Origin of the sequence: Micromonospora sp. NPDC049645 (assembly GCF_040675155.1) — a bacterium.
GTDB lineage: Bacteria > Actinomycetota > Actinomycetes > Mycobacteriales > Micromonosporaceae > Micromonospora.
Genome location: NZ_JBFAOI010000017.1, coordinates 49,820 through 104,154, shown reverse-complemented (window position 1 = coordinate 104,154; position 54,335 = coordinate 49,820). Strand labels below are relative to the sequence as shown.

Below are 54,335 nucleotides of genomic sequence, written 5' to 3'. Positions count from 1 at the left end.
TTACATTCCGAACCCGGAAGCTAAGCCCTCCAGCGCCGATGGTACTGCACTCGTGAGGGTGTGGGAGAGTAGGACACCGCCGGACAATCTTCCAGATAAGGCCACCCCTGACGGGGTGGCCTTATCTGCGTTGCCGCGGCATTTGGGCCTACCGGGTCTGCCTACGGGGTCTCGGGCGGTGATCGACTCGGGTTCGTTGAAGTCGGGGTGTCATGGGTGGGCGACACCCCGTTATCCCGGGACCCCGAGTCGATCAACGAAATCACGTTCCTTGGTACGCGGGCCGCGCGGCTGCGGCCTTGTCGGGCCGATGGTCCGCCCGGGGCGGTGGTCTGGGCGGGGCGGTGGTCCGCCTGGGGGCGGTGATCTGGGCGGGGCGGTGGGCTGGGCGGCCCGGTGGGTGGGTCAGCCTCGGGTCTGCATGCCGTCGCGGAGGTTGCGCAGCAGGCCGCCGGCGTCGCCGACCGACCGACCCGGGAACATGGCCATGACCACGCTGCCGTGGTCGGCCCAGCCGCAGACCGCGAAGTCGCCGCCCTCGCCACTGGTGCTGCCACACTTCAACACGCCGCCCAGGTCACCCGCGGGCGCCTCGCGCAGTCCGTTCACCGCGCCGGTCTCGTCGGACATCAGGCGGAAGAGGCTGTCCAGGTCCCGTTCCGGCTGCCAGAGCAGGGTGGTACCGCCGAAGATGAGGACCGAACGCTTGTCGTCGGCCGGGTCGCGGTAGACCGTGCCGAAGCTGCGGTCCAGTTCGATGTTGGCGGCCAGACCGCTGCGTAGGTAGTCGGCCGTGCTCTTCGCCCGCTCACTGTCGTCCCGGGTCAGACCGGCCACCTGATCGGGTGAGGTCAGTTGGGTGTCCTTCTGCTGCGCCACCCGCCAACCGGCGACACCGAGCACCCCGGCACCGGCCAGGCCGACCACCAGCGCGGCCATCCACGCGATCTTGCGGCGGCGGGACCAGCCGCCGGAGCGCTCGTCGGGGTCGCCGCCGGAGTCCCGGGTGCTCAGCTGGATCGGCTCTTCGGTCAGCTCGACCGGCTCGCGACCGCCGTCGAGCGACCGCTCGGTGAGATGTGCGTCGGACATAGCCGACACCGTACGCGAACGGCAGGTGGCGCACGTCAGGTCTGCGGAAGCCCTCCGTAGACTTGTCCGGTGACCGAGAGACTGGATGCCCGACGCCCCGACGCCCCGACCCTTGCCGGCCAGTACCAGCCCGGCGAGGTAGAGCAGCGACGGTACGAGCAGTGGGTAGCTGGCGGGCACTTCCGGGCCTCCGCCGACAGCGACAAGCCCCCCTTCACCATCGTCATCCCGCCGCCCAACGTCACCGGCTCCCTGCACATGGGCCACGCGTTCGAGCACACCCTGATGGATGCGCTGACCCGGCGTAAGCGGATGCAGGGCTTCGAGGCGCTGTGGCTGCCCGGCATGGACCACGCCGGCATCGCCACCCAGAACCTGGTCGAGCGTCAGCTCGCCACCGAGGGTCTGTCCCGCCACGATCTCGGCCGGGAGAAGTTCGTCGAACGGGTCTGGCAGTGGAAGGCCGAGTCCGGCGGTGCCATCCTCGGCCAGATGCGCCGCCTCGGCGACTCCGTCGACTGGGACCGGGAGCGCTTCACCATGGACGCGGGGCTGAGCCGCGCCGTCCAGACCATCTTCAAGAAGCTCTTCGACGACGGCCTCATCTACCGGGCCAACCGGATCATCAACTGGTGCCCACGCTGCCTCACCGCGCTCTCCGACATCGAGGTCGAGCACACCGACGACGACGGTGAGCTGGTGTCGATCCGCTACAGCGACGAGGTCGTGGTGGCCACCACCCGGGCCGAGACGATGCTCGGCGACACCGCGGTGGCGGTGCACCCGGACGACGAGCGCTACCAGCACCTGATCGGCACCGAGGTCGAGCTGCCGTTGACCGGCCGCCGGATCCCGATCGTCGCCGACGCGCACGTCGACCCGTCCTTCGGCACCGGCATGGTCAAGGTGACGCCGGCCCACGACCCGAACGACTTCGAGATCGGCCAGCGGCACGACCTGCCCGCGCTGACCGTGATGGACGAGCGCGGCGTGATCACCGTGCCCGGCCCGTTCGAGGGGTTGGACCGGTTCGAGGCGCGGCCCGCGATCGTGGCCGCGCTGCGGGAGCAGGGCCGGATCGTCGCCGAGAAGCGCCCGTACGTGCACGCGGTCGGGCACTGCTCGCGGTGCAAGACCACCGTCGAGCCGCGTTTGTCGTTGCAGTGGTTCGTCAACACCGCCCCGCTGGCCCAGGCCGCCGGGGACGCCGTGCGTGACGGTCGGGTCCGCATCGAGCCGGCCGAGTTGGCCAAGCGCTACTTCGCCTGGGTCGACAACATGCACGACTGGTGCATCTCCCGCCAGCTGTGGTGGGGGCACCGCATTCCGGTCTGGTACGGCCCGGCCGGCGAGATCGTGTGCGTCGGCCCCGACGAGACGCCCCCGACCGGCGAGGGTTGGCACCAGGACGAGGACGTCCTGGACACCTGGTTCTCCAGCGGCCTGTGGCCGTTCTCCACCCTCGGCTGGCCCGAGCAGACCCCGGACCTGGCGAAGTTCTACCCGACCAGCGTGCTGGTCACCGGGTACGACATCCTGTTCTTCTGGGTCGCCCGGATGATGATGTTCGGCCTCTACGCGATGGACGGCCGGCCGCCCTTCGACGTGGTCGCGCTGCACGGCATGGTGCGCGACCAGTTCGGCAAGAAGATGTCGAAGTCGTTCGGCAACGTGGTCGACCCGCTGGACTGGATCGACCGGTACGGCGCCGACGCCACCCGGTTCACCCTGGCCCGGGGCGCGAACCCCGGTCAGGACGTGCCGGTCAGCGAGGAGTGGTGCCAGGGCTCGCGCAACTTCTGCAACAAGCTCTGGAACGCCACCCGCTTCGCGTTGATGAACGGGGCGCACACCACGGGTGACCTGCCACCCGCCGAGCGGCTCTCCACCGTCGACCGGTGGATCCTGTCCCGGCTGGCGCACGTCACCGCCGAGGTCGACGAGCAGTTCGAGGCGTACGAGTTCGCCAAGGTGTGTGACCTGCTGTACCACTTCGCCTGGGACGACGTCTGCGACTGGTATGTCGAGCTGAGCAAGCCGGTGCTCGCCGAGGGCGGTGAGCGGGCGGAGGCCAGCCGTCGGGTGCTCGGCCACGTGCTCGATCAGCTGCTGCGGCTGCTGCACCCGGTCATCCCGTTCGTCACCGAGGAGCTGTGGCTCGCGCTGACCGGTGGCGAGACGGTGCAGGCCGCCGCCTGGCCGGTGGCCGACCGGTCGCTTGTCGACGACGCCGCGGAGGCCGAGCTGGTCGGGGTGCAGCGGGTGGTCACCGAGATCCGCCGGTTCCGTTCCGACCAGGGGCTGCGTCCGACGCAGCGGGTGGCCGCCCGCCTGGAAGGACTGGCCGGCGCGGGCATCGCGGCCCACGAGCCGCTGATCCGTTCGCTGGTCCGGTTGGATCCGGCCGGTGCCGACTTCCAGGCCAGCGCCACGCTGGCCATGCCCGGCGCGGTCGGCGTCGCGTTGGACACCCGGGGGTCGATCGACGTGGCCGCCGAGCGGGCCCGGCTGACGAAGGACCGCGCGGCTGCCGAGAAGGAGGTCGCGCAGGCTCGGGCGAAGCTCGACAACCCGGCCTTCATCGGCAAGGCCCCCGAGCCGGTGGTCGCGAAGATCCGCGACCGGCTCACCACCGCCGAGGCCGACCTGGTCCGGATCGACGCTGCTCTGGAGACACTGCCCTCGTGACCGACCGTACCGATTTCGCCGCCGTCGAGGCCGAGCTGAACGCCCGCGGGTTCACCCGCATGGTCTTCGAGCTGGACCGGATCGAGTCGCTGCTCGACCTGCTCGGTAGTCCGCAGCGGGCGTACCCGTCGATCCACCTGACCGGCACCAACGGCAAGACCTCCACCGCGCGGATGATCGACTCGCTGCTGCGGGCGTTCGGCCTGCACACCGGGCGGTACACCAGCCCGCACCTGGAGACCGTCCGGGAGCGGATCAGCCTGGACGGGGAGCCGGTCAGCGAGGAGCGGTTCACGGCGGTGTACCAGGAGATCAAACCGCTGGCCGAGCTGGTCGACGCGCGGTCGGACGAGCCGTTGACGTACTTCGACATGACCACCGCGCTGGCGTTCGCCACGTTCGCCGACGCGCCGGTCGACATCGCGGTGGTCGAGGTCGGCCTGGGCGGTGCCGAGGACGCCACAAACGTCATCCAGGCCGGGGTCTGTGTGATCACCCCGATCGGTTTGGACCACACCGAGTGGCTCGGCGACACGCTCCAGGACATCGCCCTGGCCAAGGCCGGCATCATCCACCCGGGCGCCACCGTGATCGCGGCGGCGCAGGAGGAGGAGGCCGCGCGACCGCTGCTCGAACGTTGCGCCGAGGTCGGGGCCACCATCGCCCGGGAGGGCGCCGAGTTCGGTGTGCTGCGGCGGGCGGTCGCGGTCGGCGGTCAGGTGCTCAGCCTGCAGGGCCTGGGTGGCGTGTACGACGACGTGTTCATTCCGCTGCACGGCGCCCACCAGGCGCAGAACGCGGCGGTGGCGCTCGCCGCCGTGGAGGCGTTCCTGGGTGCCGGGGCGCGACGTCAGCTCGACATCGAGGCGGTCCGGGAGGGCTTCGCCTCGGCCAGTTCCCCGGGCCGGCTGGAGCGGGTCCGCAACGCCCCGACCGTCCTGCTCGACGGTGCGCACAATCCGCACGGCATGAAGGCCACCGTCACCGCGCTCCAGGAGGAGTTCGCGTTCAGCAAGCTGGTCGCGGTGATCGGCGTACTCGCCGACAAGGACGCGGAGAGTCTGTTGGAGCTGTTGGAACCGGTGGTCAGTCACGTGGTGGTGACCCGCAACAGCTCGCCACGGGCGATGCCGACGGAGGAACTCGCCGCGCTGGCCGCCGAGATATTCGGCGAGGAGCGGGTGGATTCGGCCGAGGAGATGCCGGACGCCATCGAGCTGGCGGTGGCGCTGGCGGAGGAGGACGTCCCGGGTGAGCTCAGCGGGGTCGGCGTGCTGGTCACGGGTTCAGTGGTGACGGTCGCCGACGCGCGCAGGCTGTTGAAGCGATGACCAGCCCGGAGCGGGACCCGCACACCACCGAGGACCCGACCGGTCAGCCGGTCGAGCAGCCGGTGGGGGAGGAGCCCACGGCCGGGCAGCCGCCGCGCTCCGGGTTGCGCAACCCGGAGCGGGCGGTACGCGGCCTCGGCGCTGGCACGCTCAGCCTGGAGGCGCTGGTCCTGCTGCTGGCGATCCAGCCGATCCGGGTGGTCGGTGGTGACCTCGGCGGCGCCGCGATCGGTGCGGTGGTGGCGCTGGCGGTGGCCGCCGTCGTCCTCGCCGGCATGATGCGCCGCCCCTGGGCCTGGCACGCCGGCACCGTGCTCCAGGGCCTGCTGTTGCTGGGCGGTCTGCTGCACTGGTCACTGCTCGGGCTGGGCATCATCTTCGCGCTGGTCTGGGCGTACGCGTTGCACGTGCGCCGCGTCATCCTCGGCTGACGCCGGCCCGATCGCCGGCACCAGCCGGCCGGGTCAGGCGTCGGCGCGTTCGCGCCACTGGGTGAGCGCGACGCCGTGGCCGTCCGGGTCGCGGAAGGCCGCCGCCCACACCTCCAGCTTGGTGCCCCGGTTGACCACCCGGGGCGCGTAGGTGAAGCGGACGCCCGACTCGCGCAACCCCTCGTACGCCGCCTCGATGTCGTTCACCTCGAGGTTGACGTGGACCAGTCGGCGGCTGATCGGCGCCGCCCCGGTCACCTCACGCAACACGAGCCGGGTCGTCCCGGAGGCGAGGACGGCGTTGTGGGCGCCCTGGTCGACCTCGGTGAAGCCGAGCACGTCGCGGTAGAAGCCGAGCGACCGGGACAGGTCGGTGACCAGCAGGGTGAGGCCCACCCCGCTGATCGGCCCGGCCGGATCCGCGGCCGAGCCGCCGTCGAAGCCGAAGATCGCCTCGTCCAGCTCCTCGTCGGTCACGGTCTCGCGTGCCGCCCCGGCCGGGGAGGGGTCGTCCAGCGGAAGGTCGAGTGGGTCCAGCGGGTCGGCCGCGCCGGGGCCGGAGCGCTGCGCGGGCGGTGGGTCGAAGCGCTGCGCGCTGGGCGCGTCGACCGGTGGGTCGAAGCGCTGCGCGCTGGGCGTCTCGACCGGGTCCGCGGCGGGCCGGGCGGCCGTCGCTGCCTCCTCCGGCAGGTCGGGCCGGTCCGCCTCGGGCTCGTCGAAACGCTCCTCGGCGGGCGGACGCGGCGCCGGGGTGGCCCGCCGGGGCAGCCCACCGGCCAACGGCTCGACGACGACACCCTCCAACACCACCGGGCCACCCGGGCTCTGGTGCATCACCACGGGCTCACGCTCCTCGGGCAGCACGCCCGGGTCGTCACGCCGGAGGTCGGTGCGCACCGGATCGGGGCGCAGCGGGTCACCGAGCGGGTCCCGGAACGGATCACCGACCGGATCCCGGAAGTCGTCGCGGAAGTCGTCGTCCGGCGCGCGGTCGGCCCACGGCGGCGCGTCCTGCTGGATCAACAGCTCGTCCACCGCGTCCGCCTCGGCGAACTCCGGCGGCAGGTCGGCGACGGCCGCGGCGGTCTCGGCGTGCGTCGGCACCTCGTCCCAGAGGACCTTGACGTGCCGCTGGTCGTCCAACGCGACGCGGATCGGCAGCGTCTGGCCCAGTGACGGCCACTTGGAGACCGGCACCCGCGGCTCGATGATCTTCTTGGATCGCGGTGGCAGACCAGGAGCGTCGATCACCAGTTGCAGCTCGCAGCGGCCGAACGCGTACTGGGTGGGTGGTTCGGAGGCGCTGTGCACGTGCCCGACACCGACGACCCAGGTGCGGCCACCGCCGCGCACGGTCGCCAGCGCGATCGCCAGCACCAGCAGGGCGACCCCGAGAGCCACGATGGCCCAACTGGTCATGCCCAGCCCGAACAGGACGACGAAGGTGGCCACGGTGCCGAGCACCGTGCCGATCAACTTGCGTACCGGCGCGATGGGTCGGTTCCCGCCATTCGCCACAGTGGACCTCCCGGGGGTCAGGGCCAGGCTAGGCCGGATCGGCCACCGGGGGAAAGACCGGCCGCCGCGCCGGCGCCGGGACCGGGTCGCTAGGCTGACCGTACCGATCCCGAGCGTTCAGCGCGTACAGGAGGAACCCAGCGTGTCCAGCAACAGCCCGGATGAGCGCAGCCTCGTTCTGATCAAGCCCGACGCGGTCCGCCGCGGCCTGGTCGGCGAGGTCCTCTCCCGCTTCGAGCGCAAGGGGCTGCGGATCGACGCGATGGTGCACCGGACGATGGACGCCGCGCTCGCCGACGCGCACTACGCCGAGCACGTCGACAAGGCGTTCTACCCGCCGTTGAAGGACTTCATGACCGGCGGCCCGCTGGTCGCCATGGTGCTCTCCGGCGACCAGGTCATCGACGTGGTCCGCGGGCTGGTCGGTGCCACCGACGGGCGCAGGGCCGCTGCCGGCACCATCCGGGGTGACCTGTCGCTGTCCAACCGGGAGAACCTGGTGCACGCCTCCGACTCGACGGACAGCGCCAAGCGCGAGATCGCGCTCTGGTTCCCCGAGCTGGGCTGACACACCCCGGCCGTCGACCGACGACGCCCGAACTCAGCCGATCGCCGGCACCTTCGCCGGATTGCCGACCACGTAGATCCCGGTGATCCGGCCGTCGGCCGCGGCGATGGTCAGCGTGTAGCGACTGCCGTTCGCACGGGTGATAAGCACCGCGGGTTCCCCGTTGAGTTCGATCGGATCCATGCGCACCTGGTGACGCGGGCCGTAGACCCCGGCGTAGAACCGGGCGATCCGGTCCGCGCCGGTGACGGGGTTGAGGGCGGCCCGCACCCGACCGCCGCCGTCGTTCCAGGCGGTGGCGTCGGCGGCGACCAGGTCGGTGAGCGTCGCCAGGTCACCGTCGCGGGCGGCGGCGAGGAACGCGTTCAGCAGCCGCTCCCGCTCCGGCCGGCTCGCGGTGAACCGACGCTGCTCCTGCCGTACCCGCTCGGTCGCCCGGTGGTACAACTGCCGACAGTCGGCGGCGGACCGGTCCAGGATCTCGGCGATCTCCGCGTACGGCAGGTCGAAGGCCGTGTGCAGGACGTACACCGCCCGCTCCGGCGGGGTGAGCCGCTCCAGCACGTGCAGGAGCGCGGTGGACAGCGAGTCGCGTAGCTCCGCGCGGTCCAACGGGCCGAACGGCGAGGGCGCGGTCGGCACCGGCTCGGGCAGCCACGTCCCGACGTACGTCTCGCGGGCGGCCTGCCGGGCACGCAGCCAGTCCAGGGCCAACCGGGTGACCACCCGGGACAGGTACCGGCGCGGCTCGTCGACCCGGGTGCGGTCCACACCCAGCCACCGCAGGTACGCCTCCTGAAGCACGTCCTCCGCGTCGTGCCGGCTGCCGAGCAGGCGGTACGCGAGCCCGAGCAGCATCGGCCGGTGCGCTTCGAGCGCACCGGCCGCCTCTGCTGCCGCCCTGGTGGTCACGCCTGGGCCGGAGGCTCCAGCCGCATCGTCACCCCGATCCGATTCCACACGTTGATTGTGGCAATCGCGATGACGAGGTCGGCCAGTTCCTTCTCCGACCAGACCTTCGCGGCGTCATCCCACACCTCGTCCGGCACCCCGTGCTCACCGAGCCGGGTGACCGCGTCGGTGAGGGCCAGCGCGGCCCGCTCCCGCTCGTCGAAGAAGGGCGCCTCACGCCAGGTGGCGACCGCGAACAGCCGCCGGCTCGACTCGCCGTCGGCGAGCGCGTCCCGGCTGTGCATGTCCACGCAGTACGCACATCCGTTGATCATCGACGCCCGCAGCTTCACCAGTTCCAGCACGGTGTGGTCGACGTTCGTCTGGACGTACTTCTCCAATCCCATGACGGCCTTGTACGCCTGCGGTGCGACCTCGGTCGGGTTCATCCGTTGCACGACTACCTCCTGATCGGTCCGACGTCCACACGACGGTTCGGCGGGGGTCGGCCGTGACAACGGTGGTTGTGATCCCGCTCATGCCTCAGGGGCGGCGGTCGCCCTCGGCGGCCAGGGCCGGTTCCGGATCTCCGGGCGTCCGGTGCTCGGGGTTCGGCAGGCCGGGCACGGTGCGCTGAACGGGTGCGGCCGGCTGGTTGGGGGCCACCACCACCGTGGGCGGCACCCCCTTGCGGCTCTTGGAGAGGTGTCGCCCCGCCCTGATCATCGGCTGCTCGACCCAGCGGTACAGCAGGTCGGCGCAGAGCAGCGCCACCACGGTCGCGGCGACGAACAACCGGGTCCCGCGCGGTTCGTACGACGGCACCAGCCCGACGACCACCGCCACGGCGAGTTCCTGCACCAGGTAGAGCGAGTAGGAGCGCTCACCCACGAACACCAGGGGTCGCCAGGAGAGGAACTTCGTCGGCAGCCCGCGGCCCAGCATGGCGGGGAGCAGCAGCGCCACCGCCATTGAGTAGGCGGCGATCTTCGCCTCCAGGCGGGGGTGCTCGTCCGCCGACCAGTACGGCAACGACAGGTGCACGGCGACGAAGCCGACCGTCACGACGAGAGCCACCACGGGGCGGGTCAGGGGTTGGAACAGCGCGTACCCCCGGGGGTGGTGCAGGACGATCGCCAGGAGGCAGCCCACCAGGATCGACACGTAGTGGATCGGCCAGTAGGGCCACTCGGGCGTGAACGGCACGATCGCCGCCAGCGCGGCGACGGCCAGCAGCGTCGCCGTGAGCCGGCGGCGGAAGGTGGCGGCGGCCAGCACGAAGGCGAAGAGTGGCCAGGCCAGGTAGAACTTCCACTCGATGGCGATCGTCCACGAGTGCAGGAAGGCCAGGGTGGGGGCGAACTCGTTGGCCATGAGCAGGTAGTGCGGCATCGACTCGCGGACCGTCGCCCCCCTGCCGTTGAGGTGCGCGAGCGCGTACGTCGCGGCGAGCACGACGAAGTAGACCGGCAGGATCCGGAAGATGCGCCGGATGTAGAAGGACCGCAGCGAGACCCGTCCCCGCCCCTCCTCCTCGCGCAGCAGCAACGTGGTGATGAGGAAGCCGGACAACACGAAGAACAGTTGCACGCCCGCCCAGCCGGAGGTCCAGGCCCAGCCGGGCCCGCCGAAGTGGAAGGCCACGACGATCACCGCCGCGAACGCGCGGAGCCCGTCGAGAGCGGGAAAACGACGCATTGCGCGGTATTCGGCGTAACTGATCTCGGTCACCCGGCGAATTCTGGTCAGCGCCGGAAGATCCAGTCAAGCGGCGCGCGCGGGAGTGACCGTTCGTACACCCGGTGCGGTCGGCGGACGGGTGCCCTCGCCTGGGGCATTACTCGGGGGCGGAGCGCGGGTCGCGTCGAGTATCGTTGAGCACGTAAGGCGATGACCCGGCCATCACCGGTGAGCCTCCGGAAGAACAGCCGGGCAACCGGCCCAGTAGAACCGGACGGGTGCGGCCCGTCACAGCCGGCAAATGAGCGGGCGGTCGATCCTGACCGCCAAGCGGGGTGGTACCGCGGGCCACCCGGGAACGCCGTCGCAGGCGTACCCGGAAGGTTCGTCCTCGCAGACCCACTGTTGAGTGAGCTGCGAGGAGAGCGACCCCCGATGGCCTATCCGTTGCACGACCCGACCGCCGCCGGTGTGCCGGCGAGCCCGGACCTGCCCGCGGTCGAGCGCCGGGTGCTGGAGCACTGGACGGCCGACAAGACCTTCGAGGCGTCGGTCGAGGCCCGCCCCGCTGGCACCGACGGCAAGAACGAGTACGTCTTCTACGACGGCCCGCCGTTCGCCAACGGCCTGCCGCACTACGGTCACCTCTTCACCGGCTACGTCAAGGACGTGGTGCCGCGCTACCAGACCATGCGCGGCCGGCACGTCGAGCGCCGCTTCGGCTGGGACTGCCACGGCCTGCCCGCCGAGGTGGTGGCCGAGAAGCAGCTCGGCATCACCAGCAAGGCGGAGATCATCGACCTGGGCGTGGCCCGGTTCAACGAGGCCTGCCGCACCTCGGTGCTGGAGTTCACCCAGGACTGGGAGCGGTACATCAACCGGCAGGCCCGCTGGGTCGACTTCACCAACGACTACAAGACCCTCGACCTGGACTACATGGAAAGCGTCATGTGGGCCTTCAAGACCCTGCACGACAAGGGTCTGATCTACGAGGGCTTCCGGGTGCTGGCGTACTGCTGGCGCTGCGAGACGCCGCTGTCGAACACCGAGACCCGGATGGACGACGTCTACCGGGACCGGCACGACCCCACCCTGTCGGTGTGGTTCGAGCTGACCGCCGACGCGTCCGCGCCGGAGCTGGTCCGTGGGCCGGTCAGGCTGGGCGTCTGGACCACCACGCCGTGGACCCTGCCGTCGAACCTGGCGCTCGCCGTCGGCCCGGACATCGAGTACGCGGTGCTGGAGCGCGAGGGTCAGCGGTACGTGGTGGGGGCGGCGCGGTTGGCCGCGTACGCCAAGGAACTGGAGGGGTACGAGCAGGTCGGCACGGTGTACGGCCGGGACCTGGTCGGGCGCCGCTACACGCCGCTGTTCGACTTCCTCGTCGAGCAGGCCGGGGAGAACGCCTACCAGGTGCTCGGCGCGGAGTTCGTCACCACCGAGGACGGCACCGGGATCGTGCACCTGGCCCCGGCGTTCGGTGAGGACGACCAGAACGTCTGCAACGCCGCCGGGATCCCCACCATCGTCACGGTGGACGACCACACCCGGTTCACCGCCCTGGTCCCGCCGTACCAGGGTGAGCAGGTCTTCGACGTCAACAAGCCGGTGATCCGGGAGCTGAAGGACCGGGGGGTGGTGCTCAAGCAGGACACCTACACCCACTCGTACCCGCACTGCTGGCGCTGTGACACCCCGCTGGTCTACAAGGCCGTGTCGTCGTGGTTCGTCGCGGTGACCCAGTTCCGGGACCGGATGGTCGAGCTCAACCAGGAGATCAACTGGACGCCCGGCCACATCAAGGACGGTTCGTTCGGCAAGTGGCTGGCCAACGCCCGGGACTGGTCGATCAGCCGGAACCGGTTCTGGGGCTCGCCGATCCCGGTGTGGAAGTCCGACGACCCGAACTACCCCCGGATGGACGTCTACGGGTCGCTGGCCGAGATCGAGCGGGACTTCGGGGAGCTTGCGACCCGGAACGGCGTGCTCAGCGGTGGACGGCTGACGGATCTACACCGGCCGGTGGTGGACGAGCTGGTCCGCCCCAACCCGGACGACCCGACCGGTCAGTCGATGATGCGCCGGGTGCCGGAGGTGCTGGACTGCTGGTTCGAGTCCGGGTCGATGCCGTTCGCCCAGGTGCACTACCCGTTCGAGAACGCGGACTGGTTCGAGCACCACTACCCGGGTGACTTCATCGTCGAGTACATCGGGCAGACCCGCGGCTGGTTCTACACGATGCACGTGCTGGCCACCGCGCTGTTCGACCGGCCGGCGTTCCGCAACTGCCTGAGCCACGGCATCCTGCTCGGCTCGGACGGCCGCAAGATGTCCAAGAGCCTGCGCAACTACCCGGACGTCTACCACGTCTTCGACGCGTACGGCTCGGACGCGATGCGGTGGATGCTGATGTCCTCGCCGGTGCTGCGCGGCGGCGACATGGCGGTCACCGAGGCCGGCATCCGCGACGCCGTTCGGCAGGTGCTGCTGCCGCTGTGGAACGTGTGGTATTTCTTCACGCTCTACGCCAACGCCGACGGGTACCAGGCCCGGCGGCGTACCGACTCCACGCACCTGCTCGACCGGTACGTGCTGGCGAAGACGAACGAGCTGGTGACGACGGTCGGCACGCAGATGGACGCGTACGACATCTCGGGTGCCTGCGCGACCGTCCGGTCCTACCTGGACGCGTTGACCAACTGGTACGTGCGTCGGTCCCGGGACCGGTTCTGGTCGGGTGACACCGACGCCTTCGACACCCTGTCGACGGTGCTGGAGACGCTGTGCCGGGTGGTGGCGCCGCTCGCGCCGCTGACCGCGGAGGAGATCTGGCGTGGTCTGACCGGGGAGCGTTCGGTGCACCTGACCGACTGGCCGGAGGCGAGCGAGTTCCCGGCCGACCACGACCTGGTCGCCGCGATGGACAACGTACGGGCGGTCGCCTCGGCGGCGTTGTCGCTGCGCAAGGCCAAGGGGCTCCGGGTCCGGCTGCCGTTGTCCCGGCTGACCGTGGCCTCGCCGGCGGCGGAGCAGCTGCGACCGTTCGCCGACCTGGTCGCCGACGAGGTCAACGTGAAGGCGGTGGAGTTCAGCGCCGAACTGTCCGCGTACTGCGAGCAGGTGTTGACCGTGGTGCCCCGGGCGCTCGGTCCACGCGTCGGCAAGCAGGTGCAACAGGTGATCAAGGCGGTGAAGGCCGGCGAGTGGGAGCTGGTCGACGGCGCCCCGGTGGCCGCCGGCGTCACCCTCGCGGAGGGGGAGTACGAGCTGCGCCTGGTCGCCGCCGACGCCGAGCACTCCGCGCCGCTGCCCGGTGGCGAGGGCGTGGTGGTGCTCGACACCGACGTCACCCCGGAGTTGGCCGCCGAGGGGCTGGCCCGCGACGTGGTGCGGGTGGTGCAGCAGGCCCGCCGGGACGCCGACCTGGACGTCTCGGACCGGATCGTGGTGTCGGTGTCGGCGTCCGACGAGGTTCGCGCGGCGGTGGCCGGGTACGTCGACTTCGTCTCCGCCGAGGTGCTGGCCGACTCGGTGGACTTCGCCGAGGGGCTCGACGGCTTCGCCGGTGAGGTCGGCGAGGGTGAGCGGGTCACGGTGGTCGTCCGCCGGGTATAACGAACCATCGCCAGGGTGCGGGCGCCTCACCACCTCCGTCTGGGAGGTGTGGAGGCGTCCGCTACCGTGACACCGCCTGTTCGCACCTGATCTGCCGGAGGACCAGTGCCCCTGCTCTACACCATCGGCAAGCTCACCGTGGCGCCCACGCTGCGGTTGGCGTTCCGCCCGACCGTGGAGGGGCTGGAACACGTGCCGGAGATCGGCGGTGCGATCTTCGCCGGCAACCACCTCTCGGTGGCCGACGAGCTGTTCCTCGGCACGGTCGTGCCCCGGCACCTGGCGTTCTGGGCCAAGTCGGAGTACTTCAAGGGCACCGGTGTGAAGGGTGCCATCTCCAAGTTCGTCCTCACCGGCCTGGGCGCGATCCCGGTCGAACGGGCCGGCGGCCGGGCGGCGCTGTCCGCGTTCGACGCGGCGATCCCGGCGCTCAAGGGCGGTGACCTGGTGGTGGTCTACCCGGAGGGCACCCGTTCGCCGGACGGCAAGCTCTACCGGGGGCGGACCGGCGCGGCCCGGCTGGCGATCTCGGCCGGGGTGCCGATCATTCCGGTCGGCATGATCGGCACGGACAAGGCGCAGCCGATCGGCGCCCGGGTGCCACGGCCGGGCACCGCCAAGATCACGGTTCGGTTCGGCAAGCCGTTGGACTTCACCGGTCGGCCGGACGACCGCGCTTCGCTGCGGCAGATGACCGACGAGGTGATGAGTGAGATCCAGAAGCTCACCGGCCAGGAGTACGTGCCCCGCTACGCCCCGCCGCGCGCCCACCCGGACCCGACCCGCGACGCCTGATCTCGGCCCCGGCCTCGGGGCATGAGGTGCCGAAGGCGGTATACCTGTGAGTCATATTTATGACCCTGAGGTATACCGCCTTCCGCGTATGCCGTCCGGCGCGGTGTGACGCTGCGTCGCCGACGTCACCACGCGGGTCGATCGTCAGCGGCGTGACTCAGCCCCGCTCGGGCTGGACGATCTGGGCACGCAGGGTGGCCAGCAGGTTGGCGCTGTCGGCGACGGAGAGCCGGGTGAAGACGCCGGTGGCGATGCTGCCGTGGTCGACCGACGTGCAGACCACCACGTCGCTGCCGTCGGCGCTACCGACCGCGCATCGTTCGTGTCGTCCCCGGACACCGGTGTCCACGCTCTCCGGGGCACCCAGCCCGTACCGCTTGGTGAGCCGGCTGAGCTCGGCGTCCGCGTCCGACTCCGGACTCCACCGGAAGCCGGTGCCGCCGAAGACCGTGACCCGCTTACCGCCGGACGTCGAGTAGACACCGGCGAACGTGTCCTCGGCCAGCAGGTGCTCCTTGCGTACCTCGTTCTCCAGCTGCCGCGCGGTCTCGGCGCTGCGGTCGTCCTGCCGCAGGCTGAGGTCCTCCACCTGGACGGGCAGTGCCGCGCGAGCCGGGTACTGGGCCGAGATGGGGAACCCGTAGTAGGCGGGGCAGCCACAGCAGCAGGCCAGCGTGAGCAGCAGCAGCCACGGCCAGCGGCGGCGTCGGCGGACCGGCACCGGCACGTACCCCTTGGGGGCCTGCCAGCCCGGCGGCGGCGTCGGCGCCGCGGGCCGCCGGGCCCGGCGCTGCTTCGGCACCTTCACCGGCGCGGGCGGCGACATCGGCCGGGCCGGCGCGCGGGGGCCGGTGACCTGCGGTGGGATCGGCGCGGCCGGCTGCGGCACCGGGTGCGGCCCGACCGGAGCAGCGGGCGGCCCGGACCACTGCCGGGTGTGCGGCGGCGTCGGGTACTGCATCGTCGGCGGCAGCGGGGGTAGCTCGGCGGAGGGCAGGTCCCAGCCGCCGGTGTCCACGCCGGCCCACGGGTCCACCGGCGTCTGGTGCTCCGGCGGTCCGGCCGCGACGGCCGGGGGAGGGGTCGGCTCGGCCGACTCACCCCAGACGGGCCGGCGTGGCAGCGGCGGCGGCACCGCCGCCGAGCCGCTCCACCTGGGCGCCGGCACCTCCGCGGTGGCGGCCGGTTCCGGTTGGTCCGTGGGTTCCGGCTGGTCCGAGGGTTCCGGCTGGTCCGGGGGTACGGGTGGGGAGGTCGGCTCGTCGGCGACCGCCGGGTCCCGCTCCGGCTCCGGGCCCGGGGTGCTCCCGTCGGCCGGCCGTGCTCCCGGCTGGGGCTCCGGCATCGCGGCAATCTCCTCTCGCGCCGGTCCGAGGTTAATACCGCGCCGCCACCACCGCCGATCGGGCGTGCGCGCGATGGCCGCCGGGCGAGCGCGTACCCTTGGGCATCATGAGTGCCCCGTCCACGACGCCGCGCGCGGCCGCGACCAACTCCATCTGGTCCCAGCTCGAGCCGCTGCTGCCCCAGGTCTCCAAGCCCATCCAGTACGTCGGGGGCGAACTGGGCGCTGTCACCAAGGACTGGGACGCGGCGACCGTGCGTTGGGCGCTGATGTATCCCGACGCGTACGAGGTCGGCCTGCCCAACCAGGGCGTGCAGATCCTCTACGAGGTGCTCAACGAGCTGCCCGACACCCTCGCCGAGCGGACGTACGCGGTCTGGCCGGACCTGGAGACGCTGATGCGCACGCACGGCGTGCCGCAGTTCACCGTCGACGCGCACCGTTCGGTACGCGGCTTCGACGTGTTCGGCATCTCGTTCTCCACCGAGCTGGGCTACACCAACATGCTCACCGCGATCGACCTGGCCGGCATCCCGATGCTGGCCGCCGACCGCACCGACGCCGACCCGGTGATCGTGGCCGGCGGGCACGCGGCGTTCAACCCGGAGCCGATCGCCGACTTCATCGACGCCGCAGTCCTCGGTGACGGCGAGGAGGCGGTCCTGGAGATCACCGCGATCGTCCGGGAGTGGAAGGCCGAGGGCTCGCCGGGCGGCCGTGACGAGCTGCTGCTGCGGCTGGCCCGCACCGAGAGCGTGTACGTGCCGCGCTTCTACGACGTCGACTACCTGCCCGACGGCCGGATCCAGCGGGTCGTGCCGAACCGCGCGGACGTGCCGTTCCGGGTGCACAAGCGCACGACGATGGACCTGGACGCCTGGCCGTACCCGAAGAAGCCCCTCGTGCCGCTGGCCGAGACGGTGCACGAGCGGTACGCGGTGGAGATCTTCCGGGGCTGCACCCGGGGCTGCCGGTTCTGCCAGGCCGGCATGATCACCCGACCGGTGCGGGAGCGGTCGATCACCACGGTCGGGCAGATGGTCCGCGAGGGGCTGGAGTTCTCCGGCTTCTCCGAGGTGGGCCTGCTGTCGCTCTCCTCGGCGGACCACTCCGAGATCGGCGACATGTGCTCGGGCCTCGCCCAGCAGTACGAGGGCACGAACGTCTCGCTGTCGCTGCCGTCGACCCGGGTGGACGCCTTCAACATCGACCTCGCGCAGGAGCTGTCCCGCAACGGGCGGCGTACCGGCCTGACCTTCGCCCCGGAGGGCGGGTCCGAGCGCATCCGCAAGGTCATCAACAAGATGGTGTCGAAGGAAGACCTGATCCGTACGGTCGTCACCGCGTACACCAACGGCTGGCGGCAGGTGAAGCTCTACTTCATGTGTGGCCTGCCCACCGAGACCGACGAGGACGTCCTCGAGATCGCCGAGATGGCCCACGAGGTGATCCGGGCCGGTCGGGCCGCCACCGGCTCCAAGGACATCCGCTGCACGGTCTCCATCGGCGGGTTCGTGCCGAAGCCGCACACCCCGTTCCAGTGGGCCGCGATGGACCGCCCGGAGGTCATCGACCACCGGCTCAGGATCCTCAAGCAGGCCATCAACGCGGACCGCTCGCTGGGCCGGGCCATCGGCTACCGCTACCACGACGGCGAGCCGTCGCTCATCGAAGGGCTGCTCTCCAGGGGTGACCGCCGGGTCGGGTCGGTGATCCGCAAGGTCTGGGAGAACGGCGGCCGGTTCGACGGGTGGAGCGAGCACTTCTCGTACCAGCGCTGGGTGGACGCCGCGGCCGAGACGCTGCCCGCGTTCGGGGTGGACCTCGACTGGTTCACCACCCGTCAGCGCGACGAGCTGGAGGTCCTGCCCTGGGACCACCTCGACTCGGGCCTCGACAAGGACTGGCTCTGGCAGGACTGGCAGGACTCGGTCAGCGGGTTCGAGCAGGACGACTGCCGGTGGACGCCCTGCTTCGACTGCGGCGTCTGCCCGTCGATGGACACCGAGATCCAGATCGGGCCCACCGGCAAGAAGCTGCTGCCGCTCACCCCGCTGGGTGGCAACGGCATGAAGGTCCCGTCGGGCCACTCGCACGCCTGACCGGGCTGCCGCCGAGCAGCGCCGGTGGGTGGCGCCCCGCCACCCTCCACATCCGACATGTCGCCCAACGGGTCCGCGTCTCGCGGGCCCGTTGGCGCCGTTCGGGCCCGCGCCTTTCGGTCGCGGTCACACCGCCCCGTTAACATCGACTGTGGTCTGTGCGCGCTGATGGCGCTCGGGGCTGCCGGTGGGGCTGCCCCGACTAGGCAGGACTCGATACGCTGCGTCTGACATGGACCGACCCGGCGGGTCGGGAACGGGGGAGGAAGCACATGGGCAGCATCCCGCCGCCGAGCATCGGCGATCTGCACGTCAGCGTCGAGGACCTGGACGCCGCCGCCACGTACGTCGAGCGGCTCCGGCAGTACATCGACGACACACTCAAGTACGAGATGGAGCGCATCAAGGAGCGGATGAAGGGCGACAGCAACAACGCCCAGACCGTCCCGAACGGCACTCCCTTCGGCGCGTTCGAGGACGCCCGCATGCAGTGGCGGGCCCTGGAGACGTCCACGGCGAACATGGAAGCGCACCTCACGACGCTCGCCCAGAAGCTCGCCGCCCTCAAGGAGGGCACCGAGGAGATCGCCAAGGCGTTCCGCGACACCGAGGCGCGCAACGGCGCCAACGGCAAGGAGATCGAGCGACTACTGGAGTCGGCGGCGCCGCCGCCCACTGCCAGCGGCGCGCCCACCTACCCGTACACGGCCTGAGGGGGACGTCATGGCTGGAGGAACCTGGGAGCGGTGCGTCCGCGAGGTGACGCTCTCCGCCGACCCGGAGACGGTCGGATCCGTCGGAGCGGGCTGGAGCAACCTCTCCAGCGGCCTGCAACAGCTGCGGGACGCGCTCGTCGGTCGATCGTTCGTCGGCCCGATCGCGACCGGCCAGGAACGCCCGCACGTCGGCGGCCTGCCCGGGATGCTCGCCGGTTGGAAGGGCAGCGGGGGCGACGCCTACCGTGAGCACCTGGGCAAGATCGGCACGCAGATCGAGGAGTTGATCACCGACGCGACGAACGTCAGTGGCGCGTTGACGCGGATCGAGGGCGACATCCGCAAGTCGGTCTCCACCATCCCGATCCCGCTGATGGACGACTTCGGGTTCAACGAGTGGAGCCTGCCCAACGGCACCGAGCTCGACGACGCCCGCGACGGCGAGAGCTCCTCGGGCTTCCTCGCCGCCCTGCGTCAGGACTACCAGAACAACCCCGCCTCGTACGCCGACGGCGCGTTCCGCGACAAGGCCGACGACCTGGAAGCGACCATGAAGGTCGACGGTCAGGCCGGCGACCAGAAGCGGGGCGGATGGTGGGACACCAAGTCCCACCTGGACAACTGGTACCGGGACAATCAGCAGGCCGCGAACACGGCGATGGCGCCGTTGCCCCAGGCGGTCTACACCGAGCGTCCCAAGCTCACGGTGAACAGCCCGGATTCCGACCCCAACAGGGGCGACCTCGAGCGTGACCCCCGGATCCCGCCGACGGGGCGGCCCGACGTCGGTGGTGGCGACTTCGGCGGGAAGCCCGACATCGGCGGTGGCGGCCCCACGATCGGCAGTAGGCCACCGGGCATCGGCGACACGGGTGGCCCGACCTCCACCGTCGATCCGTTCTCCCCGAACAAGCCCGGTGGGATCGGCGATGACTCGCCCTCCGGCGGCACCGGTCAGTTGACGCCTCCGGGCACCGGCTCCGGTTACCCGGGTTACCCCGACGGCGACGACGGCTACAGCAGCGGTCTGGCCGGCGCGAGCCCGAGTGGCGTCGGCGGCCTGGGCGGTGGCCTCGGTGGCGGCGGGGTCGGCAGTGCCGGGCTCGGCGGCGCCGGCGGTGGTTTCGGTGGTGGGGCCGGCGTCGGCTCGGCCGGTGGGATCGGCGCCGGCGGTGGCCTGGGTGCGGGCGGCGGGATCGGCGTGGGCGGCATCCCCGGCATGGTGGGTGGCGGCAACGGAAAGGTGCCGCCGCTGACGAGCGCGGCGAACGCGCTGCGTACCGCCGCCGGTGCGGGCGGCGCCGGGATGGCGGGCGGCGCGCGTGGCGCGGCGGGCGTCGGCGGCGCCGGGGTCATGGGCGGCGGCATGATGGGCGGCGCGGGCGGTGCCGGACACGGCGGTGGCGGCTCCGGCTCGGAGCACTCGTCGTGGTTGACTGAGGATGACGATCCGTGGGGTCCTGGTGACGGTGCGTCCCCGGGTGTCCTTCGATGAGGATGGACGGATGAGGGTGAACGGTGGAGCGCTCCGGCGGGTGACCGCCTGCCTGCTGGCGGGGCTCCTGGTGGTGGGGGCCGCCCAGCCGGCGGCCGCCGCGCCCCGGCGGGACGAGCAGTGGTATCTCGACGAGCTCCGGATCGAGCAGGTGCACGACATCTCGACCGGGCGGGGCGTGGTCGTGGCCGTGCTCGACACCGGGGTCGAGGCCAGCCATCCGGACCTGCGGGGCCAGGTGCTGGCCGGTGGCCGCAGTTATGGCGCCTCCGGGGACGGCCGAACCGACGAGGACGGCCACGGCACGCACATGGCCGGCATCATCGCGGCGAAAGCCAGCCAGGACGGCGTGGACGGCATCGCGCCCGGGGCGAAGATCATGCCGATCAAGTTGCGCGCGGGCAGCGGCCCCAACACTGACGGGGCGATTGCCCGCGGCATCCGGATGGCTGTCGACGGCGGCGCCAAGGTGATCAACATTTCCCAGGGTGTTCCGGGTTCCGCCAGCCCCGCCGACGCGAGCGCGATCAGGTACGCGCTGGACCGCAACGTCGTCGTGGTCGCCTCCGCCGGCAACACGGCCGATGGCGACGCCGCCGTCATCAACCCGGCCAACACTCCCGGCGTGATCGCGGTGACCGGGACGACCAGGGGTGGCGCGTTCTGGTCCGGCTCGGTCCAGGGGCCGGAGGCGGTGGTCGCCGCTCCGGGCGACCGGATCTACAACGTCGCGAACGAGGGGGGCTACGGCTGGGGCGACGGGACCTCCGATGCCGCGGCGATCGTCTCCGGTCTGGCCGCGCTGATCCGGGCGAAGTATCCGAACCTCGACGCCGCCAACGTCATCAACCGGATCATCCGGACCGCGCGGGACGCCGGCCCGTCCGGCCGAGACCCGCAGTACGGCTTCGGCGTGATCGACCTGATGAAGGCGCTGACCGCCAACGTGCCGCCGGTCACCGCCAATCCGCTGCTCGAACCGGCGGCGGCGACCGACCCGGGTCCGGTCCGCACCGGGGGAGCGGACGAGGAGTTCGACGTCACCCAGCACGGCGATCGCGGTGGTCCCACCGACCAGCAGGTGATGGTGGTGGGCATCGGCATCGCCGTGGTGCTGGTGCTGCTGCTGGGGCTGGTGGTGTTCCTCATCTGGAACCGCCGTCGGTACCGGCGGGAGGCGGCCCGGGCCGCCCAGATCCCGGACGAGGTGCTCGACCGGGCGGCCCCCGGCGGGTATCCGTCGCCGGACGCGGACTACGCCCCGCCAGCCGGCTATCCGCCCCCACCCGGTTACGGCCAGCCCTCCGGGTACGCCCCGCCTCCCGGTCACGGCCAGCCCTCCGGGTACGCCCCGCCGCCTGGTTACGGCCCACCGGGCGGGCCGCCTCCCGGTTACGCACCGCCGGGCGGGTCGCCGCCCGTCCCGCCGAGGGAGCGGTAACCGGTCTCGATCGTGGTGGCCGGCTGGTGACCTTCGCGGCACCGGCCGGCCACCGGTCTTTCTGGCGGGCGGTCCCGATCCGCACGACCGGTTTCTACCCGTCTGCCGGGGCCAATCGACCGCCCCGGCTGCGTACCGTCACGAGCCCTGCGCCAGGATGGGCGGACACGCAGGTACACCCGAGGAGCCCACGATCGCCAAGAAGCCTCAACCCGAGGGCGGCCAGGCACCGGTCGTCCAGCGCGTCCGCATCCGGTACGCCAAGCGCGGGCCGCTGCGATTCACCTCGCACCGGGACTTCGCCCGGGCGTTCGAGCGCGCGCTACGTCGGGCCGCCGTGCCGATCGCCTTCTCCCAGGGTTTCCACCCGCACCCGAAGATCTCCTACGCCAGCGCCGCGCCAACCGGGGTGGCGAGCGAGGCGGAGTACCTGGAGATCGCCCTCCAGGCGGCGGTCGACCCGGAGCAGTTGCGGGTCGCGTTGGACGCCGCGCTCTCGCCGGGGCTGGACGTCCTGGACGCGGTGGTCGCCGAGGGCGGCAGCCTGCCGGACCGGATCGAGGCGTCGCACTGGCACATCGAGCTGCCCGAGGTCGACACGGCGGTGTTGCGGGCCGCGGTGGACGCTTTCGTCGCGGCCGAGGAGGTGCTGGTGGAGCGGATGACCAAGCAGGGCCGACGCACCTTCGACGCCCGCGCCGCCGTGATATCGATCGATGTCCAGGTACCGACGCCGACGCCTTCCGGGGCGCCGGCCGTACCGTGTGCGATACTCGAACTGGTCGTGCGGCAGGTCACCCCGTCCGTACGGCCCGATGACGTCCTTTCCGGCCTCCGCGTGGTGGCCGACCTGGAGCCGCCGGTTTCGCCGAGGGTGACCCGGCTGGCTCAGGGCACGTTGACCGCGCAGGGTGCGATCGTGGATCCGTTGGATGCGGATCGCGACGGGGCAGCCATCGTTGGGCACTGACCGACGGTCCGTGCTCTGGCAGGCAGACTTCGGCGGTCGCGCACCACGCGCGCCCGGCGGAAACACTTTTGCGGCGACCCTGCGTGGCAGCGCTCACCCGCGCCCGGGGTAGCCAGAACTGGAGAACGTCCATGCTCGAGAACGAGCCCGAGGGCGGCGAACGGACCGGTTCACAGCCGGCCAGTGACACCGCCGACCAGAGCAGCACGGCCGACGGCGCCGCCGTCGCGCCCCCCAGCACCGCGGTCGGTTCGGCCTCGGTGGAACCGACCGGGGCGGAGAGCGAGCCGGCCGGAGAGGCCGCCGAGCCGGCCGCGCCGGCGCGGCGCACCCGGGCGACCCGTCGTCGGGCCGCGCCGCTCAACCAGCCGGAGCAGACCGACGCGCCGGTCGAGGCGCCCACCGGTGCCGCCGGCAGCGCCGAGTCGCCGCAGGCGGAGGTCTTCGCACCGGTCTCCGGCGATCTGGACGTCGCCCCGAAGACCCCCCGGCGCCGCCGTAAGGCCACCGCCGTCGAGACGCCCGCCGAGGAGCCGCTCGTCGCCGCCGCCGCGGAGGCGGCCTCGGCCGAGGTGGTTCCGCCGGTCAAGGTGACCCGTACCCGGCGTAAGAAGGCCGTCCCGGCTGCCGTCGAGGAGCCGCCCGCCACCGAGCAACCGGCCGCCGCCGACGAGGTGCCCGCCGTCGAGGCACCGGTCGACAGCGAGGAGCCGGCGGAGTCCGACCTGCGCGAGGCCGAGGCCGAGTTGAACGACTCGGCGGCCCCCCCGAGCGCGCCCGCCGCCGAACTGGCCTGGAACAGCGGCGCGCGGGAGCGTTCCGGTGAGGTGTCGCCGGGTGCCGCTGTTCCCGGTGTGACCGATGAGCCGAACGAGCCGGCCGAGGTCGAGCCGGAGCAGCCGCGTACCCGTCGCCGGCGGGCCGCGCTCTCCGCGCCGACGGTGCTGTTCATGGCGCCTCAGCCGGACGCGGTGCCGGTGAGCCGACCGGTGGAGCCCGCGCCGGTGGCCGAGGAGCCGGTCGTCGAGGAGGCCGCCGAGCCGACTCGCCGCCGTCGGCGTGGTCGCCGCGAGGCGGAGCCGGTGGAGCCGATCGAGGCGATCGAGGCCGAGGAAGAACCGATCGAGGAGGCCGACGAGGCCACCGAGGCGGATGAGGACGACGAGGACAGCGCCGCCGCGCGCCGTCGCCGCCGGCGTGGTCGCCGGGGCCGGGGCCGGGGCAAGGGCGGAGCCGACGACGCCGAGGACGAGGAGTCCGAGGAGGCGGCGCAGGCCGATGAGGAAGAGACCGCCGAGGCGGAGGGTGACGAGGACGAGGAGTCCGAGGGTGGGGACGGCCTGACCCGTCGTCGCCGTCGTCGCCGTCGCCGCGGTGCCGGTGACACCGAGGGTGCGTCGGACGACGGCGTGCCGACCGTGGTGAAGATCCGCGAGCCGCGTCGGACCGTCGACGAGGTGCAGGGCGTGTCCGGTTCGACCCGGCTGGAGGCCAAGCGCCAGCGCCGTCGGGACGGTCGGGAGCAGCGGCGTACCCGACCGCCGATCCTCAGCGAGTCGGAGTTCCTGGCGCGCCGGGAGTCCGTCGACCGGGTGATGGCGGTGCGCCAGCGCGGTGACCGCACCCAGATCGCCGTCCTGGAGGACGGCGTGCTGGTGGAGCACTACGTCACCCGCAACTCCTCCGGCACGATGGCCGGCAACGTGTACCTGGGCAAGGTGCAGAACGTGCTGCCGAGCATGGAGGCGGCGTTCGTCGACGTCGGCCGGGGCCGCAACGCGGTGCTGTACGCCGGTGAGGTCAACTGGGACACCTCCGGGCTGGAGGGGCGGGCGCGCTCGATCGAGCAGGCGCTCCGCTCTGGCGACTCGGTGCTGGTCCAGGTCACCAAGGACCCGATCGGGCACAAGGGCGCCCGGCTGACCAGCCACATCGCGCTCTCCGGACGGCACCTGGTCTACGTGCCCAACGGCAACGCCTCCGGGATCAGCCGCAAGTTGCCGGACAACGAGCGCAAGCGGCTGCGGGACGTACTCAAGAAGCTGGTCCCGGACGGCGCGGGCGTGATCGTCCGGACGGCCGCCGAGGGTGCCACGGAGGACGAGCTGGCCCGCGACGTCAAGCGGCTCCAGGCCCAGTGGGAGGACATCCAGGCCAAGGCCGCCGAGGGTGGCGCTCCGGTGCTGCTCTACGGGGAGCCCGACCTGGTCATCCGGGTGGTCCGGGACCTGTTCAACGAGGATTTCCGCGAGTTGGTGATCGAGGGCGAGCAGTCGTACGACATGGTCGAGTCGTACCTGTCGCACGTCTCGCCGGATCTGGTCGACCGGGTGCGCCGGCACGTCGGCACCAGCGACGTCTTCGCCGAGTACCGGATCGACGAGCAGATCATCAAGGGCCTGGACCGCAAGGTCTTCCTGCCCTCCGGCGGTTCGCTCGTGATCGACCGCACCGAGGCGATGACGGTGGTGGACGTCAACACCGGCAAGTACACCGGCTCCGGGGGCAACCTGGAGGAGACCGTCACCCGCAACAACCTGGAGGCGGCGGAGGAGATCGTCCGCCAGCTGCGGTTGCGTGACATCGGCGGCATCGTGGTGATCGACTTCATCGACATGGTGTTGGAGTCGAACCGTGAGCTGGTGCTGCGTCGACTCACCGAGTGCCTGGGCCGGGACCGCACCAAGCACCAGGTCACCGAGATCACCTCGCTCGGTTTGGTGCAGATGACCCGTAAGCGGATCGGCGCGGGCCTGCTGGAGGCGTTCAGCGAGACCTGCGAGTGCTGCAAGGGTCGGGGCGTCATCATCCACACCGAGCCGGTGCCGGAGAAGCCGCGGCCCGCGGGTGCGGGGGAGAAGGTCAAGGCCGTCGCCTCGTCGGTGGCCGCCGCTCCGGCCGCCGAGCAGGGCAGCACGTCGTCCCGTCGCCGGGCGCGGAAGAACGCCCCGGCCGAGCGGACCGTGGTCGAGGTGGTCGACACCGACTCCGCCGCCGAGCCGGACGCCGACTACCAGGACACCATGGGCTATGACCTGTCCCGCTACGAGTCGGACACCGCCGCCGCACCGGCGATCTCCGACGCTCAGCAGGGTGAGTCGGCCCGGCTGGCCGCGGCGGACGACCCGGACGCGCTCGCCGACGGTGAGGGCGACGAGGAGAGCGCCGAGGGTGGCGGCGGTCGTCGCCGATCCCGCCGTGGTGGCGCCCGTCGGCGGACCCGCCCCTGAACGCCTGACCGGCCAAGTGTTTGACGAGGTCCCTTCCCCGGCAATGTGACGGGGAAGGGACCTCGCCGTTGCGGTCACCCGGTCCAGGATCGGCCGTCCCGGGTCAGGAGATGAAGATGCGCCGTCTGCTCGCCGTCACCGCTCTGGTCATCGTGCTCTTCGGCGCGGTGGCCTGCGCCGCCGACGGGTCCACCTCCGCCGGACGGTCCGCCTCCACCGGGGCCTCCGGTTCCGCGGCCGGTGGCACCTCTCCCGAACCGACCGGCCTGTCGGCCAGCGGTGGTGTGGCGGGTGGCAACGCCACCCAGGTCTGCGCCGCCGCGCAGGAGGCCAGCACCACCGCCGTGCGGACGTACGTGGCCGAGTTGGGCCAGCTGGTCGCAGCGGTGGGCGCCGGGGACAGCCGCACGGCCGAGGTGGCCCGGGGGCGGGCCGAGGCGGCGCTGGCCGGCTGGCGGACCGCGTTGCGGGAGCAGTCGGGACGGGCCACCGATCCGCAGCTCAAGACTCTGCTCACCGACCTCGGCACCGAGGTCTCCGCGCTCGGTGTCGACGTCGAGTCGATCGACGAGACCGAACTCGACCGGCTCCAGCAGCGCCTCGACCAACTCTGCGCGCGCTGACCAGGGCGGGCCGGTTTGGGGTCCGGGCCGGCGATGGCGTACTCTTGCCTGCGGCGCACTTTTGGTGTGCCGAGTTCCCGTGTGCCCGCGCCGCCGTGCACTGCTACCCGGCGAGCCGCCGCGGGGACGACCGCCAGCAGCCTCAACGACAGGGAGTCCGCCTCCGATGTACGCGATCGTCAAGACCGGCGGCAAGCAGTACAAGGTCGCCGAGGGCGACGTGATCGAGGTCGAGAAGCTCACCGGCGCCCCCGGTGACGCGGTGAAGCTCACCGCGGTGCTCCTCGTCGACGGTGACGACCTGGTGACCGACGCGGCGAAGCTTGCCGAGGTCGCGGTGTCCGGCGAAATTGCCGCGCACACCAAGGGCCCGAAGATCCGGATCCACAAGTTCAAGAACAAGACCGGCTACCACAAGCGCCAGGGTCACCGCCAGCCGTTGACCCAGGTCAAGGTGACCGGCATCTCCAGCGGGAAGTAGGTCGTCCTCCAATGGCTCACAAAAAGGGTGCGTCCAGCTCGCGTAACGGTCGTGACTCCGCGGCCCAGCGACTCGGCGTGAAGCGCTTCGGTGGTCAGGTCGTCAGCGCCGGTGAGATCCTCATCCGGCAGCGTGGCACCAAGTTCCACCCCGGTGACCTGGTCGGCCGTGGCGGCGACGACACGCTGTTCGCGCTGTCCGCCGGTGCGGTCCTGTTCGGCACGAAGCGCGGTCGCAAGACCGTCAGCATCGTTCCGCAGCAGTAGTTCTCTTCGCTAAGCGGGCCGCGGACCTCCGGGTCCCGGCCCGCTTAGCCTTTTTCACGTAGTGCGGGGTTGGACCTCGCTGGAAGGATTGACGCCGTGGCAACGTTCGTTGACCGGGTCGTTCTGCATTTGCAGGCCGGCGATGGCGGGCACGGTTGTGTCTCGATCCACCGCGAGAAGTTCAAGCCCTTCGGTGGGCCGGACGGCGGTAACGGCGGGCACGGGGGCAGCGTGTCCCTGGTGGTCGACCCGCAGGTGACCACGCTGCTCGACTTCCACTTCCACCCGCACGTCAAGGCCGACAACGGCAAGGGCGGCGCCGGGTCGAACCGGGACGGGGCCAACGGCCACAACCTGGTGCTCAAGGTGCCCAACGGCACCGTGGTCCAGACCACCGACGGCACGGTGCTCGCCGACATGGTCGGCGCCGGCACCACCTTCGAGATCGCCCGCGGCGGGCGCGGCGGCCGGGGCAACGCCTCGCTGGCGAACGCCAAGCGCAAGGCGCCTGGCTTCGCCGAGCTGGGGGAGCCCGGCGACCAGCTGGACATCGTGCTGGAGCTGAAGAGCGTCGCCGACGTGGGCCTGGTGGGCTTCCCGTCCGCCGGCAAGTCGTCGCTGATCTCGGTGATCTCCGCCGCCAAGCCGAAGATCGCCGACTACCCGTTCACGACCCTGGTGCCCAACCTCGGCGTGGTCCGGATGGACAACCACACCTTCACCGTCGCCGACGTGCCCGGCCTGATTCCCGGCGCGGCCACCGGCAAGGGGCTGGGCCTGGAGTTCCTGCGGCACATCGAGCGCTGCGCGGTGCTGGTGCACGTCATCGACTCGGCGACCCTGGAGCCGGGTCGTGACCCGGTGGCCGACATCGACGCCATCGAGGCCGAGCTGAGCCAGTACGGCGGTCTCACCGACCGCCCACGGCTGGTCGCCGTCAACAAGGTCGACGTGCCGGACGGCCGGGACCTCGCCGAGATCGTGCGCCCCGACCTGGAGGAGCGCGGCTACCGGGTGTTCGAGGTGTCCGCGGCGACCCGGGAGGGGCTCAAGGAGCTGACCTACGCGATGGCGGAGCTGGTTGAGGCGGAGCGTAAGGCCGCGCCGCCCGCCGAGCCGACCCGGATCGTGATCCGTCCGATGGCCGTGGACGACGACGGTTTCACCATTACGGCCGACGCGGACGGCTCGTTCACCGTTCGCGGTGTCCGGCCGGAACGCTGGGTCAAGCAGACCAACTTCGACAACGACGAGGCGGTCGGCTACCTCGCTGACCGGCTGGCCCGGCTCGGGGTGGAGGACAAGCTGGCCAAGGCCGGCGCGCAGCCCGGTGACCTGGTCCGAATCGGTGAGCGCGAGTTCGACTGGCAGCCGACGCTCTACGCCGGCGTGGACTTCGTGCCCGGCAACCGGGGCACCGACGTCCGCCTGGAGGAGAAGTCGAACCGGGCCTCGGCGGCGGACCGGCTCGCCGCGCGGAAGGCTCGCCGGGTGCGATCGGCGGACGAGGTGGGCGCGGACGCGTCCGACGACCTTGACGACGACCTCCTCGACGAGGACGACGCCAAGTAGTTTCGTTGCGCTCCGTGACCGGGTTGAATTCCGGAAACCTGCGCGAAATCCACGCCTCCTAGCGTGGGGTGATGCTGATCGAGTCCCGGCCTGCCATCGATCCGGAGATCGCCGCCATGGTCACCGCCCAGCAGCGTGAGCTGCGCGAGGCCGATGGTGGGTTGGACGGGCAGGTCTTCGTCCCCCACGACGACGTGCGCTACCTGGCGGTGGTGGTGAACGGTCGGGCGGTCGCCTGCGGGGGGCTCCAGGCGATCGACGCCGAAACCGGCGAGGTCAAGCGGATGTACGTCCGGCCCGCGTACCGGGGGCGGGGCATCGCCCGTCAACTGCTCGCCGCACTGGAGGAGTGCGCGTTCCGGCAGGGGCACTCGGTGGTCTGCCTGGAGACGGGCACCTACCTACCGGCCGCGATCGGCCTGTACACCTCGTGCGGCTACCAGCAGATCCCGGTCTACGGCGAGTACGTGGGTAACCCGTACAGCATCTGTTTTGCCAAGCGGCTGCCGGTCGCGGCCTGACGGCCGCCGCACCGCTGCCGCGTCGCCGGGTCAGGCGCCCGTGCTGGCGTGCGCGACGGTGACCGGCTTCGACTCCGGCGAGGCGTGCTGGCGCAGCACGATGCTCAGCAGGATCAGCGCGCCGACCGCGAGAAACTCGCTCTGCCAGTTCTGCATGGACTGGAACCAGAAGTCGCTGGTGCCGAGGAACTCCCACACCCCGATCGGTGGCGCCCCGCTCTGGAGCGCCTGCTCCTGGTTGTACGCGGCGGTGCCACCGAGCAGGTGACCGACGAACGAACCGGCGAAGATCAGCAACAGCGCGAGAGAGAGGCTGTTCCGGTAGATCACCAGTGGCAGGCCGCCGACACGTACCGGCCAGGGTGACTGCGCGTTAGCCCGGCGCTCGTCGTCCTCCGGTCGGTCGGTCTGCTCGATCGGCTTCGACTCGGCCGAGCCCCGCTGCACCAGGTACGCGGTGAGCAGCACGTACCCGCCCATCTGGAGGAACTCCGACTCCCAGTTCTCGAAGACCGCCTCGGCGAAGTGCCCGCTGGTCAGGTACGCCGGCCAGCTCAACGGGGTGGCCCCGAACTCGGTCAGCTCCTCATTGTGGGTCTGCCAGCCGAAGACGCTCTGCAACACCAGAAAGACCAGGAACGCACCCAGCATGGTGACGGCCAGTGCGTTGTCACGCAGCCAACGAGGCATGATCCAACCTCCTTCGTGGGTCGATTACCCCGGCGGGCGCGACCACGAAACCCAGGTCAATGCCGGTCGGCGGGGTTGTCCAGGCGCCCGCCGGTGCCCGCGGTGTTCGACAGCAGCAGCCCGAGCGCGAGCATGACGAAGCCGAGCGCGAGGTGCAGCCAGTTGTCGTTGTCGTTGATCGGCAGGATGTTCGCGCCGGCCTCCGGGTCGATCGCCTCGATCCCCAGCCCGTACAGCCAGAGGACGAGGTAGATCGCGCCACCGGCGGCCAGGAACACGCGGGCCCCGGCGACGCTGCGGGCCAGCACGAGGCCCGCCAGCCCGAAGATCAGGTGAACCGCGTTGTGCAGGATCGACACCTGGAACAGACCGAGCAGCTGCGCCTCCGAGTGGTGCCCGCCGAACCTCAACTCGCCGTAGTCGGTGGTGACGCCGGGGATGAAGCCGAGGACGCCGATCAGCAGGAAGACACCGGCGACGACCAGCGCGGCCACCTGGACCCGGGGTCGGTGGCCGGCCGCTCGGCCGCCCCGCGCGTCTCGTGCCATCGCTGCCCCCTTCGTGGATCTGCCAGCCTCGCGAACCTCACTGTCCGCAGCGGCGACGTGACGCAGCCCGACGATCCTCCATTTTGAAGTCCATCCGGCTGACCCCGCAGAGAAATGCACGAAGAGGTATGGAAGGCAAAACGCAGGGTAGGTGAATGGTCAGCGGCTGCCGAGACGCGACCGCATCCCCCCAGCACAACCGCGACGACTTTCTGAGCGGAAGGGAAATCATGACTTACGATCTTTCATCCACGTCTTCCACGTACGGGCAGCAGTCGACCAATGGCGGCGGTGTCCGCGAGCAGGCACGCCAGGTCGGCTCGGAGGCGGCGCACGCAGGTGGCGCGGTCGCCCAGACCGCCAGGGAACAGGGCACCGAGGTCGGCCGTGAGGCGGCCCGGCAGGCCCGCAACCTGTACGGCGAGGCGCGCAGCCAACTCGCCAGCCAGACCGGTGAGCAGCAGCGCCGGGCCGCTGGTGGGCTGCGTTCGCTGGCCGACGAGATGCGCTCGATGGCCGAGCAGGGTGGCCAGGCCGGCCCGGTGACCGAGCTGGCCCGCCAGGCCGCCGACCGGGTGCACGGCGTCGCCGGGTGGCTTGAGGAGCGCGAGCCCGGTGACCTGCTCACCGAGGTACGCGACTACGCGCGACGGAACCCGGGCACCTTCCTGGTCGGCGCGGCCGTGCTCGGCGTGCTGGCCGGCCGGTTGACCCGTGGCCTCTCCGCCACGAGCGACGACTCCGGCAACGGATCGTCCAGCTACCGGGGCGCCGGGGCGTACGACCCGGAGCAGACCGCCGTGATTCCGACGCCCCCGCCGGCACCCCGCGCGGTGCCGGACGCCGTTCCGCCGGGCGGCTACCTCGACCCGACCCCCGGCACGCACACCCCGCCGACGCCCGGCGGTTACGCCGACCCGGTGCCCGGCAACTACGCCGACCCGGCGTCCGGTGGCTACGCCGACCCGGCGCCCGGCACCTACCCCGAGCCTGGCCGGGGTGACTACCCGGAGCACTCCGGCACCGGTCAGCCGCTGCCGCCGGTGACCCAGACCGACCCGCTGCCGGGCGTGCCGTCCACCGGCAACCCCCGTCCGTGAGCCGCCGAGTCATCCGAAGGGAGACGACGGCATGAGCATGCCGACGCAGGGGTCCGGCCTGGACTCCGGTTACCACCCCGACGCGGGAGCTCCGCACTCCGCCGCCGAGGTGAAGAACAGCTCGTTGGGTGACCTGATGCGGCAGGTCACCACCGACCTGTCGACGCTGGTGCGTCAGGAGGTCGAGCTGGCCAAGGCCGAGATCCGCCAGGAGGGCAAGAAGGCCGGCAAGGCGGCGGGCCTCTTCGGCGGCGCAGGCTTCGGCGGCTACATGGTGGCCCTCTTCGTGTCCATCGCCGTGTGGCAGTTCCTGGACAACGTCATGGATTCCGGCCTCGCCGCACTGATCGTGGCCGTGCTCTGGGCCGTGGTCGCCGCGGTCCTCTACTCGATGGCCAAGAAGAACGCCCAGCACGTACGCGGGCTCAAGCAGACCAACGACAGCGTGCAGCGGATCCCCGACGCGCTCAAGCCGCACCCGGAGGGAGTCACCCGATGAGCACCGATCCCGATCAGATCCGCCGGGAGATCGAAGCCACCCGCAACAGCCTCAGCTCCGATGTGGACGCGCTGGCGTACAAGGTCAGCCCCAGCCGCATCGTCGACGACCGCAAGCAGCGGGCCCGTTCCGCTCTGCAGAATGTGAGGGACAAGGTCATGGGAACCGCGTCTGACCTCGGCCACGGCACCGGCCACGCCGCCCACTCGGTGGGTGACCGCGCCTCGTCGGCGGCCTCCAGCGTCAGCGACGCCGCGCACTCGGCGGCCGCCACGGTCAACGACGCCGCGCACAGCGCGCCGCGGGTGATCCGGCAGAAGTCCCAGGGCAACCCTCTCGCCGCCGGTCTGATCGCGTTCGGGGTCGGCTGGCTGGCCTCGTCGCTGATTCCGGCCTCCCGCCGCGAGCAGCAGGCCGCCACCCAGGTGAAGGCCAAGGTCAGCGAGCACAGCGGCGCGGTGAAGGAGAAGCTGGGCGAGGTGGCCAGCGAGCTGCGCGAGCCGGTCCAGCAGGCCGCCGAGTCGGTGAGGTCCACCGCCCAGGACGCCGTGCACGCGGTCAAGGACGACACGAAGTCCGCCGCCAACGACGTCAAGGACCAGGCGCGGCACCACGTCAGCCCCTGACCCTGACCCCACCCACCCACCCACCCCACCAGCACGACAGCTCGCGGCCACCCCGGTGCCCGCGAGCTGTCGCGTTCCCCCGCCCCCGCGCCCCGCCCTTTACCCCCGGCGATCTTGCACTTTCTGTTGGAGATTTGTCGCTTACGGGGATTTCTGTCCCAACAGAAAGTGCAAGATCGCGCGGGTGCGGGGGGTGGGGTTGGCGGCGTGGCGGATGCGGGTGTCGTTGTAGCGGACGCCGCCGAACACGAGACGCTGGGCGAGCGCCAACCAGCTGCAGGTGCCCCGTTCCAACAGCCAGAGCGGGGCCGCCAGGGCCGCGGTCGGCGGGAACACCCGGGAACCGCCGGCACGACGGCGACCCGTCTCGGCCAGGGCCACGACGCCGGCCGCCGCGCCGAGCAGCAACCGGTGCCGGCGCGACGCGACCGCCGCCGCCAGCGCCGGCAGGACCGCGAGCGCGGTCAGCAGGCGGGCCGGTTGGGCCAGGTCGTCGTACGCCTGACGGACCCGTTGGCTGCGGAAGTGCGCGGCGTCCGGAGGCAGTCGGCGGACGTACAGCCAGGCCGGGGCGGCCTCGGTGCCGTGGTGCGCGCGCACGGTGCGGATCAGCTCCAGGTTCTCGAAGAGCACGTCCGGGTCGTACCCGCCCATGGCGAGGAAGGTGCTGCGCCGCACGGCGAGGGTGCCCGGGTAGTCCGCCCCGAGCGCCCGGTTGAGCAGCGTGCGGCCGGTGTCCCACCAGGCGTGCCAGGGCAGCGGGTCGAAGTAGTTCTGCGGTCGTACCAGGTCGGCCCGGCCCAGCAGTCGGTGTAGGGCGGTCAGCGCGGCCTCGTCGTACCGGACGTCGTCGTCGGCGATCACCACCTGCTCGTGGCCGGCCGCGCGGACCCCGGTGCGTACGCCCAGCACCTTGCCGTTGAGGCCGTGCTCGCTCGGGTCGGGGGGCAGGTGCCGGACCAGCCCTCGCCACGCCTCGGCGTGCCCGGCGAAGAGGTCCGGAGGTGAACCGTCGACCACGAGCACGTCGAGTCGGGCGCCCAGCCAGCGCAGATAGTCGGTCAGCTCGGCCAGGCCGGTGTCGCTGTGCCAGCGCAACGGCAGCACGTACGCCATCGGTAGCCGGACGGCGCCCTCGTGGTCGCCGTCCCGCCGACGCGCGGCACGCCGGGCGTCATCGGTAGGGCTGAACGAGGACATCGCAGCTCCGTTGCGGGGCGGGTCAGGCGGTGCGGCGGACGTTGGTCAGGGTCAGGCCCAGGGGCGGCAGCGCGGGCATCCGGTGCAGGTCCAGGGCCAGGTTCTGGACCGGAACGTCGTAGCGCATGGCGCGGGTCAGGTTGGCGACCGCCCGCTTCATCAGGTCGATGGTGATCCACTCCCCGGCGCAGCGGTGGCCGGACCAGTGGTCACCACCGCCCTGCGGGATCAGCTCGAACGGGTCCACCTGGCGGCCGGCGAACCGCTCCGGGCGGAACAGCTCCGGTTGGGGCCAGAGCGACGGGTGGTGGTTGGTGCCGTAGAGGTCGAGCAGCACCCGTCGTCCCTTGGGAAAGTGGTGGCCCTGCCAGTCGAAGGCTCGCCGGACCCGGGCCGCCGCCATCGGGAAGAACGGGTAGTACCGGCGTACCTCCTGGACGAAGTGCGCGGCGGCCTCGTCGTCGTCGCGGACCCGTTGCCGCCAGGCCGGATGGTCGTGCAGGGCGAGCGCGGCGAAGGCGATGTACTGGTCGACGGCGACCACCGGGCGCAGCACGTTGAGCAGCTCCACCGCCGCGACCCGCCGGGGGAGGAGGTCGCCGCGCCCGTCCCGCTGTTCGGCGATCACGGCCAGCGCGCTGCCGGCCGGCGCCGGATCGAAGCCGACCCGGGTCCGTTCGACGAGGCCGGCGAGCCAGCGCTCGGCGCGGTGCCGGGCGAGCCGTCCCCGCCAGTGCCGCGGGCCGGCCACCGCCGGGGCCTCGATCATGGCGTGCAGCTCCACCGCGCGCCGCCCGACCTGCGACTCAGGCAGCGGCACCCCGGCCCAGGCGCAGACCACCCGGGTCAGCAGCCGCCCCAACTCGTCGTAGAGCGACACCGGGCCGGCACCCTGCCAGGCGGTGATCCGGGTCCGCCACTCGTCGTCGAAGAGTTGGCCGAGCCGCTGGATCGCGGCCGGTGCCATGATCGACATGAACATGGCCTTGCGCTCGGAGTGCTCCGGCCCGTCCAGCCCCTGCACGCCGCCCTGACCGGTCAGGGTCCGCTGCACCCGCAGCGGCATCGCGGTGGCACGTTGGAAACGGTCATTGTCGTAGAACAGCTCCGCCGCCGGCCGCCCGCGCAGGCAGATGGTCGGGGCGAGCAGGATCCGGGTCCGGAAGATGTCGCTGCCGTAGCGCTCGCAGCGTTCGCCGATGAACCGGTAGCCGGCGCGGAGCAGCGCGAGCGTGCTGTCCGGGCTGCGGTCGGCCGGCATGGTCGCCATCGGGTCTCCTCACGCGCAGGTCCGGCTGGTCGCCGTCGGCCCTCGCGCTTACCCCCGTGGACGCCGCTGAACCCCGCCCGGCTGGCCCCTCCCAGGGGCGGCGGAACCTGGTTTGCTGCTGGTGGGGCAACCACGGGGAGGGCGGATGCGGGACAACAGATCGCCACACTGGCGGCAGCGGCGAGCGGCCGAGGCGCTGGGCGGGGGCCGCGACGGGCGGTCACTGATCGGGCCGCCGCGGCGACCCACCCGTCCGCACCGGTTCTTCACCGTGCACCTGGGCTTCACCGCACCCGGCACGGCCGAGGCGCGCGAGCTGGCCGTGGCGTACGCGGAGGCGTTGAGCCTGCTCCGCCCGGAGGTGGCGCTGGGGGCGGCGGCCCTGTCACCGGCGGACGCCTGGCAGCGGGCCGAGCGGCTGTTCTGCGGCGCGGTCGGCCCGGACGGGGAGCGGTGCGTCGATGTGGCCGGCCATCCCGGCTTCCACCATGCCCCGGGCCCCGGTGGCCTCGGCTGGGGCGACGGCGACGGCCCCTCCGATGGGTGATCTCTGGAGCCCGGGGGTGGCCGATCCGGCAGTGGACCGGCCACCTCGCGCGCGCCGCCGTGCCGGGGTCCCGGTCACGGTCGCCGGCCCGCCGACCCCGCGGCGACGAGTCGGTGGGAGCGCTCAGTCCAGGTCGAACTCGCCGTCCTGCGCGCCGGCCACGAACGCGTCCCACTCGGCCTGCGTGAAGACCAGCACCGGTCCTTCCGGCTCGGCCGAGTTGCGCATCCCGATCAGGTCGTCGACGAAGGCGACCTCGACGGCGCTGTCGGAGGTGTCCCCCTCGGCTCGCTGCCAGACCGCCCGAGAGAGGTCGAAGTCGCCCTTGGGGTGTTGCGCCATGGTTCTTTCCTCCAGTGCCGAGGGTCGAGGTGGTGACCGGGTGCCGATCCCCATCGGGCAGGATAAGCGGATGCCGAGCCTGACCCGTGTAGAGGCGACCGCGCGTGGCGCGACGATTACCGTCGAGTCCTATCAGGTGGACCTCGACCTGACCGGTGACGCCGGCCTGTTCCGCTCCCGCGTCGAGATCCGGTTCCGGGCCACCGCCGGCGCCGCCACCTTCGCCGAGGTCAAGCCCGCCAAACTGCTGGGTGTACGCCTCAACGACCGCGACCTCGATCCCGGCCTGCTGACCGACAACCGGCTGCCGCTGCACGATCTGGCCGCGGAGAACACGCTGGTCGTCGAGGCGGAGATGGCGTACTCCAACTCGGGGGAGGGGATGCACCGCTTCGTCGACCCGGCCGACGGCGAGACCTACCTCTACGCGGTGAGCTTCCTCGACAACGTGCAGCGCATCTTCGCCGCCTTCGACCAGCCCGACCTCAAGGCGCCGTTCACCCTCTCGGTCACCGCCCCGCCGCAGTGGACGGTCGTGGGCAACGCGGAGGTGACCGCCAACCCGGCCCCCGGGCGCTGGGAGTTCGCCCCGAGCGCGCCCCTGGCCACGTATTTCTTCTCGCTGATCGCCGGGCCGTACCACGTCCGGCGGGCCGAGCACGACGGCGTGCCGCTGGGCATCTACTGCCGCCGGTCGCTCGCCGAGCACCTCGACGCCGACGCCGAGGAGATCTTCACCGTCACCCGGCAGTGCCTGGACCGGTTCCACCAGCTCTTCACGGAGCGCTACCCGTTCGGCAAGTACGACCAGGCGTTCGTGCCGGAGTTCAACGCCGGGGCGATGGAGAACCCGGGCATCGTCACCTTCCGGGACGACTACGTGTTCCGTTCGGCGGTCACCGACACCGAGCGCGAGCAGCGGGCCACCACCATCGCTCATGAGATGGCGCACATGTGGTTCGGTGACCTGGTCACCATGCGCTGGTGGGACGACCTGTGGCTGAACGAGTCCTTCGCGGAATACCTGGGCACCCGGGTCACCGCCGAGGCGACCCGCTTCGACCAGGCGTGGACCACGTTCGCCATGCGCCGCAAGGCCTGGGGTTACGCCGCCGACCAGCGCCCCTCCACCCACCCGGTCGCCCCGTCGGAGGTGGCCGACGCCGACGAGGGCCTGCTCAACTTCGACGGCATCTCGTACGCCAAGGGCGCCAGCGTGTTGCGGCAGCTGGTCGCCTGGCTTGGTGACGACGCGTTCCTCGCCGGCCTGAACGCCCACTTCGCCGCGCACCGTTTCGGCAACGCCACCCTCGCCGACCTGCTGGCGAGCTTCTCCACGAGCAGCGGAAGGGACCTCTCCGGGTGGTCCGAGCTGTGGCTGCGCCGACCGCAGGTCAACACGCTGCGCGCCGAGGTCGCCGTGGGCGCCGACGGCCACTACACCGAGGTGGCCGTGGTGCAGACCGCGCCCGAGTCGCATCCCGTGCTGCGCCCGCACCGGATCGGCGTGGGCCGCTACTCGGCGGACGGCACCGTGCGGCGCGACGAGGTGGACATCGACCCTAGCGCCGACGGTGGCCGGACCGTGCTCGGTGCGCTGACCGGGGAGCCGGTGGCCCGGCTGCTGCTGCTCAACGACGGTGACCTCACGTTCGCCAAGGTGCGCCTCGACCCGGCGTCGGCGGACGCCGTCCCGCTGGTGTTGCCCGGTCTGACCGACCCGCTGGCCAGGGCGGTGCTCTGGAGCGAGGCGCTGGACGCGGCGACCGACGGGGAACGCCCGGTCGCCGGCCTGGTCGACCTGATGGCCGCCGTGCTGCCCACCGAAGCCGAAGTGATCATCGCGGAGGACGTGCTGACACTCAGCCGGTCACTTGTCGACCGTTACCTCGACCCGCTGACCCGGTCCGCCGCGCTGGCCCGGGTCGCGGGGGCGTGCCAGCGGATGCTCGACGGCGCACCGGCCGGAGGGTCGTTGCAGCTCGCCGCCGCGCGGGCCTGGATCGTCTCGACCACCGACGCGGATCTGCTCGTCGGCTGGCTCGCCGGCCGGGACGTGCCGGCCGGGCTGAGGGTCGACGCCGAGCTGCGCTGGGCGGCGCTGCGTCGACTGGTGGTGCTCGGCGCCGCCGGCGAGGCGGAGATCGTCATCGAGGCGGCCGCCGACAACAGCTCCGCGGGTGCGGAACGGGCCGCCCGGTGCCGGGCGGCCCTGCCCGACCCGGCGGCGAAGCAGGCGGCCTGGGAGATCATCGTGCGGGACACCGAGTTGTCCAACCGACTGTTGGAGGCGACCGCCGAGGGTTTCTGGCAACCCGAACAGGCCGAGCTGACCGCCGACTACGTCGATCGGTACTTCACGGAGATGCCGGCCGCCGCGACTCGGCGTACCCCCTGGACGGCCGACCGGGTGGCGGCCCTGGCGTTCCCCCGCTACGCCGTGGCGCAGCCGACCCGGGAGGCGGCCGCGGCGCTGCTGGCCCGCGACGACCTGACCCCCGGCCTACGCCGGGTGGTGACCGACGCCGACGACGACCTGCGCCGCGCGTTGGTCGCCCGGACGGCGGTGGCCGCCGCTTCCGCCTGACGACGGCCCGGTCCGGTGGCCAACCGGCCACCCCGGCGCCCCGCCCCGCCCCGCCCCCGCCCCCGCCCTCCCGCCCGGCGCCCTCAGCGCATGATCGACTCGGTTTTCGTGAAGTCGCGGTGTCCCGGCGGCGGGATGGCCCGCCTTCCTGAAAGCCGAGTGGATCATGACGGAGAATGCCCCGCCAGGAGCCTCCTGAGGCCGGGCATTCGGGCGGGGGGTGGGCCTCTGCCGGGCCGGGACGCTCGGCCACTTCGCTCGGCCTACGATCATCGGGTGGAGGAAGATATCCGGCGGATCGGGATCATGGGTGGCACCTTCGACCCGATCCACCACGGGCACCTCGTCGCGGCCAGCGAGGTGGCGGACCGGTTCGGCCTGGACGAGGTGGTCTTCGTTCCCACCGGGCAGCCGTGGCAGAAGGCCGACGAGCCGGTCAGCCCTGCCGAGGACCGGTACCTGATGACGGTCATCGCCACCGCCTCCAACCCCCGCTTCCAGGTCAGCCGGGTCGACATCGACCGCAGCGGGCCGACCTACACGGTCGACACCCTGCGCGACCTACAGGCCGAGTACGGCCCGAAGGTGCAGCTCTTCTTCATCACCGGCGCGGACGCCCTGCAACGCATCCTGTCCTGGAAGGACCTGGACGAGATCTTCGAGCTGGCCCACTTCATCGGCGTGACCCGGCCCGGCTTCCCGCTGACCGACAAGCACCTTCCGGCGGACACCGTCAGCCTGATCCAGGTGCCCGCGATGTCGATCTCGTCGACCGACTGCCGCGCCCGGGTCGCCCGAGGTGAGCCGGTCTGGTATCTGGTGCCCGACGGTGTGGTGCAGTACATCGCCAAGCGGAGCCTCTATCAGGGCTGAACGCACCCGTTATACCCAGGTTTGTGCACCTAACCGGCCAGAACTGGCCGATCGGGGCGCCGCCGGGTATGAGACGCTTGGAGGATCGCACGCTTGATCGAAGGAGAACGGTGACAGTTTCCGAACGCGCTCACGAGCTGGCTATCGCGGCCGCCCAGGCCGCCGCCGACAAGAAGGCGCAGGACATCACGATCATCGACGTCGGCGACCAGCTCGCCATCACCGACGCGTTCGTGCTCGCTGCCGCCCCCAACGAGCGTCAGGTGCTGGCCATCGTCGACGCCATCGAGGAGAGCCTCCTGGAGCTGCCGGAGAAGGCGAAGCCGGTGCGGCGCGAGGGCGAGCGCGGTGGCCGCTGGGTGCTGCTCGACTACGTCGACATCGTGGTGCACGTCCAGCACACCGAGGAGCGCGAGTTCTACGGGCTCGACCGCCTCTGGAAGGACTGCCCCACCATCCCGTTCGTCGATCGCGACCTGGTCGAGGCCGACGCCAGCGGGCCCGCTGCCGCCGCCGAATGACCCGACTGATCGTCTGGCGGCACGGCAACACCGACTGGAACGCCGCCAACCGAGTCCAGGGGCAGACCGACGTACCCCTCAACGAGCTCGGCCGCGACCAGGCCCGCGCCGCCGCGCCGCTGCTCGCGGCGCTGCGGCCCGACGCCATCGTGGCCAGCGACCTGAGCCGCGCCGCGGAGACCGCCGCCGCGCTCGCCGCGTTGACCGGGCTGCCGGTACGCGCGGACGCGAGGCTGCGCGAGCGGCACTTCGGCCAGTGGCAGGGTCTGCACCTCACCGAGGTCGCCGAACGCTTCCCCGAGGAGTACGCACGCTGGCGGGCCGGCGACCCGGACCCGGGCACGGATCTGGAGCCCCTGCACGACCTCGGCGAGCGGGTCGGCGCGGCGCTACAGGACGCAGCCGACGCCGCGCGGGGCGGCACCGTGGTGATCGCCACTCACGGTGGCGGCTCGCGGCAGGGCATCGGACGCCTGCTCGGCTGGGACACCGCCGTGCTGCGCACCGTCGGCTCACTGGCCAACTGTCACTGGACCGAGCTGCGCCACGACGACGTGCGGGGTTGGCAGTTGCGGGCACACAACGTCGGCCTGATCACCGCCGCGGTCGCCGTCGACGCGGTCTGAGCGGGCACACCTCGGCGTTCGCGGCCTCGATCGGCTAGCGTGCCGGGCATGCCCGTCGCGGTCGTCATCGACTCCACCGCCTACCTTCCACCCGAGCTGGTGCAGGCGCACCGGCTGACCGTCGTCCCGTTGACCGTCGTCCTCAACGGCGCCGAGGGGCTGGAGGGGGTGGAGACCCAGCCGGCCGACGCGACCCTGGCACTGAGCGCCCGCCGGGTCACGGCGACCACCTCCCGACCGGCCCCCGAGCAGTTCGCGCGGACGTACCGGCAACTGCTCGACGCCGGCGCCGACGGGATCGTCTCGGTGCACCTCTCCGCCGCGCTGTCCGGCACGGTGGAGGCCGCCCGACTGGCCGCCGCCGACCTGCACGGCCGGGTGGAGGTCGTGGACAGCCGCTCGGCGGGCATGGGGCTGGGCTTCCCGGCCATCGCGGCGGCCACCGCCGCCGAGGCCGGTGTCGACCTTCCCGGTGTACGCGACGCGGCGCTCGCCGCCATCGCCCGCACCACCGTCTGGTTCTACGTCGACACGCTGGAGTTCCTTCGCCGGGGTGGCCGGATCAACGCCGCCGAGGCGCTGCTCGGCACCGCACTGTCCGTCAAGCCGATCATGCACATGCCGGACGGCTCGATCGTGCTGCGCGAGAAGGTCCGCACCGCCAGCCGGGGAGTGGCGCGCCTCGTGGACCTGGCCGTCGAGGCGGCCGGCGACGACGACGTGGACCTCGGGGTGCACCACCTGGCCGCCCCGCAACGGGCCGAGGCGCTGCGCGCCGCGCTCACCGAACGGTTCGGCGACCGGCTGCACGACACGTACGTCTCCGAGGCGGGTGCGGTCGTCGCCGCGCACGCCGGCCCCGGTCTGGCCTGCGTGGTCGTCCACCGCCGACCGGAAGACTGAGCGGTGCCCAGTTCGTGCGTGGTGACCGGAGGTGGGCGCGGCGTCGGCCGGGCCGTGGTGGAACGTCTGGTGGCGACCGGTATGACGGTCTGTGTGCTGGAGCGCGACGCGGACGCGCTCGACTGGTTGGCCGGCCACCCGGCCGCCGACCGGCTCGTCGGGGTGGTCGGTGACGCCGCCGACGAGCAGGTGGCCGAGCGTGCCGCCGACCTGGCAGAGCAGGCCGCGCCGCTCAGTGGATGGGTGAACAACGCGGCGGTGTTCCGCGACGCGGCGCTGCACTCCGCGTCGGCCGACACCGTGTTGGACCTGATCGGGCTGAACCTGCGCCCCGCCGTGGTGGGCGCCGCGGTCGCCGTACGCCGCTTCCTGGCCCGCGCCGCCGGCGGCGCGATCGTCAACGTCTCGTCGCACCAGGCCCGCCGGCCGGTGTCCGGCGCCCTGCCGTACGCGACGGCGAAGGCCGCCGTGGAGGGACTGACCCGGGCGCTGGCCGTCGAGTACGGGCGGCACGGCATCCGGGCCAACGCGGTCGCGCTCGGTTCGATCGCCACCGAGCGGCACGCGGAGTTCCTGGCCACTCAGGAGCCCAGCCAGGCCCAGTGGATCGACGCCGAGCTGACCCGGCTACACCCGGTGGGCCGCATTGGGCAGGTCGAGGAGGTGGCCGAGGCGGTCGCGTACCTGCTGTCGCCCGCCGCGAGCTTCGTCAACGGGGTGACGTTGCCGGTGGACGGCGGACGCGCCGTGCTCGGCCTCGACCCCGAAGCTCGCTGATCTTGCACACGGCCGGCGAACGGTCTCCCGGGCTTCAGCGGAGATCATCGACGCCACGTCATTGCCCGGCGGACCTACTCTGCTGCCCATGAGGCCCCGTGCTCGTCGTCGATTCGTCAACCGACTCGGCGCGTGGTATCTGCTGGTGTTCACCGTCACCGGCGCGATCGGTGCCCTGGCGGCAACAACCTGGGTCCGCGCCGACAAGGTGGCTGTGCAGGGCACCGTGGTGTGGTGCGGCGCCCTGCTGGTGGCCGGGCTGGTGGTCTCTCCGCCACCCCGGATGATCACGCTGTCGATGGCCTGGCTGCTCAGTTCCCTGCTCATGTTCGTGGCCACCGGGACGCTCTGGTCGACAGTGCTCACGCATCGCGGCGAGCGGGTGGTGGCGACCGTGATCGACGTGCGGGACGGCGGTGGGAGGGGCCGTCACCTCTACTACACCCTCGCCGACCAGTACGACCAACGCATCCCCGGTGAACTGGGGATGTGGCCGGGGAGCAGCATCGGCGCGTCGAACAACCCGGAAGGCTCGGTGGGCCAACGCGTCGTCGTGGTGCGGGATCCCGGGGGTCTGGTCGACCCGCGCTCGCCGGAGGAGGTCTCCACCGGCCAGGGCAACCCGATCCTCCTGCCGGTCGTCTACGTCGTGCTCGCCGTGCTCTGTATGTTGGCCGGCCGGCCCCGGCGCGACGACGACAACCCTCGAGGGTGGCGACCGGCCGGCCGGTCCGATGCCGCCGACCCGCAGCCCACCTGGTGAGGCGCGCCCCCACGGCAGGGCCGTGACCCTTCGTGCGCGACGGCGTAGCAGATCCGGGCATGATCAGGGCGTTGTCCACAGTGGCGAGCGTTGTCCACAGGACCGCGTCGTCATCCTCCACCGTCCCGGCCGCCGCCATAGCGTCGCGCTGTGTCGCATGACGAGGAGACAGAGGTACGCCAGCGCCTGCGCCGGCTGACGGAACCGGCTGTCGCACCGCTGCCCCGGCCGCAGGCGCCGCTCGTGGGCGTACCCCCGTCGTCCCTGGTCGGCGCGCCGCCTGCGGATGCGCTGTCCGCCCCGCCCGTCGCGCCGGTCGCGGAGCCGGCGTCGGGGGGCCCGGCGATCCCGCCCGGGTCGCGGTTGCCCGGCCCGGGGGCGTTCGACCCCGGGCGGCGCGGTGTGCGGGCGTTGGCGGTGGTCGCCGTGGTGGTGGTGTTGATCGCGGCTGGTTGGGCCTGGCGATCCCGGCCGCGCTCGGAGCCGGTCGCCCCGCTGGTCGGCGAGACCGCATCGGCCGTGCCCGTCGCCGACCCCAGCGGGTCCGGCTCCGGCTCCGGCGAGCTGGTGGTGGCGGTCGCGGGCAAGGTCCGCAAACCCGGGTTGGTACGCCTGCCGGCCGGGTCCCGGCTCGCCGACGCGGTGCAGGCGGCCGGCGGCGCGCTGCCCGGGGTCGACGTGGCACTGCTCAACCCCGCCCGCAAGGTCACCGACGGCGAGCTGATCGTGGTCGGGGTGACGCCACCGCCGGTGCCCGGCGGTGCGGCCGGGCCGGCGGCGGGCGGCGCGGCACCCGCTGCCGGGCCACTGAACCTCAACACCGCCACCCTGGCGCAGCTCGACACGCTGCCTGGAGTGGGTCCGGTGCTCGCCCAACGGATCCTCACCCACCGGGACCAGCACGGCGGGTTCAAGTCCGTTGGCGACCTGCGTCAGGTCGACGGGATCGGCGATGCCCGCTACGAGCAGCTCAAGGATCTGGTGACGGTGTGAGCGCCGTCGCCGTCTCCGCTGACGCACCGCAGGCTGGCCAGGCTCGATCCGGGCCGCCGGCCGGGCAGGCTCAGGCCGCGTCGCCAGCCGGGCAGGCTCAGGCCGCGCCGCCGGATCTGCGGCTGGCCGGGCTCGCCGTGGCGACCTGGCTCACCGCGCTCGCCGGCCTGCACCTCGGCAGCCGCGCCGCCCTGCTGGTGACCGGCACCGCAGCCGTGTCGACGGTGGTGGGCGCGGTGCATCTGCTCGGCCGCCTCGGCCGTCCCCGAGCCGTGGTGCGGCGTTATGGGTGGGTGGCCGTTGCGGTCGGCCTCGGTGTGGTCTGCGGTGGTGCGGCCACCGCCGCCCGACTCGCCGTCCGTGACACGCCGACGATCCGTGCCCTGGCCGAGCAGCGCGCCCCGGTCACCGCCGACCTGGTCGTCCGGGACGATCCACGCCCGATCCGCAGCGCCGGGCGGCCGGGCATGCTGCTGGTGTCGACCGAGCTGGTCCGGCTCACCGGCCCGGATGGTCGACGGATCCACGCGTCGGTGCGGCTGCTCGTGCTGGCCACCGACCCGGCCTGGCGGGGTCTGCTGCCCGGGCAGCGCCTCACCGCCGACGGCCGGCTCGGCGTTCCGCGTGGTGGTGACCTCACCGCGGCGGTGCTCAGCACCAACAGCCCACCGGAGCGGGACGGCGCGCCGTCCTGGGGGCAGCGCGCCGCCGGGACGCTGCGTACCGGCCTGCAACGGGCCTGCGCGCCGCTGCCCGACGACCCCGGTGGGCTGCTGCCCGGTCTGGTGGTGGGCGACACCAGCCGCCTGCCACCCGCCGTCGAGGAGGACTTCCGGGCCACCGGGATGACCCATCTCAACGCGGTCTCCGGCTCCAACGTGGCGATCGTGGTGGGCGCCGTGTTGTTGCTGGCCCGGTGGGCGCGCGCCGGCCCGTGGCTCGCCGCCGGGCTGTGTGGGGTGGCGCTGGTCGGGTTCGTCGTCCTGGTCCGCCCGTCGCCGAGCGTCGTGCGGGCCGCCACGATGGGGGCGATCGGGCTCGCCGCGCTCGCTGCCGGGCGTCCTCGGGCGGCACTGCCCGCGTTGGCCGCGGCCGTCACCGTGCTGGTGCTGGTCGACCCCGAGCTGGCCGGCGATCCCGGGTTCGCGCTCTCCGTGCTGGCCACCGGCGGCCTGCTGCTGCTCGCGCCGCGCTGGCGGGACGGGCTGCGGCGGCGGGGCGTACCGCCGGGGCTGGCCGAGGCGCTGGCCGTGCCGGCAGCCGCCCAACTTGCCTGCGGCCCGGTCGTCGCCGGGATCTCCGGCACGGTGAGCCTGGTGGCGGTGCCGGCCAACCTGCTGGCGGTGCCGGCCATCGCGCCGGCGACCGTACTGGGCGTACTGGCGGCCATGATGTCGCCGATCTGGCCGACCGGTGCCGAGTTCGCCGCATGGCTGGCGAGCTGGCCGGCCTGGTGGCTGGTGGTGATCGCCCGGCAGGGCGCCCGACTGCCGGGCGGCACCCTGCCGTGGCCGGGCGGGGTGCCTGGCGCGCTGCTGCTGACCGGGCTGACCGTGGCGCTGCTGATCGCGGTGCGCCGACCCCTCGTACGCCGGCTGGTGGCGGTGGGTGGCGTCGCCGCCGTGCTGGGCGCCCTGCCGGTTCGGCTGGTAGCTGCCGGTTGGCCGCCACCCGGCTGGGTGGTGGTGGCCTGCGCGGTGGGCCAGGGCGACGCCGTGGTGCTCCCGGTCACCCCGGGCCGGGCGGTGGTGGTCGACGCCGGGCCGGAACCGGGTGCGGTGGACGGCTGCCTGCGCCGGCTCGGCGTACGCGAGGTGCCGCTGCTGGTGATCAGCCACTTTCATGCCGACCACGTGGGTGGGGTGGCCGGGGTGTTCCGGGGGCGGCGGGTGGGTGCCGTGCTCACGCCCTCGACGACGGACCCGGAAGGCGGCCGGGACCTGGTCCGGGCGGCGGCCACCGGCGGGCGGGCCGCGCTGCTGACCACCGTCGCCGGTGCGCGTCATCCGATCGGCCGGGTGGAGCTGCTGGTGCTCGGCCCGCCGTACCCGCTGGCCGGGACCAGGTCCGACCCGAACAACAACTCGCTGGTGCTGCGCGCCACGGTGGCCGGAGTCCGGATCCTGCTGCCCGGCGACGCGGAGACCGAGGAGCAGCACGCGATGGTGGCGCGGGCGGCGCCCGGCCAGTTACGGGCGGACGTGTTGAAGGTCGCCCACCACGGCTCGGCGTATCAGGACCCCGGCTTCCTCGACGCGGTACGGCCGGCGGTGGCGCTGGTGCCGGTGGGCACGGGCAACACCTACGGGCATCCGAGTCCGGGGTTGCTCGCCCGACTGAGCAGGGGCGGCACCCGGGTGCTGCGCACCGATACGGACGGCGATGTGGCCGCGATCCGAACGAGCGGCGGTCTGGCGGTGGCCCGGCGAGGTGTGCCGGCGGGTCGACTTGCGGGTTAAATGGGGAATTGAGGGTGATGTCTGGATTTGCGCTGAGTGCGGGCTACGCCGACCAAGCAGGGAATGAGCAGGCACGATCCCGCCGTAGGCCGTGCGAATATGGGCGGCGTGACCCCCGCCAGCCTCGCCCCCATTCTGCTCGTCCTCGGTGACGAGGAACTGCTCGCCACGCGCGCGGTCACCGAAGCTGTCGCGAAGGTCCGCAGCGTCGACCCCGAGGTGGACGTCCGCGAGTACCAGGCCGGTGCGCTCACCGTCGGCGAGATCGCCGAGATGCTCAGCCCCTCGCTCTTCGGCGGGCGGCGGCTGCTGATCCTGCGCTCCGGCCAGGACGCCCGTAAGGACCTGGTCGCCGCGCTGTTGGCGTACGCGAAGAATCCCGACCCGGACGTCCAACTGCTGGTGCTGCACCTGGGCGCCGCCAAGGGCAAGGCGTTCGCCGACGGGTTGCGGGCGGCCGGTGCGACGGTGGTCCCGGCCGCGAAGCTCAAGGGGCACCGCGACCGGGTGGCGTTCGTCCGGGACGAGATCCGCCGGGCCGGTGGAAAGTGCACCGACGACGCCGCCGAGGCGCTCATCGCGGCGGTCGGCAACGACCTGCGCGAGCTTGCCGCGGCCTGCTCCCAACTGATCGCCGACACCGACGGGCGGATCAGCGCCGAGACGGTGTCTCGTTACTACCGGGGCCGGGTCGAGGTGACCGGCTTCACGGTGGCGGACGCCACCATGGTCGGCGACGTGCCCGCCGCGCTTGAGGCGCTGCGCTGGGCCCTGCACGTCGGGGTCGACCCGGTGCCCATCGCCGATGCCCTGGCCGACGGGGTGCGCACGGTGGCCCGGGTGGCATCGGCTGGGCGGGGCAACCCGTACCAGCTCGCCAGCAGCCTCGGCATGCCGCCGTGGAAGGTCGAGCGGGCGCAGCGGCAGGGGCGGGGTTGGACACCGGAGGGCCTGGTCCGAGCGATGCAGGTCGCCGCCGAGTGCAACGCGGCCGTCAAGGGCGGCTCCGACGACCGGGCGTACGCCCTGGAGCGCGCGGTGTTCTCGGTCGCGGCGGCCCGGCAGGGCAGCACCAGGTGACGGGGGCGAACCGCCCAGCGTGGGCCACCATCCCGGTGGACGAGGAGCGTTACCGGCCGCTCTACGCCCGACTCCTCGGCCTGCGGTTCGTCAACCCCGGCGGCGTGTTGTGCTTCCTCTTCTTCGAGGGCGCCATCGCCCTGGCGGTGCTGCTCGCCCTGGCCGAGCTGGTCAGCTGGTGGGCGGTGCTGGTGCTGCCGGTCGTGGTGGCGGCGATGGTCAAGCTCAACGACATGGTGGCCGCGGTGGTGGTCCGCTCCGCCGCGCTCGTGCCCGAGCAGGAACGGGACCGGTTTCGCCGGCAGATGGAACCGGTGGTCGGCCGAGCCCGGGTGGAGTGGGTCTCGCACAGCGTTCCCGGCGTGGTGATCACCGCCGACCCGGTGCCGCCTCCCCGGCGCGCCGACCAGGGGGAATGAGCGCCGACGCCGTCGAAGGCACGCGGGGCGGCCCGAGGAGACGCGGCCGGCTCTGGACACACACGGAAGCACGCGGGCCGGCCCGAGGAGACGGGCCCGGTGTGGGTGACGGTGACGCCGTCGCGGCCGGCTCCGGACACACGGAAGCCCCGGGCCGAGGCCCGGGGCTTTCCGAATCAGTCTGACGGTGAAGTCGTCAGGCGGAGAGCGACACCACGCGCTTTGCGATCGCGGACTTGCGGTTCGCGGCCTGGTTGGAGTGGATCACGCCCTTGCTGACGGCCTTGTCCAGCTTGCGCGAGGCGTCCAGCATGAGCGCGGTGGCCTTCTCGACGTCACCGGCCTCGGCAGCCTCGTGGAACTTCCGGACGGCGGTCTTCAGCGACGACTTGACCGACTTGTTGCGCAGCCGGGCCTTCTCGTTCTGCCGGTTGCGCTTGATCTGGGACTTGATGTTCGCCACGCGACAGCCTCGTCTTGATAGCTCGGGTTGGTCAGCTTATTGCGCGGGATGACGAACATGCGTCATCGCTGCGCGAAGAGCCAGGTTACCAGGTCGCCCGGGACGAGCCAAAACGGCTCGGCCGAAAGGGGATCCTCCCCGGTCGTGGGCTCACCTGGACGCTCGACGCTTGATCCACTCGGCCTCCTGAAAATCGGGGCATCTGGCCGCGTCTGATAGCCCGACTTCAAGAAACCGGAGTCGATCAAGGGCCGTCGGGCCCCCGGACCCCCCGGGCCGTCGGGCCCCCGGACCCCCCGGGCCGTCGGGCCGTCGGGCCCCCCGGGCCGTCGGGCCCCCCGGGCCCCCCGGGCCGTCGGGCCCCCCGGGCCTCCGGGCCGTCGGGCCCCCCGGGCCTCCGGGCCGTCGGGCCCCCCGGGCCCCCCGGGCCGTCGGGCCCCCCGGGCCTCCGGGCCGTCGGGCCTCCGGGCCGTCGGGCCTCCGGGCCGTCGGGCCTCCGGGCCGTCGGGCCTCCGGGCCGTCGGGCCTCCGGGCCGTCGGGCCATCCGGGCCGTCGGGCCATCCGGGCCGTCGGGCCATCCGGGCCGTCGGGCCATCCGGGCCGTCGGGGTACCCGGGCCACGGGACCTCCGCGACGGCCTTGGCGGGCGGTCAGCGCCAGCCCTGGCGGCGGGCCAGCCAGTCGAGTGCCTGCTCGCCACTCCATCGCTGGTGGGCGGGCTGGTGCGGCGAGGCCGTCGGCGGTGCCGCGGCGGCGCCGGTGAGGTAGTAGCCGGCCAATGCGGCCAGGGTCGCGTCCAGCGCGTCCGGGGGCGCGCCGACGGCGGCCGCGTGCGCGGCGAAGAGCCGGTCGGCGTCCAGCCCGCTGGCGTACGCGGTGAGCAGCAGGCCGGCCAGGTCGAACCAGGCCGGCCCGACGCAGACCCAGGTCCAGTCGCAGAACCAGGCTCGGCCGTCCATGCCGATTAGCACGTTGTCGACCCGCAGGTCGCCGTGGATCAGGCCGGTCGCTCCGGCGGCGTACCGGGGCAGGAGCGACTCCAGCTCGACCAGCTCGGGCAGCCGGCCCCGTGCCGACGTGGGAAGCGGTGGGGGCGGCTCCCGGCCGGCGGCGACCTCCTCCCACCAGAGGATGTCCGAGCGGGCCAGGTCGGCCAGGTGCGGCAGGCCGAGCGCGGTCAGTTCGGTCGGCGGGTCGGCCAGGGCGTCGGCGACCCGCGCGTACCCGGCGAGGGTGGCGTCCAACTCGGCGGGAACCCAGGGCAGGCCCGGGGTGTGCCCGTCGACGGCGTCGGTGCACAGCACGAACCAGCCGGCCGCGGCGAGGGTCCACCGGGGGCGGGGCGCCGGCAGGTCCACCGGCAGCCGGTCGAGGATCGCGGCCTCCCGGGCGTACCAGTCGACCAGATGCGGTTGCTCGGCGGCGGGTGCCGCCTTGACGAAGGCCCGACCACCGTCGGCCGTGCCGAGCACGGCGGCGAACCCCCGGGTGAAGCCCGCGCCCGCGACCCGGGCGGTGACCACCGGCGCGCCGAGCCGTTGCGCGATCGCGGCGCGCAACTCCGCCGGCAACTCCGGCCACGACGGGCGCAGGGCGCTCGCGTGGTACGGCACCGGCGGCAGCAGGGGAGCGGACATCCCACCATGCTGCCCCGGGGTACGTGCGCGACGCAGGGCGACACTGCCAGACTGCCAAGCCATGAGGACCGAGGACTTCTGGCAGCTGATCGACGACGCGCGCGCCGGTGGCGGCGGTGAGCCCGGCCCGGTCGCCGCGCGGGCGGTCGCGCTGCTCGCCGCGCGCGACCCGGAGGACATCATCGGGTACGCGCGACACCAGACACGGGTCCTGGCCGCCTCGCACAAGGCGGACCTGTGGGGTGCGGCTTACCTGATCAACGGGGGCGCCTCGGCGGACGGCTTCGAACACTTCCGGGGCTGGCTGATGACCCAGGGTCGTGCCGTCTTCGCCCGTGCGGTCGCCGAACCGGACTCGCTGGCCGAATTGCCGCAGGTGCGGGCGGCCTCGCTCAGCGGTGAGGAGTTCTCCGCCGAGCAGATGCTCTCGGTGCCCTGGGACGCGTACCGCAAGGCCACCGCGACCGAGTTGCCGGCGGACCGCGACCCGGTGCGCACGCCGGACCTCAACGACTTCTGGGACTTCGACGACGAGGACGAGGCGCGCCGGCGGCTGCCCCGGCTGGCCGCCCTCTTCGTCGAGCCGCCGATGGAGTGAGGGGTCCTCGGGCCGATCCATCGCCCGCGCAGCGGGCGTACCCCGGCGGCGTGGGAACATAGAGGGGGTCGGCGGCGCGCCGGCCTGTTCACGTCAGCCGACCAGAACGGACCGCTGTGCCACCGAAGCTCGATCCCGGCGCGAACGCCCCTGGTGCCACCGACCCCGGTCGCATCCGGAACTTCGGCATCATCGCCCACATCGACCACGGGAAGTCGACCCTGGCCGACCGGATGTTGCAGCTCACCGGCGTGGTCGACCCGCGGCAGATGCGCGCGCAGTACCTGGACCGGATGGACATCGAGCGCGAGCGCGGCATCACCATCAAGAGCCAGGCCGTCCGCATGCCGTGGACCATCCGCGAGGGTGACCGGGCCGGTGAGCACGCCGTGCTCAACATGATCGACACCCCGGGGCACGTGGACTTCACCTACGAGGTGTCCCGGTCGCTGGCCGCCTGCGAGGGCGCCGTGCTGCTCGTCGACGCCGCGCAGGGCATCGAGGCGCAGACCCTGGCCAACCTGTACCTGGCTCTCGAGAACGACCTGCGCATCATCCCGGTGCTCAACAAGATCGACCTGCCGGCGGCGCAGCCGGAGAAGTACGCCGAGGAGTTGGCCCACCTCATCGGCGGCGACCCCGCCGACTGCATCCGGGTCTCCGGCAAGACCGGCGAGGGCGTCCCGCACCTGCTCGACGAGATCGTCCGGCAGTTCATTCCACCGGTCGGCGACGCCGACGCGCCCGCCCGGGCGATGATCTTCGATTCGGTGTACGACGTCTACCGTGGCGTGGTCACGTACGTCCGGGTCATCGACGGCCGGATCAGCGCCCGCGACCGGATCAAGATGATGTCCACCGGTGCGGTGCACGAGCTGCTGGAGATCGGCGTCATCTCGCCCGAGATGGTCAAGGCCGAGGCGCTCGGCGTCGGCGAGGTCGGCTACCTGATCACCGGTGTGAAGGACGTCCGGCAGTCCCGGGTCGGTGACACGGTCACCATCAACAGCCGGCCGGCGGCCGAGCCGTTGGGTGGCTACAAGGACCCGAAGCCGATGGTCTACTCCGGCCTGTACCCCATCGACGGGTCCGACTACCCGAACCTGCGCGAGGCGCTGGACAAGCTCAAGCTCAACGACGCCGCCCTCGACTACGAGCCGGAGACCTCCGGCGCGCTCGGCTTCGGCTTCCGCTGCGGCTTCCTCGGCCTGCTCCACCTGGAGATCATCCGGGAGCGGCTGGAGCGCGAGTACAACCTCGACCTGATCTCCACCGCGCCCAACGTCGTCTACCGGGCGATCACGGACGACGGCGCGGAGATCGTCGTGACCAACCCGAGCGAGTACCCCACCGGCAAGATCGCCGAGGTGTACGAGCCGGTCGTCCGGGCCACCGTGCTGACGCCCAACGACTACGTCGGTGCGGTCATGGAGCTCTGCCAGGGCCGACGCGGCACCCTGCTCGGCATGGACTACCTCTCCGCCGACCGGGTGGAGCTGCGCTACACGCTGCCCCTCGCGGAGATCATCTACGACTTCTTCGACCAGCTGAAGAGCCGTACCAAGGGCTACGCCTCACTGGACTACGAGCCCTCCGGCGAGCAGGCGTCCGACCTGGTGAAGGTGGACATCCTGCTGCACGGTGAGCCGGTGGACGCGTTCAGCGCCATCGTGCACAAGGACAAGGCGTACAACTACGGCGTCACCATCGCCGCCAAGCTGCGCACCCTGATCCCGCGCCAGCAGTTCGAGGTGCCCATCCAGGCAGCCATCGGCAGCCGGGTCATCGCCCGGGAAACCATCCGGGCGATCCGCAAGGACGTTCTCGCCAAGTGCTACGGCGGTGACATCAGCCGTAAGCGCAAGCTGCTGGAGAAGCAGAAGGAAGGCAAGAAGCGGATGAAGATGGTCGGCCGGGTCGAGGTGCCGCAGGAAGCCTTCATCGCCGCCCTCTCCTCCGACTCCGGTGACAGCAAGGCCGCCGGAAAGAAGTAGACCGCGACGCGTTCACGCGCCCGGGTGCCGCACGCACCCGGGCGCGTTCGCGTAATCGGTCGCCGTGGGGTGGCCTGGTCTCCCGGCGTTGTCTGATTGCCGGGCGGGGCTGGTCTCCGGGCGTTGTTTGATTGCCGGGCGGGGCTGGTCTCCGGGCGTTGTTTGATTGCCGGGCGGGGCTGGTCTCCGGGCGTTGTCTGATTGCCGTGGGTGCCCGGTCTCCTGGCGTGGGTCGGTTGTCGTGGGTGCCCCGGCTTCCTTGCGCGTGGGGTTGCCATGGGTGCACCGGCGTGTCGGCTGTTCCGGTGTCGGCTCGGCGCTGTGCGACGGGCGTTGGGACCGCCAGATGCGGAAAAATTTCCGCCGCTGTCGTGCCGTGGACGGGTCGACGAGATGGGCTCCCACCTGTGTGGACACCCTCCCGGGGCCAACCGACGCACCGCCACAGCATTGATGCGTGACGTTGTCCTTCGAGGTGAGTCGGTTTGGGCTTTCGGTGGGTCGGGCACTTAGCGGTCACGACAGGAAGCACACACATCGTGTGTCAGACATTCTTTTGAAGGAGGGCGACCGTGGAGTTCACCGTGTGGGGCATCATCACTGCGATCGTTGTTGGTCTCATCGTCGGCGCGCTCGGCCGTCTGGTCGTCCCGGGCCGGCAGAACATGCCGATCTGGCTTCACATGCTGATCGGTATCGGCGCGGCCCTGCTGGGCACCGTGCTGGCGCGGGCCATCGGCATCGCGACCGAGACGAGCGGTGTCGACTGGGGCGAGCTGCTGGTGCAGGTCGTGGTGGCCGCGATCGCGGTCGCGCTGGTGGCCGGTGTGGGTGGCCGCCGCCGGGTAACCCGCTAACACCAACGCAGCAACCCGTACCAACGCGACACCTTCGATGGGCGCCCGACCGACAGGTCGGGCGCCCATCGGCGTTCGCCCCGCCGCGACGACCACCGCCGCGCCCCGCCGACGTCACGCGTCTTCGGTGACACCCGGCGCCTTCGGTGTCCTGCCCGGCGTCTTCGGTGTCCTGCCCGGCGCCTTCGGTGTTCCGCCCGGCGTCTTCGGTGTCCTGCCGGGCGTCCTCGGTGTCCCGGCCGACGTCTCCAGCGGGCCTGATCGCGGTGATCGACTCGGATTTCGTGATGTCGGCGTGTCCTGGTGGGTGTGATGCCCCGGTTTCATTGACCTCGTGTTGATCTCGCGGTCTGGCGCTCTGGGTTCGATCGTCTGGGCTCGGTCGGTCTTCCTTGGCGCGCGGGATCGCGGTGATCGACTCGGGTTTCGTGAAGTCGGGGTGTCCTGGTGGTGTGATGCCACAGTTTCAATGACCTCGTGTTGATCTTGGCCCTGTGGCCCTGTGGCCCTGTGGCCCTGTGGCCCTGTGGCCCTGTGGCCCTGTGGCCCTGTGGCCCTGTGGCCCTGTGGCCCTGTGGCCCTGTGGCCCTG

General features: G+C 72.1%; 49 protein-coding genes and 1 rRNA gene. 37 read left to right on the top strand and 13 right to left on the bottom strand.

Annotation, left to right across the window (positions count from 1 at the left end; translation table 11 throughout):
• A 5S ribosomal RNA gene (gene rrf, locus AB0J33_RS27805) occupies positions 1-85 on the top strand; the annotation flags it as partial.
• 320 nt (positions 86-405) lie between these two features.
• Here the strand turns inward: rrf and AB0J33_RS27800 are convergent.
• Positions 406-1,092, bottom strand: a complete 687-nt coding sequence (locus AB0J33_RS27800; protein ID WP_363617479.1) for a hypothetical protein — start codon at positions 1,090-1,092, stop codon at positions 406-408.
• Between the two features lie 69 nt (positions 1,093-1,161).
• On the opposite strand from AB0J33_RS27800, the gene AB0J33_RS27795 reads away from it, so the two are divergent.
• Genes AB0J33_RS27795 through AB0J33_RS27785 form a run of 3 tightly spaced genes read left to right on the top strand, consistent with a single transcriptional unit; the run spans position 1,162 to position 5,542 of the window.
• Positions 1,162-3,780, top strand: a complete 2,619-nt coding sequence (locus AB0J33_RS27795; RefSeq protein ID WP_363617477.1) for a valine--tRNA ligase — start codon at positions 1,162-1,164, stop codon at positions 3,778-3,780.
• Positions 3,777-5,111 (top strand): folylpolyglutamate synthase/dihydrofolate synthase family protein, encoded by a 1,335-nt coding sequence (locus tag AB0J33_RS27790; RefSeq protein ID WP_363617475.1) that lies wholly within the window; start codon positions 3,777-3,779, stop codon positions 5,109-5,111. The genes AB0J33_RS27795 and AB0J33_RS27790 overlap by 4 nt, the downstream gene beginning before the upstream one ends.
• A complete protein-coding gene (locus AB0J33_RS27785) occupies positions 5,108-5,542 on the top strand; it encodes a DUF4233 domain-containing protein (RefSeq protein ID WP_363617473.1) in 435 nt (144 codons plus the stop codon). The genes AB0J33_RS27790 and AB0J33_RS27785 overlap by 4 nt, the downstream gene beginning before the upstream one ends.
• Positions 5,543-5,575: 33 nt before the next feature.
• Here the strand turns inward: AB0J33_RS27785 and AB0J33_RS27780 are convergent, their stop codons facing one another.
• A complete protein-coding gene (locus AB0J33_RS27780) occupies positions 5,576-7,060 on the bottom strand; it encodes a VOC family protein (RefSeq protein ID WP_363617471.1) in 1,485 nt (494 codons plus the stop codon).
• Positions 7,061-7,202: 142 nt separating this feature from the next.
• Between AB0J33_RS27780 and ndk the strand changes: the two genes are divergently transcribed.
• Positions 7,203-7,628, top strand: a complete 426-nt coding sequence (ndk, locus tag AB0J33_RS27775; RefSeq protein WP_363617469.1) for a nucleoside-diphosphate kinase — start codon at positions 7,203-7,205, stop codon at positions 7,626-7,628.
• 33 nt (positions 7,629-7,661) lie between these two features.
• Here ndk and sigJ read toward each other — a convergent pair whose 3' ends face one another.
• The 3 genes from sigJ to AB0J33_RS27760 all read right to left on the bottom strand — a co-directional run bounded on the left by sigJ (position 7,662) and on the right by AB0J33_RS27760 (position 10,250).
• Entirely contained in the window at positions 7,662-8,540 is an 879-nt protein-coding gene (sigJ, locus tag AB0J33_RS27770) for an RNA polymerase sigma factor SigJ (RefSeq protein ID WP_363617466.1), read from the bottom strand.
• Entirely contained in the window at positions 8,537-8,977 is a 441-nt protein-coding gene (locus AB0J33_RS27765; RefSeq protein WP_363617464.1) for a carboxymuconolactone decarboxylase family protein, read from the bottom strand. The genes sigJ and AB0J33_RS27765 overlap by 4 nt, the downstream gene beginning before the upstream one ends.
• 85 nt (positions 8,978-9,062) lie before the next feature.
• Positions 9,063-10,250: an acyltransferase gene (locus AB0J33_RS27760; RefSeq protein ID WP_363617462.1), complete on the bottom strand. Its 1,188-nt coding sequence runs from the start codon at positions 10,248-10,250 to the stop codon at positions 9,063-9,065.
• 384 nt (positions 10,251-10,634) lie between these two features.
• On the opposite strand from AB0J33_RS27760, the gene ileS reads away from it, so the two are divergent.
• Both ileS and AB0J33_RS27750 read left to right on the top strand, forming a co-directional pair.
• Positions 10,635-13,814, top strand: coding sequence for an isoleucine--tRNA ligase (ileS, locus tag AB0J33_RS27755; RefSeq protein ID WP_363617460.1), 3,180 nt, complete (start codon positions 10,635-10,637; stop codon positions 13,812-13,814).
• A gap of 105 nt (positions 13,815-13,919) precedes the next feature.
• Complete coding sequence (locus AB0J33_RS27750; protein ID WP_363617458.1) at positions 13,920-14,609, top strand: lysophospholipid acyltransferase family protein; 690 nt, start codon at positions 13,920-13,922, stop codon at positions 14,607-14,609.
• Positions 14,610-14,766: 157 nt separating this feature from the next.
• On the opposite strand, the gene AB0J33_RS27745 is transcribed toward AB0J33_RS27750, so the two are convergent.
• Positions 14,767-15,954: a hypothetical protein gene (locus AB0J33_RS27745; RefSeq protein ID WP_363617456.1), complete on the bottom strand. Its 1,188-nt coding sequence runs from the start codon at positions 15,952-15,954 to the stop codon at positions 14,767-14,769.
• Positions 15,955-16,061: 107 nt separating this feature from the next.
• Here AB0J33_RS27745 and AB0J33_RS27740 point away from each other — a divergent pair, with 107 nt between their 5' ends.
• The 11 genes from AB0J33_RS27740 (at position 16,062) to AB0J33_RS27690 (ending at position 29,371) form a co-directional block, all read left to right on the top strand.
• Positions 16,062-18,056 (top strand): TIGR03960 family B12-binding radical SAM protein, encoded by a 1,995-nt coding sequence (locus tag AB0J33_RS27740; protein WP_363617454.1) that lies wholly within the window; start codon positions 16,062-16,064, stop codon positions 18,054-18,056.
• 272 nt (positions 18,057-18,328) lie between these two features.
• On the top strand, positions 18,329-18,769 hold the full coding sequence (locus AB0J33_RS27735) for a hypothetical protein (protein WP_363617452.1): 441 nt from the start codon (positions 18,329-18,331) through the stop codon (positions 18,767-18,769).
• 10 nt (positions 18,770-18,779) lie between these two features.
• Complete coding sequence (locus tag AB0J33_RS27730; protein WP_363617450.1) at positions 18,780-20,267, top strand: hypothetical protein; 1,488 nt, start codon at positions 18,780-18,782, stop codon at positions 20,265-20,267.
• A gap of 10 nt (positions 20,268-20,277) precedes the next feature.
• Positions 20,278-21,708 (top strand): type VII secretion-associated serine protease mycosin, encoded by a 1,431-nt coding sequence (gene mycP / locus AB0J33_RS27725; RefSeq protein WP_363617448.1) that lies wholly within the window; start codon positions 20,278-20,280, stop codon positions 21,706-21,708.
• Between the two features lie 157 nt (positions 21,709-21,865).
• On the top strand, positions 21,866-22,678 hold the full coding sequence (locus tag AB0J33_RS27720; RefSeq protein ID WP_363617446.1) for a TIGR03936 family radical SAM-associated protein: 813 nt from the start codon (positions 21,866-21,868) through the stop codon (positions 22,676-22,678).
• A 131-nt stretch (positions 22,679-22,809) separates the two neighbouring features.
• The gene (locus AB0J33_RS27715; protein WP_363617444.1) at positions 22,810-25,908 is read left to right on the top strand and encodes an Rne/Rng family ribonuclease; all 3,099 of its coding nucleotides are present in this window, start codon (positions 22,810-22,812) and stop codon (positions 25,906-25,908) included.
• A gap of 116 nt (positions 25,909-26,024) precedes the next feature.
• Positions 26,025-26,531, top strand: coding sequence for a hypothetical protein (locus AB0J33_RS27710; protein ID WP_363617442.1), 507 nt, complete (start codon positions 26,025-26,027; stop codon positions 26,529-26,531).
• Positions 26,532-26,697: 166 nt separating this feature from the next.
• Positions 26,698-27,012, top strand: a complete 315-nt coding sequence (gene rplU / locus AB0J33_RS27705) for a 50S ribosomal protein L21 (RefSeq protein WP_007464063.1) — start codon at positions 26,698-26,700, stop codon at positions 27,010-27,012.
• 11 nt (positions 27,013-27,023) lie between these two features.
• Complete coding sequence (rpmA, locus tag AB0J33_RS27700) at positions 27,024-27,278, top strand: 50S ribosomal protein L27 (protein ID WP_074313740.1); 255 nt, start codon at positions 27,024-27,026, stop codon at positions 27,276-27,278.
• Positions 27,279-27,374: 96 nt separating this feature from the next.
• The gene (gene obgE / locus AB0J33_RS27695; protein WP_363617440.1) at positions 27,375-28,850 is read left to right on the top strand and encodes a GTPase ObgE; all 1,476 of its coding nucleotides are present in this window, start codon (positions 27,375-27,377) and stop codon (positions 28,848-28,850) included.
• 71 nt (positions 28,851-28,921) lie between these two features.
• Positions 28,922-29,371 (top strand): GNAT family N-acetyltransferase, encoded by a 450-nt coding sequence (locus tag AB0J33_RS27690; RefSeq protein ID WP_363617438.1) that lies wholly within the window; start codon positions 28,922-28,924, stop codon positions 29,369-29,371.
• Positions 29,372-29,401: 30 nt separating this feature from the next.
• Here AB0J33_RS27690 and AB0J33_RS27685 read toward each other — a convergent pair whose 3' ends face one another.
• Together AB0J33_RS27685 and AB0J33_RS27680 are read right to left on the bottom strand one after the other, a co-directional pair.
• Positions 29,402-30,061: a DUF6766 family protein gene (locus AB0J33_RS27685; RefSeq protein ID WP_363617436.1), complete on the bottom strand. Its 660-nt coding sequence runs from the start codon at positions 30,059-30,061 to the stop codon at positions 29,402-29,404.
• A gap of 56 nt (positions 30,062-30,117) precedes the next feature.
• Positions 30,118-30,609: a DUF4383 domain-containing protein gene (locus AB0J33_RS27680; protein ID WP_363617434.1), complete on the bottom strand. Its 492-nt coding sequence runs from the start codon at positions 30,607-30,609 to the stop codon at positions 30,118-30,120.
• Between the two features lie 230 nt (positions 30,610-30,839).
• On the opposite strand from AB0J33_RS27680, the gene AB0J33_RS27675 reads away from it, so the two are divergent.
• Genes AB0J33_RS27675 through AB0J33_RS27665 form a run of 3 tightly spaced genes read left to right on the top strand, consistent with a single transcriptional unit; the run spans position 30,840 to position 32,834 of the window.
• Positions 30,840-31,709 (top strand): hypothetical protein, encoded by an 870-nt coding sequence (locus AB0J33_RS27675; protein ID WP_363617432.1) that lies wholly within the window; start codon positions 30,840-30,842, stop codon positions 31,707-31,709.
• 31 nt (positions 31,710-31,740) lie between these two features.
• A complete protein-coding gene (locus tag AB0J33_RS27670) occupies positions 31,741-32,208 on the top strand; it encodes a phage holin family protein (RefSeq protein ID WP_363617430.1) in 468 nt (155 codons plus the stop codon).
• On the top strand, positions 32,205-32,834 hold the full coding sequence (locus AB0J33_RS27665) for a DUF3618 domain-containing protein (RefSeq protein WP_363617428.1): 630 nt from the start codon (positions 32,205-32,207) through the stop codon (positions 32,832-32,834). Before AB0J33_RS27670 ends, AB0J33_RS27665 begins: the two co-directional genes overlap by 4 nt.
• Before the next feature lie 141 nt (positions 32,835-32,975).
• On the opposite strand, the gene AB0J33_RS27660 is transcribed toward AB0J33_RS27665, so the two are convergent.
• Together AB0J33_RS27660 and AB0J33_RS27655 are read right to left on the bottom strand one after the other, a co-directional pair.
• Positions 32,976-34,034 carry a glycosyltransferase family 2 protein gene (locus AB0J33_RS27660; protein WP_363617426.1) on the bottom strand — a complete coding sequence of 353 codons (1,059 nt, stop codon included), beginning with the start codon at positions 34,032-34,034 and terminating at the stop codon, positions 32,976-32,978.
• 22 nt (positions 34,035-34,056) lie between these two features.
• Positions 34,057-35,304, bottom strand: coding sequence for a cytochrome P450 (locus AB0J33_RS27655; protein ID WP_363617424.1), 1,248 nt, complete (start codon positions 35,302-35,304; stop codon positions 34,057-34,059).
• A 145-nt stretch (positions 35,305-35,449) separates the two neighbouring features.
• Between AB0J33_RS27655 and AB0J33_RS27650 the strand changes: the two genes are divergently transcribed.
• Positions 35,450-35,851: a hypothetical protein gene (locus AB0J33_RS27650; protein WP_363617422.1), complete on the top strand. Its 402-nt coding sequence runs from the start codon at positions 35,450-35,452 to the stop codon at positions 35,849-35,851.
• A 123-nt stretch (positions 35,852-35,974) separates the two neighbouring features.
• Here AB0J33_RS27650 and AB0J33_RS27645 read toward each other — a convergent pair whose 3' ends face one another.
• Positions 35,975-36,193 (bottom strand): DUF397 domain-containing protein, encoded by a 219-nt coding sequence (locus AB0J33_RS27645; protein ID WP_030491749.1) that lies wholly within the window; start codon positions 36,191-36,193, stop codon positions 35,975-35,977.
• Positions 36,194-36,263: 70 nt separating this feature from the next.
• Here AB0J33_RS27645 and pepN point away from each other — a divergent pair, with 70 nt between their 5' ends.
• The 11 genes from pepN to AB0J33_RS27590 all read left to right on the top strand — a co-directional run bounded on the left by pepN (position 36,264) and on the right by AB0J33_RS27590 (position 48,194).
• Positions 36,264-38,780, top strand: coding sequence for an aminopeptidase N (gene pepN / locus AB0J33_RS27640; RefSeq protein WP_363617420.1), 2,517 nt, complete (start codon positions 36,264-36,266; stop codon positions 38,778-38,780).
• Between the two features lie 276 nt (positions 38,781-39,056).
• A complete protein-coding gene (gene nadD / locus AB0J33_RS27635; RefSeq protein WP_238642693.1) occupies positions 39,057-39,653 on the top strand; it encodes a nicotinate-nucleotide adenylyltransferase in 597 nt (198 codons plus the stop codon).
• 110 nt (positions 39,654-39,763) lie between these two features.
• A complete protein-coding gene (gene rsfS / locus AB0J33_RS27630; RefSeq protein WP_363617418.1) occupies positions 39,764-40,174 on the top strand; it encodes a ribosome silencing factor in 411 nt (136 codons plus the stop codon).
• Entirely contained in the window at positions 40,171-40,800 is a 630-nt protein-coding gene (locus tag AB0J33_RS27625; RefSeq protein WP_363617416.1) for a histidine phosphatase family protein, read from the top strand. Before rsfS ends, AB0J33_RS27625 begins: the two co-directional genes overlap by 4 nt.
• A gap of 48 nt (positions 40,801-40,848) precedes the next feature.
• Positions 40,849-41,703 (top strand): DegV family protein, encoded by an 855-nt coding sequence (locus AB0J33_RS27620; RefSeq protein WP_363617414.1) that lies wholly within the window; start codon positions 40,849-40,851, stop codon positions 41,701-41,703.
• 3 nt (positions 41,704-41,706) lie between these two features.
• A complete protein-coding gene (locus AB0J33_RS27615) occupies positions 41,707-42,480 on the top strand; it encodes an SDR family oxidoreductase (RefSeq protein WP_363617412.1) in 774 nt (257 codons plus the stop codon).
• Between the two features lie 88 nt (positions 42,481-42,568).
• Positions 42,569-43,243, top strand: a complete 675-nt coding sequence (locus AB0J33_RS27610) for a hypothetical protein (protein ID WP_363617410.1) — start codon at positions 42,569-42,571, stop codon at positions 43,241-43,243.
• A gap of 150 nt (positions 43,244-43,393) precedes the next feature.
• Positions 43,394-44,236, top strand: a complete 843-nt coding sequence (locus AB0J33_RS27605) for a helix-hairpin-helix domain-containing protein (protein ID WP_363617408.1) — start codon at positions 43,394-43,396, stop codon at positions 44,234-44,236.
• A 116-nt stretch (positions 44,237-44,352) separates the two neighbouring features.
• Entirely contained in the window at positions 44,353-46,695 is a 2,343-nt protein-coding gene (locus AB0J33_RS27600; RefSeq protein ID WP_363617487.1) for a ComEC/Rec2 family competence protein, read from the top strand.
• A 99-nt stretch (positions 46,696-46,794) separates the two neighbouring features.
• Entirely contained in the window at positions 46,795-47,775 is a 981-nt protein-coding gene (gene holA, locus AB0J33_RS27595; RefSeq protein WP_363617406.1) for a DNA polymerase III subunit delta, read from the top strand.
• A complete protein-coding gene (locus AB0J33_RS27590; protein WP_363617404.1) occupies positions 47,772-48,194 on the top strand; it encodes a hypothetical protein in 423 nt (140 codons plus the stop codon). The genes holA and AB0J33_RS27590 overlap by 4 nt, the downstream gene beginning before the upstream one ends.
• 196 nt (positions 48,195-48,390) lie before the next feature.
• On the opposite strand, the gene rpsT is transcribed toward AB0J33_RS27590, so the two are convergent.
• A complete protein-coding gene (gene rpsT / locus AB0J33_RS27585; protein WP_030491765.1) occupies positions 48,391-48,657 on the bottom strand; it encodes a 30S ribosomal protein S20 in 267 nt (88 codons plus the stop codon).
• A 651-nt stretch (positions 48,658-49,308) separates the two neighbouring features.
• On the bottom strand, positions 49,309-50,295 hold the full coding sequence (locus tag AB0J33_RS27580) for a phosphotransferase (RefSeq protein ID WP_363617402.1): 987 nt from the start codon (positions 50,293-50,295) through the stop codon (positions 49,309-49,311).
• Between the two features lie 61 nt (positions 50,296-50,356).
• Between AB0J33_RS27580 and AB0J33_RS27575 the strand changes: the two genes are divergently transcribed.
• The 4 genes from AB0J33_RS27575 to AB0J33_RS27560 all read left to right on the top strand — a co-directional run bounded on the left by AB0J33_RS27575 (position 50,357) and on the right by AB0J33_RS27560 (position 54,057).
• Positions 50,357-50,893 (top strand): DUF4240 domain-containing protein, encoded by a 537-nt coding sequence (locus tag AB0J33_RS27575; protein WP_363617400.1) that lies wholly within the window; start codon positions 50,357-50,359, stop codon positions 50,891-50,893.
• Positions 50,894-51,009: 116 nt separating this feature from the next.
• Positions 51,010-52,887, top strand: a complete 1,878-nt coding sequence (gene lepA, locus AB0J33_RS27570) for a translation elongation factor 4 (protein WP_363617398.1) — start codon at positions 51,010-51,012, stop codon at positions 52,885-52,887.
• A 572-nt stretch (positions 52,888-53,459) separates the two neighbouring features.
• Positions 53,460-53,744, top strand: coding sequence for a GlsB/YeaQ/YmgE family stress response membrane protein (locus tag AB0J33_RS27565; protein WP_030336503.1), 285 nt, complete (start codon positions 53,460-53,462; stop codon positions 53,742-53,744).
• A 127-nt stretch (positions 53,745-53,871) separates the two neighbouring features.
• On the top strand, positions 53,872-54,057 hold the full coding sequence (locus tag AB0J33_RS27560) for a hypothetical protein (RefSeq protein ID WP_363617396.1): 186 nt from the start codon (positions 53,872-53,874) through the stop codon (positions 54,055-54,057).
• The last annotated feature ends 278 nt before the right edge of the window (positions 54,058-54,335 follow it).

Excerpts from the sequence above, each read along its gene's own strand:
- AB0J33_RS27800 (WP_363617479.1), bottom strand. The coding sequence starts at position 1,092 with ATGTCCGACGCACATCTCACCGAGCGGTCGCTCGACGGCGGTCGCGAG.
- AB0J33_RS27785 (WP_363617473.1), top strand. The coding sequence starts at position 5,108 with ATGACCAGCCCGGAGCGGGACCCGCACACCACCGAGGACCCGACCGGT.
- ileS (WP_363617460.1), top strand. The coding sequence starts at position 10,635 with ATGGCCTATCCGTTGCACGACCCGACCGCCGCCGGTGTGCCGGCGAGC.
- AB0J33_RS27745 (WP_363617456.1), bottom strand. The coding sequence starts at position 15,954 with ATGCCGGAGCCCCAGCCGGGAGCACGGCCGGCCGACGGGAGCACCCCG.
- AB0J33_RS27740 (WP_363617454.1), top strand. The coding sequence starts at position 16,062 with ATGAGTGCCCCGTCCACGACGCCGCGCGCGGCCGCGACCAACTCCATC.
- AB0J33_RS27735 (WP_363617452.1), top strand. The coding sequence starts at position 18,329 with ATGGGCAGCATCCCGCCGCCGAGCATCGGCGATCTGCACGTCAGCGTC.
- AB0J33_RS27730 (WP_363617450.1), top strand. The coding sequence starts at position 18,780 with ATGGCTGGAGGAACCTGGGAGCGGTGCGTCCGCGAGGTGACGCTCTCC.
- mycP (WP_363617448.1), top strand. The coding sequence starts at position 20,278 with ATGAGGGTGAACGGTGGAGCGCTCCGGCGGGTGACCGCCTGCCTGCTG.
- AB0J33_RS27720 (WP_363617446.1), top strand. The coding sequence starts at position 21,866 with ATGGGCGGACACGCAGGTACACCCGAGGAGCCCACGATCGCCAAGAAG.
- AB0J33_RS27715 (WP_363617444.1), top strand. The coding sequence starts at position 22,810 with ATGCTCGAGAACGAGCCCGAGGGCGGCGAACGGACCGGTTCACAGCCG.
- AB0J33_RS27710 (WP_363617442.1), top strand. The coding sequence starts at position 26,025 with ATGCGCCGTCTGCTCGCCGTCACCGCTCTGGTCATCGTGCTCTTCGGC.
- rplU (WP_007464063.1), top strand. The coding sequence starts at position 26,698 with ATGTACGCGATCGTCAAGACCGGCGGCAAGCAGTACAAGGTCGCCGAG.
- rpmA (WP_074313740.1), top strand. The coding sequence starts at position 27,024 with ATGGCTCACAAAAAGGGTGCGTCCAGCTCGCGTAACGGTCGTGACTCC.
- AB0J33_RS27690 (WP_363617438.1), top strand. The coding sequence starts at position 28,922 with ATGCTGATCGAGTCCCGGCCTGCCATCGATCCGGAGATCGCCGCCATG.
- AB0J33_RS27685 (WP_363617436.1), bottom strand. The coding sequence starts at position 30,061 with ATGCCTCGTTGGCTGCGTGACAACGCACTGGCCGTCACCATGCTGGGT.
- AB0J33_RS27680 (WP_363617434.1), bottom strand. The coding sequence starts at position 30,609 with ATGGCACGAGACGCGCGGGGCGGCCGAGCGGCCGGCCACCGACCCCGG.
- AB0J33_RS27675 (WP_363617432.1), top strand. The coding sequence starts at position 30,840 with ATGACTTACGATCTTTCATCCACGTCTTCCACGTACGGGCAGCAGTCG.
- AB0J33_RS27670 (WP_363617430.1), top strand. The coding sequence starts at position 31,741 with ATGAGCATGCCGACGCAGGGGTCCGGCCTGGACTCCGGTTACCACCCC.
- AB0J33_RS27665 (WP_363617428.1), top strand. The coding sequence starts at position 32,205 with ATGAGCACCGATCCCGATCAGATCCGCCGGGAGATCGAAGCCACCCGC.
- AB0J33_RS27660 (WP_363617426.1), bottom strand. The coding sequence starts at position 34,034 with ATGTCCTCGTTCAGCCCTACCGATGACGCCCGGCGTGCCGCGCGTCGG.
- AB0J33_RS27655 (WP_363617424.1), bottom strand. The coding sequence starts at position 35,304 with ATGGCGACCATGCCGGCCGACCGCAGCCCGGACAGCACGCTCGCGCTG.
- AB0J33_RS27650 (WP_363617422.1), top strand. The coding sequence starts at position 35,450 with ATGCGGGACAACAGATCGCCACACTGGCGGCAGCGGCGAGCGGCCGAG.
- AB0J33_RS27645 (WP_030491749.1), bottom strand. The coding sequence starts at position 36,193 with ATGGCGCAACACCCCAAGGGCGACTTCGACCTCTCTCGGGCGGTCTGG.
- pepN (WP_363617420.1), top strand. The coding sequence starts at position 36,264 with ATGCCGAGCCTGACCCGTGTAGAGGCGACCGCGCGTGGCGCGACGATT.
- AB0J33_RS27625 (WP_363617416.1), top strand. The coding sequence starts at position 40,171 with ATGACCCGACTGATCGTCTGGCGGCACGGCAACACCGACTGGAACGCC.
- AB0J33_RS27620 (WP_363617414.1), top strand. The coding sequence starts at position 40,849 with ATGCCCGTCGCGGTCGTCATCGACTCCACCGCCTACCTTCCACCCGAG.
- AB0J33_RS27610 (WP_363617410.1), top strand. The coding sequence starts at position 42,569 with ATGAGGCCCCGTGCTCGTCGTCGATTCGTCAACCGACTCGGCGCGTGG.
- holA (WP_363617406.1), top strand. The coding sequence starts at position 46,795 with ATGGGCGGCGTGACCCCCGCCAGCCTCGCCCCCATTCTGCTCGTCCTC.
- AB0J33_RS27580 (WP_363617402.1), bottom strand. The coding sequence starts at position 50,295 with ATGTCCGCTCCCCTGCTGCCGCCGGTGCCGTACCACGCGAGCGCCCTG.
- AB0J33_RS27575 (WP_363617400.1), top strand. The coding sequence starts at position 50,357 with ATGAGGACCGAGGACTTCTGGCAGCTGATCGACGACGCGCGCGCCGGT.